General features: G+C 39.8%; 56 protein-coding genes and 2 pseudogenes. 37 read left to right on the plus strand and 21 right to left on the minus strand.

Features of this window, described 5'->3' with window-relative positions; translation table 11 throughout:
- Positions 1-230: 230 nt before the first annotated feature.
- Entirely contained in the window at positions 231-1,373 is a 1,143-nt protein-coding gene (locus HLH16_RS13725) for an acyl-CoA dehydrogenase family protein (protein WP_171529761.1), read from the plus strand.
- 34 nt (positions 1,374-1,407) lie between these two features.
- Here HLH16_RS13725 and HLH16_RS13730 read toward each other — a convergent pair whose 3' ends face one another.
- From HLH16_RS13730 to HLH16_RS15965, 3 genes and pseudogenes are all read right to left on the minus strand, one after another.
- Positions 1,408-1,926 (minus strand): type 1 glutamine amidotransferase domain-containing protein, encoded by a 519-nt coding sequence (locus HLH16_RS13730; protein ID WP_171529762.1) that lies wholly within the window; start codon positions 1,924-1,926, stop codon positions 1,408-1,410.
- Positions 1,927-2,084: 158 nt separating this feature from the next.
- Positions 2,085-2,261: pseudogene (locus HLH16_RS15805) on the minus strand (AMP-binding enzyme); the annotation flags it as partial.
- Entirely contained in the window at positions 2,210-2,341 is a 132-nt protein-coding gene (locus tag HLH16_RS15965; RefSeq protein ID WP_350644156.1) for an AMP-binding enzyme, read from the minus strand. The pseudogene HLH16_RS15805 and the gene HLH16_RS15965, both read right to left, overlap by 52 nt.
- A 542-nt stretch (positions 2,342-2,883) precedes the next feature.
- On the opposite strand from HLH16_RS15965, the gene pheA reads away from it, so the two are divergent.
- The 4 genes from pheA to HLH16_RS13755 all read left to right on the plus strand — a co-directional run bounded on the left by pheA (position 2,884) and on the right by HLH16_RS13755 (position 7,919).
- Positions 2,884-3,993, plus strand: a complete 1,110-nt coding sequence (gene pheA, locus HLH16_RS13740; protein ID WP_171529763.1) for a prephenate dehydratase — start codon at positions 2,884-2,886, stop codon at positions 3,991-3,993.
- Between the two features lie 79 nt (positions 3,994-4,072).
- Positions 4,073-5,179 (plus strand): histidinol-phosphate transaminase, encoded by a 1,107-nt coding sequence (gene hisC, locus HLH16_RS13745; protein ID WP_171529764.1) that lies wholly within the window; start codon positions 4,073-4,075, stop codon positions 5,177-5,179.
- A gap of 3 nt (positions 5,180-5,182) precedes the next feature.
- Positions 5,183-7,429 carry a bifunctional prephenate dehydrogenase/3-phosphoshikimate 1-carboxyvinyltransferase gene (locus HLH16_RS13750; protein ID WP_171529765.1) on the plus strand — a complete coding sequence of 749 codons (2,247 nt, stop codon included), beginning with the start codon at positions 5,183-5,185 and terminating at the stop codon, positions 7,427-7,429.
- 109 nt (positions 7,430-7,538) lie between these two features.
- Positions 7,539-7,919 (plus strand): hypothetical protein, encoded by a 381-nt coding sequence (locus HLH16_RS13755; RefSeq protein WP_171529766.1) that lies wholly within the window; start codon positions 7,539-7,541, stop codon positions 7,917-7,919.
- A gap of 208 nt (positions 7,920-8,127) precedes the next feature.
- Here the strand turns inward: HLH16_RS13755 and HLH16_RS13760 are convergent, their stop codons facing one another.
- Positions 8,128-8,757 carry an alpha/beta hydrolase gene (locus HLH16_RS13760; RefSeq protein ID WP_171529767.1) on the minus strand — a complete coding sequence of 210 codons (630 nt, stop codon included), beginning with the start codon at positions 8,755-8,757 and terminating at the stop codon, positions 8,128-8,130.
- A gap of 124 nt (positions 8,758-8,881) precedes the next feature.
- On the opposite strand from HLH16_RS13760, the gene yaaA reads away from it, so the two are divergent.
- The 5 genes from yaaA (at position 8,882) to HLH16_RS13785 (ending at position 13,317) form a co-directional block, all read left to right on the plus strand.
- Positions 8,882-9,664 (plus strand): peroxide stress protein YaaA, encoded by a 783-nt coding sequence (yaaA, locus tag HLH16_RS13765; protein ID WP_171529768.1) that lies wholly within the window; start codon positions 8,882-8,884, stop codon positions 9,662-9,664.
- A gap of 192 nt (positions 9,665-9,856) precedes the next feature.
- A complete protein-coding gene (locus HLH16_RS13770; RefSeq protein ID WP_171529769.1) occupies positions 9,857-10,090 on the plus strand; it encodes a hypothetical protein in 234 nt (77 codons plus the stop codon).
- A 377-nt stretch (positions 10,091-10,467) separates the two neighbouring features.
- Positions 10,468-11,790: an NCS2 family permease gene (locus tag HLH16_RS13775; protein ID WP_171529770.1), complete on the plus strand. Its 1,323-nt coding sequence runs from the start codon at positions 10,468-10,470 to the stop codon at positions 11,788-11,790.
- Positions 11,791-11,869: 79 nt separating this feature from the next.
- The gene (locus tag HLH16_RS13780; RefSeq protein ID WP_171529771.1) at positions 11,870-12,871 is read left to right on the plus strand and encodes an adenosine deaminase; all 1,002 of its coding nucleotides are present in this window, start codon (positions 11,870-11,872) and stop codon (positions 12,869-12,871) included.
- Between the two features lie 86 nt (positions 12,872-12,957).
- Entirely contained in the window at positions 12,958-13,317 is a 360-nt protein-coding gene (locus tag HLH16_RS13785; protein ID WP_250850283.1) for a hypothetical protein, read from the plus strand.
- 67 nt (positions 13,318-13,384) lie between these two features.
- Here the strand turns inward: HLH16_RS13785 and HLH16_RS13790 are convergent, their stop codons facing one another.
- On the minus strand, positions 13,385-13,939 hold the full coding sequence (locus HLH16_RS13790; protein WP_171529772.1) for a cytochrome b: 555 nt from the start codon (positions 13,937-13,939) through the stop codon (positions 13,385-13,387).
- 223 nt (positions 13,940-14,162) lie between these two features.
- Between HLH16_RS13790 and HLH16_RS13795 the strand changes: the two genes are divergently transcribed.
- Together HLH16_RS13795 and rnhB are read left to right on the plus strand one after the other, a co-directional pair.
- Complete coding sequence (locus HLH16_RS13795; RefSeq protein ID WP_171529773.1) at positions 14,163-14,555, plus strand: hypothetical protein; 393 nt, start codon at positions 14,163-14,165, stop codon at positions 14,553-14,555.
- Positions 14,556-14,618: 63 nt separating this feature from the next.
- Positions 14,619-15,197, plus strand: a complete 579-nt coding sequence (gene rnhB / locus HLH16_RS13800; RefSeq protein ID WP_171529774.1) for a ribonuclease HII — start codon at positions 14,619-14,621, stop codon at positions 15,195-15,197.
- A 61-nt stretch (positions 15,198-15,258) separates the two neighbouring features.
- Here the strand turns inward: rnhB and csrA are convergent, their stop codons facing one another.
- From csrA to alaS, 3 genes are all read right to left on the minus strand, one after another.
- A complete protein-coding gene (gene csrA, locus HLH16_RS13805) occupies positions 15,259-15,522 on the minus strand; it encodes a carbon storage regulator CsrA (RefSeq protein ID WP_067723263.1) in 264 nt (87 codons plus the stop codon).
- Positions 15,523-15,772: 250 nt separating this feature from the next.
- The gene (locus HLH16_RS13810) at positions 15,773-17,053 is read right to left on the minus strand and encodes an aspartate kinase (RefSeq protein ID WP_171529775.1); all 1,281 of its coding nucleotides are present in this window, start codon (positions 17,051-17,053) and stop codon (positions 15,773-15,775) included.
- 66 nt (positions 17,054-17,119) lie between these two features.
- Positions 17,120-19,813 (minus strand): alanine--tRNA ligase, encoded by a 2,694-nt coding sequence (gene alaS / locus HLH16_RS13815; protein ID WP_171529776.1) that lies wholly within the window; start codon positions 19,811-19,813, stop codon positions 17,120-17,122.
- 429 nt (positions 19,814-20,242) lie between these two features.
- Between alaS and HLH16_RS13820 the strand changes: the two genes are divergently transcribed.
- Entirely contained in the window at positions 20,243-21,268 is a 1,026-nt protein-coding gene (locus HLH16_RS13820) for a type I glyceraldehyde-3-phosphate dehydrogenase (protein ID WP_171529777.1), read from the plus strand.
- 430 nt (positions 21,269-21,698) lie between these two features.
- Complete coding sequence (locus HLH16_RS13825) at positions 21,699-22,016, plus strand: hypothetical protein (protein ID WP_171529831.1); 318 nt, start codon at positions 21,699-21,701, stop codon at positions 22,014-22,016.
- An 18-nt stretch (positions 22,017-22,034) separates the two neighbouring features.
- Here the strand turns inward: HLH16_RS13825 and HLH16_RS13830 are convergent, their stop codons facing one another.
- Together HLH16_RS13830 and HLH16_RS13835 are read right to left on the minus strand one after the other, a co-directional pair.
- Positions 22,035-22,334: an AzlD family protein gene (locus tag HLH16_RS13830; RefSeq protein ID WP_171529778.1), complete on the minus strand. Its 300-nt coding sequence runs from the start codon at positions 22,332-22,334 to the stop codon at positions 22,035-22,037.
- Entirely contained in the window at positions 22,331-23,077 is a 747-nt protein-coding gene (locus HLH16_RS13835; RefSeq protein ID WP_171529779.1) for an AzlC family ABC transporter permease, read from the minus strand. The genes HLH16_RS13830 and HLH16_RS13835 overlap by 4 nt, the downstream gene beginning before the upstream one ends.
- Positions 23,078-23,236: 159 nt before the next feature.
- Between HLH16_RS13835 and HLH16_RS13840 the strand changes: the two genes are divergently transcribed.
- The 5 genes from HLH16_RS13840 (at position 23,237) to HLH16_RS13860 (ending at position 27,852) form a co-directional block, all read left to right on the plus strand.
- Entirely contained in the window at positions 23,237-23,692 is a 456-nt protein-coding gene (locus HLH16_RS13840; RefSeq protein ID WP_171529780.1) for an Lrp/AsnC family transcriptional regulator, read from the plus strand.
- Between the two features lie 212 nt (positions 23,693-23,904).
- Positions 23,905-25,071 carry an ATP phosphoribosyltransferase regulatory subunit gene (locus HLH16_RS13845; RefSeq protein WP_171529781.1) on the plus strand — a complete coding sequence of 389 codons (1,167 nt, stop codon included), beginning with the start codon at positions 23,905-23,907 and terminating at the stop codon, positions 25,069-25,071.
- Between the two features lie 69 nt (positions 25,072-25,140).
- Positions 25,141-26,460 carry an adenylosuccinate synthase gene (locus HLH16_RS13850; RefSeq protein WP_131286690.1) on the plus strand — a complete coding sequence of 440 codons (1,320 nt, stop codon included), beginning with the start codon at positions 25,141-25,143 and terminating at the stop codon, positions 26,458-26,460.
- Positions 26,461-26,653: 193 nt separating this feature from the next.
- Positions 26,654-26,962: a hypothetical protein gene (locus HLH16_RS13855; RefSeq protein ID WP_171529782.1), complete on the plus strand. Its 309-nt coding sequence runs from the start codon at positions 26,654-26,656 to the stop codon at positions 26,960-26,962.
- Positions 26,963-27,075: 113 nt separating this feature from the next.
- Positions 27,076-27,852 carry a M48 family metallopeptidase gene (locus HLH16_RS13860; RefSeq protein ID WP_171529783.1) on the plus strand — a complete coding sequence of 259 codons (777 nt, stop codon included), beginning with the start codon at positions 27,076-27,078 and terminating at the stop codon, positions 27,850-27,852.
- Positions 27,853-28,092: 240 nt separating this feature from the next.
- On the opposite strand, the gene HLH16_RS13865 is transcribed toward HLH16_RS13860, so the two are convergent.
- The gene (locus HLH16_RS13865) at positions 28,093-29,142 is read right to left on the minus strand and encodes an NADP(H)-dependent aldo-keto reductase (RefSeq protein ID WP_171529784.1); all 1,050 of its coding nucleotides are present in this window, start codon (positions 29,140-29,142) and stop codon (positions 28,093-28,095) included.
- A 191-nt stretch (positions 29,143-29,333) separates the two neighbouring features.
- On the minus strand, positions 29,334-30,041 hold the full coding sequence (gene crp / locus HLH16_RS13870) for a cAMP-activated global transcriptional regulator CRP (protein WP_131291142.1): 708 nt from the start codon (positions 30,039-30,041) through the stop codon (positions 29,334-29,336).
- 146 nt (positions 30,042-30,187) lie between these two features.
- Here crp and HLH16_RS13875 point away from each other — a divergent pair, with 146 nt between their 5' ends.
- The 6 genes from HLH16_RS13875 (at position 30,188) to HLH16_RS13900 (ending at position 38,874) form a co-directional block, all read left to right on the plus strand.
- The gene (locus HLH16_RS13875) at positions 30,188-30,610 is read left to right on the plus strand and encodes an OsmC family protein (protein ID WP_131291140.1); all 423 of its coding nucleotides are present in this window, start codon (positions 30,188-30,190) and stop codon (positions 30,608-30,610) included.
- A gap of 497 nt (positions 30,611-31,107) precedes the next feature.
- Complete coding sequence (gene clpB, locus HLH16_RS13880) at positions 31,108-33,690, plus strand: ATP-dependent chaperone ClpB (protein ID WP_171529785.1); 2,583 nt, start codon at positions 31,108-31,110, stop codon at positions 33,688-33,690.
- 218 nt (positions 33,691-33,908) lie between these two features.
- The gene (locus HLH16_RS13885; RefSeq protein WP_171529786.1) at positions 33,909-34,736 is read left to right on the plus strand and encodes a hypothetical protein; all 828 of its coding nucleotides are present in this window, start codon (positions 33,909-33,911) and stop codon (positions 34,734-34,736) included.
- Positions 34,737-34,738: 2 nt separating this feature from the next.
- A complete protein-coding gene (locus tag HLH16_RS13890; protein ID WP_171529787.1) occupies positions 34,739-36,283 on the plus strand; it encodes a GH3 family acyl-acid amido synthetase in 1,545 nt (514 codons plus the stop codon).
- A gap of 20 nt (positions 36,284-36,303) precedes the next feature.
- The gene (locus HLH16_RS13895) at positions 36,304-37,473 is read left to right on the plus strand and encodes a GNAT family N-acetyltransferase (RefSeq protein ID WP_171529788.1); all 1,170 of its coding nucleotides are present in this window, start codon (positions 36,304-36,306) and stop codon (positions 37,471-37,473) included.
- A 189-nt stretch (positions 37,474-37,662) separates the two neighbouring features.
- Complete coding sequence (locus tag HLH16_RS13900) at positions 37,663-38,874, plus strand: DUF945 family protein (protein WP_171529789.1); 1,212 nt, start codon at positions 37,663-37,665, stop codon at positions 38,872-38,874.
- Positions 38,875-39,129: 255 nt separating this feature from the next.
- Here HLH16_RS13900 and rlmKL read toward each other — a convergent pair whose 3' ends face one another.
- Positions 39,130-41,334: a bifunctional 23S rRNA (guanine(2069)-N(7))-methyltransferase RlmK/23S rRNA (guanine(2445)-N(2))-methyltransferase RlmL gene (gene rlmKL / locus HLH16_RS13905; protein WP_171529790.1), complete on the minus strand. Its 2,205-nt coding sequence runs from the start codon at positions 41,332-41,334 to the stop codon at positions 39,130-39,132.
- Between the two features lie 232 nt (positions 41,335-41,566).
- Here rlmKL and HLH16_RS13910 point away from each other — a divergent pair, with 232 nt between their 5' ends.
- From HLH16_RS13910 to HLH16_RS13945, 8 genes are all read left to right on the plus strand, one after another.
- A complete protein-coding gene (locus tag HLH16_RS13910; RefSeq protein WP_171529791.1) occupies positions 41,567-41,911 on the plus strand; it encodes a hypothetical protein in 345 nt (114 codons plus the stop codon).
- A 233-nt stretch (positions 41,912-42,144) separates the two neighbouring features.
- Positions 42,145-43,161 (plus strand): aspartate carbamoyltransferase catalytic subunit, encoded by a 1,017-nt coding sequence (locus HLH16_RS13915; protein WP_131291122.1) that lies wholly within the window; start codon positions 42,145-42,147, stop codon positions 43,159-43,161.
- Between the two features lie 9 nt (positions 43,162-43,170).
- Positions 43,171-44,406 carry a dihydroorotase gene (locus HLH16_RS13920; RefSeq protein WP_171529792.1) on the plus strand — a complete coding sequence of 412 codons (1,236 nt, stop codon included), beginning with the start codon at positions 43,171-43,173 and terminating at the stop codon, positions 44,404-44,406.
- Between the two features lie 118 nt (positions 44,407-44,524).
- Positions 44,525-45,253 (plus strand): hypothetical protein, encoded by a 729-nt coding sequence (locus HLH16_RS13925; protein ID WP_171529793.1) that lies wholly within the window; start codon positions 44,525-44,527, stop codon positions 45,251-45,253.
- Between the two features lie 45 nt (positions 45,254-45,298).
- Positions 45,299-46,201 (plus strand): lysozyme inhibitor LprI family protein, encoded by a 903-nt coding sequence (locus tag HLH16_RS13930; protein ID WP_250850284.1) that lies wholly within the window; start codon positions 45,299-45,301, stop codon positions 46,199-46,201.
- A 154-nt stretch (positions 46,202-46,355) separates the two neighbouring features.
- A complete protein-coding gene (locus HLH16_RS13935; protein WP_171529794.1) occupies positions 46,356-47,840 on the plus strand; it encodes an OmpA family protein in 1,485 nt (494 codons plus the stop codon).
- Positions 47,841-47,950: 110 nt separating this feature from the next.
- Positions 47,951-48,730, plus strand: coding sequence for a Rossmann-like and DUF2520 domain-containing protein (locus HLH16_RS13940; protein WP_171529795.1), 780 nt, complete (start codon positions 47,951-47,953; stop codon positions 48,728-48,730).
- A 54-nt stretch (positions 48,731-48,784) separates the two neighbouring features.
- Positions 48,785-49,459, plus strand: a complete 675-nt coding sequence (locus tag HLH16_RS13945; protein ID WP_171529796.1) for a class I SAM-dependent methyltransferase — start codon at positions 48,785-48,787, stop codon at positions 49,457-49,459.
- A gap of 58 nt (positions 49,460-49,517) precedes the next feature.
- On the opposite strand, the gene trmB is transcribed toward HLH16_RS13945, so the two are convergent.
- The 3 genes from trmB to HLH16_RS13960 all read right to left on the minus strand — a co-directional run bounded on the left by trmB (position 49,518) and on the right by HLH16_RS13960 (position 52,435).
- Positions 49,518-50,234, minus strand: coding sequence for a tRNA (guanosine(46)-N7)-methyltransferase TrmB (trmB, locus tag HLH16_RS13950; protein ID WP_171529797.1), 717 nt, complete (start codon positions 50,232-50,234; stop codon positions 49,518-49,520).
- 228 nt (positions 50,235-50,462) lie between these two features.
- A complete protein-coding gene (locus tag HLH16_RS13955; protein WP_171529798.1) occupies positions 50,463-50,891 on the minus strand; it encodes an EamA family transporter in 429 nt (142 codons plus the stop codon).
- Positions 50,892-50,986: 95 nt separating this feature from the next.
- Positions 50,987-52,435 carry a SulP family inorganic anion transporter gene (locus HLH16_RS13960; RefSeq protein ID WP_171529833.1) on the minus strand — a complete coding sequence of 483 codons (1,449 nt, stop codon included), beginning with the start codon at positions 52,433-52,435 and terminating at the stop codon, positions 50,987-50,989.
- 219 nt (positions 52,436-52,654) lie between these two features.
- Here HLH16_RS13960 and HLH16_RS13965 point away from each other — a divergent pair, with 219 nt between their 5' ends.
- The 3 genes and pseudogenes from HLH16_RS13965 to HLH16_RS13975 form a co-directional block, all read left to right on the plus strand.
- Positions 52,655-53,266, plus strand: a complete 612-nt coding sequence (locus HLH16_RS13965; protein WP_131291112.1) for a glutathione binding-like protein — start codon at positions 52,655-52,657, stop codon at positions 53,264-53,266.
- A gap of 189 nt (positions 53,267-53,455) precedes the next feature.
- Positions 53,456-54,037, plus strand: a complete 582-nt coding sequence (locus HLH16_RS13970) for an NAD(P)H-dependent oxidoreductase (protein WP_171529799.1) — start codon at positions 53,456-53,458, stop codon at positions 54,035-54,037.
- A 26-nt stretch (positions 54,038-54,063) separates the two neighbouring features.
- A pseudogene (locus HLH16_RS13975) lies at positions 54,064-54,192 on the plus strand (NIPSNAP family protein); the annotation flags it as partial.
- A 105-nt stretch (positions 54,193-54,297) separates the two neighbouring features.
- Here the strand turns inward: HLH16_RS13975 and HLH16_RS13980 are convergent.
- The 5 genes from HLH16_RS13980 to HLH16_RS14000 form a co-directional block, all read right to left on the minus strand.
- On the minus strand, positions 54,298-55,083 hold the full coding sequence (locus tag HLH16_RS13980) for a thiazole synthase (protein ID WP_086165708.1): 786 nt from the start codon (positions 55,081-55,083) through the stop codon (positions 54,298-54,300).
- Positions 55,084-55,095: 12 nt separating this feature from the next.
- Positions 55,096-55,293 (minus strand): sulfur carrier protein ThiS, encoded by a 198-nt coding sequence (thiS, locus tag HLH16_RS13985; RefSeq protein ID WP_171529834.1) that lies wholly within the window; start codon positions 55,291-55,293, stop codon positions 55,096-55,098.
- A gap of 25 nt (positions 55,294-55,318) precedes the next feature.
- Positions 55,319-55,684, minus strand: a complete 366-nt coding sequence (locus HLH16_RS13990) for a DUF423 domain-containing protein (RefSeq protein WP_171529801.1) — start codon at positions 55,682-55,684, stop codon at positions 55,319-55,321.
- Positions 55,685-55,831: 147 nt separating this feature from the next.
- A complete protein-coding gene (gene rpoH / locus HLH16_RS13995; RefSeq protein ID WP_067723323.1) occupies positions 55,832-56,701 on the minus strand; it encodes an RNA polymerase sigma factor RpoH in 870 nt (289 codons plus the stop codon).
- 136 nt (positions 56,702-56,837) lie between these two features.
- On the minus strand, positions 56,838-57,071 hold the full coding sequence (locus HLH16_RS14000; protein WP_131291101.1) for a sulfurtransferase TusA family protein: 234 nt from the start codon (positions 57,069-57,071) through the stop codon (positions 56,838-56,840).
- Between the two features lie 382 nt (positions 57,072-57,453).
- Here HLH16_RS14000 and HLH16_RS14005 point away from each other — a divergent pair, with 382 nt between their 5' ends.
- Positions 57,454-57,666, plus strand: a complete 213-nt coding sequence (locus HLH16_RS14005; protein ID WP_004648643.1) for a cold-shock protein — start codon at positions 57,454-57,456, stop codon at positions 57,664-57,666.
- The last annotated feature ends 5 nt before the right edge of the window (positions 57,667-57,671 follow it).

The raw sequence follows: 57,671 nt of genomic DNA on the forward strand, positions 1-57,671 counted from the left end.
GTGACAAAACCTGAATCCTGGTCGTTAAAGTGTTTGTTTGCACTCATATTTTAACTGTTCGGACTCAGGTTTTTTTATTTAAATCAAACTATGGGACAGCAGTGGCTTCGGCTTCCTTTTTTATTGACCCAAAAGTCATGAAATATGAGGTCTATAGAACATGACAGATCTCTATAAAATGAATAGGATGGGGAAGGAATAAATACAACAACCACATACAAGGACGCTATATGTTGGCTTATGATGCTGATTTAGAACTGTTTCGCGATAACTTTAAACGCTTTTTGAATGAACATATTGCGCCGCATTATGAACAATGGGAGCTGGAAGGCATTATGCCGCGTTCGATCTGGAATGCATTGGGCGAAAATGGTTTCTTGTGTGTTGATGTGCCCGAGGAATATGGTGGTTATGGGGTTCCAACCCATTACTCACTCATGCTGGTTGAAGAGTCTGCGCGTGCAGGATTTAGCGCATTATCTACCGGTATTTCATGTCATTCTGAAATTGCAGCGCCGTATATTTTGCATATTGGTAGTGAAGAGCAAAAACAATACTGGTTGCCGAAAATGGTTTCTGGTGAGGTTGTCGGTGCTATTGGGATGACTGAACCGGGAGCGGGTTCAGACTTGCAGGCCATGCGTACTAATGCGATTTTACAGGGTGATCACTATCTGTTAAATGGTTCAAAAACCTTTATTTCAAATGGTCAACACGCCGATTTGGTGGTGCTGGCAGCAAAAACTGATCCTCAAGCACGTGCAAAAGGCGTGTCTTTGTTGCTACTGGATACGCATTTAGAAGGTTTTAAAAAGGGCACCAACCTCAACAAAATTGGTTTGCACTCACAAGATACTTCGGAATTATTCTTCGATAATATTAAAGTACCGAAGGATCAATTACTGGGGCAGCCAGGTCAAGGTTTTGCCTATTTAATGCAAGAATTACCACGCGAACGTACTGCGATTGCTTCAACAGCCATTGGTGCGATTCGCGGTTCAATTGATGTCACTGTTGCTTATGTGAAAGAGCGTCAAGCCTTTGGCCAGCCGATTAGCCAATTTCAGAATACCCGTTTTGTTTTGGCACAAGCGAAAATTGATGAACTGGCAACAGCTGCATTTTATAACCAGAATGTCGAACTGTACATGCAGGGTAAACTGGATGTAGAAACTGCTGCGGCACTAAAAAGTTTTGCAACGGATATGCAAATGAAGATTGCCGATAACTTATTACAACTGTTTGGCGGGTATGGTTATATGACTGAATATCCAATTTCACGTTTCTTTGTAGATGCCCGTATTCAACGAATATATGGTGGTACCAATGAAATTATGAAAGAAATTGTGGCACGTAGCATATTGGGGCGCTAATCCTTGAAATAAAAAAGAGCTATATGGCTCTTTTTTATTGACTCAACACCATCAGGCTTTCTTCAATAAAGGCGGGTAAATCGTCAGGTGAGCGGGAAGAAATATACAGATTATTATCATTCACGACTCCTACGTCGTAATAAACCGCACCAGCATTGATCAGATCAGTGGCGAAAGTTTTAAGTGTAGTCATTAATCGCCCTTTCACTACTTTCGCGCTGATCAGTAGCTGGGGATTGTGACAAATACTCATAATGGGCTTTTTTGCATGGGCAAATTTACGTATAAAATTGACAAAACGAGCATCACTACACAGGCGGTCAGGCGAATGACCACCGGGAATGAGTAAGGCATCAAAATCATGCACTGAAACATCATCAATACTTTGGTCGATGGTCACTGCAGATTTACGCTTTTTACCGTAAACAATATTGCCTGCTCTATTTTCAATATTCAAAATACTATGACGTGCGGCACGAAAGGCCTGTACGGGTTCTGAGTATTCCAAATCTTCAAAATCATGAGTCACTAAAACTGCGATTCTTTTTGACATTATTATTCTCTGAATTGCTTTATTAAAAGACTATAAATTAAACATTAAAGTTTTGTGATGGAGTTTGGTAAATGACTATTGCAAAAGAAAAAGTCCCGAAAATAGGGCTTCAGGGCTGGATTTAAGTGCTGTAATGAGTTGAGTCTAAGTGATATTTTTTATTGTTCCCTTTGTCGAAGTTCAGCCCGTAGAATTTTTCCGACTGTTGACTTTGGTAACTCATTCAATATCTCAATGAATTTTGGGGCTTTATAGGCAGTCAGGTTTTCTTTGCAGTGTTTTATCATGTGATCATTTGAAAGGTTTGGGTTACTGGACGTAATAAAGGCTTTGACCGATTCTCCATGTGTTCATCCGGTATGCCAATGACTGCAGCCTCAATGACATCAGGATGTTCTACCAGAATAGCTTCAATTTCATTGGGATAAACATTAAAACCAGAAAAATTACCATATCTTTTTTACAGTCCAGGATTAACAAAAGCCATCTGGATCGACTTTGGTTATATCGCCGGTATGTAACCAACCATCAACATTTGATTTTTTATGTCAGTCCTGACATTGACCTTTTAACATCGAGTAAACAGGTGTTTTTCACAATGATTATATCTGCCAAACAGTAGAATTAAATTTGAAAAAATCAAGTCAAAAAGAATCCTGATTAAGTGCTTTAAAATATGAGATTATTTGCAAATACCGATAAATTAATTTAACCATATGACATAAAATCGGCCTGAATGTTTCAAATTTAACGATCTACGCTTATAGCTCAATTTTGAGAAAATTGGCAAAAAGTCATCAATTTTAAATATTCATGGCAAAAACATGAGGAATAAAACTGCTGATTAAATCAACTGTATGTTTTTAAGACTGAATCAATCAAAGTCTTATTGCGTAACATTTGAAAGCTAACTATTGTTATACTGTTTGCATAATGTTTTCGAAGGGCGACATAACAATGATCAACGACGATCAAAACACCAAGACTTCTCTTGACCTTGCTCAAATTCGTGAGGATATTGACTCTGTAGATCAGCAGATTCAACAACTTATCAATCGTCGAGCGAAATTGGCAGAAGCAGTGGCAAAAGCAAAATTTGCTTCTGAAGAGAATCCAATGTTTTACCGTCCTGAACGTGAAGCACAAGTTTTACGTAATGTTATGCAGCGTAATGAAGGGCCGTTATCTGATGTGACCATGGCGCGTTTATTCCGCGAAATCATGTCGGCTTGTCTGGCACTAGAAGCCCCACAAAGTATTGCATTTCTGGGGCCTGTCGGCACATATACCCATTCAGCAGTACTGAAACATTTTGGTCAGGATGCGATTGTCCGCCCACTGCCAACCATTGATGAAGTGTTCCGTGAAGTGGAAGCGGGTAGTGCACATTATGGTTTGGTGCCTGTGGAAAACTCATCTGAAGGTGTGGTGAACCATACTTTAGACTGTTTCAAGTCTTCGCACTTAAACGTGATTGGCGAAGTTGAACTGCGTATCCATCATCAATTTTTAGTGTCATCAAATACCCGTAAAGACAGCATCAAACAGATTTATGCACATCAACAAACTCTGGCGCAATGCCGTGGCTGGTTGGATGCCCATTATCCGGGTGTTGAACGTGTTGCCTTAAGTTCAAATGCTGAAGCTGCCCGCCGTATTCGCAATGAATGGCATTCAGCAGCAATCGCCTCTGATGTCGCTGCAAGTATTTATGACCTGGAAATTCTACACGGCAATATTGAAGATAATCCGGAAAATACCACGCGTTTCTTGGTGATTGGCCGTGAAAAAGTACCACCAAGTGGTAATGACAAAACTTCTTTGCTGATTTCTGCACATGACCGTGCCGGTGCCCTGCTTGAAATTCTGGCGCCGTTTGCAAAACACAATATTAGCTTGACCAGTATTGAAACTCGTCCTGCATTGCCAGAAAAATGGGCCTATGTATTCTTCATTGACCTGGAAGGTCATGTGGAACAGGAAAACGTCAAAGCGGCAATTGAAGAAATTCGTCCTTTGGTGAAAGAGGTTCGAGTTTTGGGTTCTTACCCGATTGCAGTATTGTAAATCTTATCCATTAAAGCAGTGGTCAATTTTTGCATTCAAGTTGACCATATTTATCACTTGAAATAACTGGAAGAGTAACATGTCGTTTGTCCCTGCCAATGAAGGCATCTCAAAGTTAAAGCCTTATCAACCAGGTAAACCTATTAGTGAACTTGAGCGTGAGTTAGGGATTACTGATATCGTCAAATTGGCCTCGAATGAAAATCCGTTGGGTTGTTCTGAAAAGGTGAAGCAAGCCGTGGCTGCTGAACTGGCAGAAATTGGACGATATCCGGACGGTGGTGGTTTTATCTTAAAAGACCAGATTCAGGCACAATTTGGCGTGACTGCTGACCGGATTACTTTGGGTAATGGTTCAAACGATTTGCTTGAAATGTTTGCCCGTGCATTCGTTTCTGAAAAAGATTCTGTGGTGTATAGTCAGCATGCGTTTGCAGTATATGCCTTGGTGACTCAAGCGATTAATGCAGAAGCAATTGAAGTGCCTGCCAAAGGTTTTGCTCATGACTTGGATGCCATGGCAGCAGCAATTCAAGACAATACCAAACTGATCTTTATTGCCAATCCAAACAACCCAACCGGAACCTGGTTTGAAGAAGCTGAATTTGAAGCCTTCATGCAAAAAGTACCGACCAATGTGATTGTGGTTCTGGATGAAGCCTATGTGGAGTATTTCCCGGAAAACTTCAACAGCTTAAAATTCTTGGAACAATATCCAAACATTATTGTCAGCCGTACCTTGTCTAAATGTTATGGCTTGGCAGCGCTTCGCGTTGGTTTTGCTTTGGCATCAGCCGAAGTGACTGATTACCTGAACCGTATTCGTCAGCCATTTAATGTGAATCATCTTGCAATGGTCGCAGCAGTCGCGGCATTGAAAGATGAAGACTTTATTGAACAATCGCGTATTGTAAATAAAGCGGGCATGAAGCAGCTTGAACAAGGCTTTGATGCGCTTGGCTTAGATTATGTACCTTCACGTGCCAACTTTATTTTGGTCGATGTACAGGCTGATCCTGCGCAAACGTTTAATGCCTTGTTGAAAGAAGGTGTGATTGTACGTCCGGTGGGTATTGCAAATCATCTTCGTGTATCCATTGGTACTGAAGCTGAAAATGCCAAGTTCCTGACAGCACTTGCCAAAGTACTGGATTTGGAAACAAATGGTGTAGAGGAAAAAGCCTAAGCCATGTCTCAGCCACTGTTTGAAAAAGTTGCCTTTATTGGACTTGGGCTGATTGGCTCAAGTCTGGCTCGTGTGATCATTGCTGAAAAATTGGCAAAGCAAATTGTTGCATCCACACGTTCGCAAAAAACGCTGGATGATGCAAAAGCGCTTGGACTGATTCAGGAAGGCTATAGCAATCCTGTCGATGCCGTACAAGATGCAGATCTGGTGGTTTTGGCTTTGCCTGTTCGTGCAACGCAAAAGGTACTGGAAACCATCAAGCCTTATTTGTCTGCTAAAACCATTATTACCGATGTGGGCAGTACTAAGGGTAATGTGGTTGATGCTGCAAAAGCGGTATATGGTGAAAATCTACCTGAAGGTTTTGTACCGGGTCATCCGATTGCAGGTGCCGAACATACCGGTGTACATGCAGGTAAGGTCGATTTGTTTGCTAACCACAAAGTCATTTTGACACCGTTACCGAGCAGTGGCGACTGGGCCGTGAATAAGCTGATTCAACTTTGGCAAGCGGCAAAAGCGGAAGTCATTTGCATGGATGTGGACAAGCATGATGAAGTGCTGGCACATACCAGTCATCTTCCGCATTTGATGGCATTTAACCTGGTTGAGCAACTGGCAAACCGTGAAGATAATCTGGATATTTTCCGTTATGCTGCCGGTGGATTTCGCGATTTTTCGCGCATTGCAGCCAGTGATCCGCAAATGTGGCATGACATCTTTTTTGCCAATAAAAAAGCGATTTTGAATGCGGTCGATGGTTTTGAACAACAACTCGCACAAATCCGTAAACTGATTGAAAATGAAGATTCCAAAGCATTAATTGGACTGTTAGAGCATGCACAGGCTGCGCGACAACACTTCAATCACATGCTTTCTAAGAAACCTTTGATGGAGAACGATAAAGTGACACAACAATTTACCATTTTGCCGGGTGATAAGACATTTAAAGGTAAATTTACCGTGCCAGGTGACAAATCGGTGTCACATCGCTCCATCATGTTTGGTGCGATTGCTGAAGGTACAACGCACGTGACAGGTTTCTTGGAAGGTGAAGATGCTTTAGCGACGCTTCAGGCATTCCGTGATATGGGCGTTAGCATTGAAGGACCTAAGAATGGTGAAGTGACTATTCACGGTGTGGGAATCAATGGTTTAAAAGCACCGGCAAGTGCTTTGTACATGGGTAACTCGGGTACATCCATGCGTTTGCTTTCAGGCATGTTGTCCGCACAGAAGTTTGATTCTGTGATGACGGGTGATGCTTCATTGTCTAAACGTCCAATGGAGCGTATTGCCAAACCATTACGGGAAATGGGTGCACAGATTCAAACCACAGGTGAGCGTGGTACACCGCCAGTTTCAATTACTGGCAGCCAAAACCTTCAAGGTATTCACTACGACTTGCCAATGGCATCGGCTCAGGTGAAATCAGGAATTTTATTGGCGGGTCTTTGGGCAAATGGTGAAACTTCGGTGACTGAACCTGAACCAACCCGTGACCATACTGAACGTATGTTGCGCGCTTTTGGTTATGAAGTGAAAACTGAAGGCAACCGTATTTCACTGCAAGGTGGCGGTAAATTGGTGGGAACTGAAATTCAGGTGCCATCTGATATTTCATCTGCTGCGTTTTTCATGGTCGGTGCTGCCATTACTGAAGGTTCAGATGTGACCCTTGAAGCGGTCGGGATTAACCCAACCCGTACCGGTGTGATTGAAATTCTAAAACAAATGGGTGCAGATTTAACTGTAGAAAATGAACGTGTTGCCGGTGGTGAGCCAATTGCGGACATTCGTATTCGCGGAAGTCGTACCTTGAAGGGTATTCATATGCCGGAAGATCAGGTGCCATTGGCGATTGATGAATTCCCGGCACTGTTTATTGCTGCGGCATGTGCCGAAGGTCAAACCATTTTGACCGGTGCTGCTGAACTTCGTGTGAAAGAGTCTGATCGTATTCAAGTGATGGCAGATGGCTTGCAAACCATGGGCATTGACTGCACACCAACAGATGATGGCATCATTATTGAAGGTAAAGGTAAATCAGGTGACTGGTCTGCAATTTTCAATGGCGGTGAAATTGAATCGCATCATGACCATCGTATTGCGATGAGTTTTAGTATGGCAGGCTTGCGTACTTCAGGTGAAATCAAAATTATTGGTACTGAAACTGTGGCAACCAGTTTCCCGACATTCACTGAACTTGCAAATCAAGCCGGTTTGGCGATTCAAGTGAGTGAGTAATTAGTCTAATTTTGTATATTTGTTGGAAAACAGCCAAGCTTTTGCTTGGCTGTTTTGTTTTTATTGCTTATGCTAAAACCATACAACAAGAATGTGTTTGGATGCACCGATGAGAAAATTACAATTTACTGCAAACTGTGAAAAGCATAATCATGTGTCGCAGCAATCGAATGATTGTCATGTGACTCAGGAGTATGTTGCAGATCTTTTGTCTAAAGAATTGGGTCAATACGGTTTTCAGACCTTGTCACAAAGTGGTGATCAGGTTGCTGTAAGTGTAGACAATCAATCTTTACCTTTATCTGTCACTTGCCAGGGGCATGATGCAGAAGGGCATTTAGTTTGCGAGATTACCTCGTACCCAGATGAAGAGCAGGATTGGCTAGATCGTATTACCGAACAAAGTTTATTGAATCAATTGGCTCAAGCGGTTGAAAACACCTTAAAAGAAGATGAATCTTTTAGTGAGTTTAAATGGACGACGGGCTAATCGTAAAATATAGTTGTGAATGCGGCTTTTATAAGTCGCATTTTTTTTCATCACATTTTTTAATGTGTCATTTCTTCGATTTGCTCATCTTAGTAAAAATACTAAAAAGCCCATTCAATAGAGATATATTTTCTAGAAAAGTGAAATTTAAAAATGAATAAAAAAGACCATCTTCATGATGGCCTTTTTTATTCATTTTCGATGCTGATTAGACAATTAAAAAGCGAGAGATCGCAATCCGTAATTGCTTTAAATATCCAGTAAAGAAATGGTTTGCACCCGGTAATATTGTCAATAAATGACGTTGTGGTTTAGCCCATTCGATTAAGTCAGACAATAAAGTGACTTCATCGGCTTCACCATGGATAAACAGAATATCACCTTTAATGGCAGGGGTAACATAATGGCGTAGACCTGCCACAGTCGCTGTGGGTAAGCCACATAAAATCAATTGCTTCGGTTTAATTTCATCAGGCAGTGCATGATAACTTTTCGCCATTACATGTGCGCCAAAACTAAAGCCACCCGCATAAAAAGTCAGGCTGATATGTTTACTGCGAATTTGTTTAATGGCGTCTAGAATATCATCCGTTTCACCATGACCTTCGTCATGGAGGCCATCACTTTGACCTGAACCGCGAAAACTCGGACGATAGACAATGCAACCGCGCTCAAGAAACATTTGAGCCAAAAGCGTGGGTACCTTATGCTGCGGATTACCGCCTTGCAAAGGGTGGGGGTGACATACAATCGCGAATCCTTTCACTTCACCCTGTGGATAATCAACAAAAATTTCAAGTTGACCGGCAGGGCCTTGAATGAAAATTTGCTCGGACATATAGTAACCGATGGATAACAGGAGAATGAGGTATTTTACCGATAATGTTCAGCAAAAACACAAATTGGAAATAAAATAAGTCTACTGTTATAGTTTGTTTAATTATTTTTTGATCAGGTTATTCATGCTCGCCTTAATTTCTCCTGCCAAGACTTTAGATTATGAATCTGCATTACCAACCGATGCGCATACCTTACCAAGATTGCTGGAACATTCACAAGAACTTATAGACGTAAGTCGTAAACTGTCTGCTGCAGATATCGCCAATTTAATGAGCGTGAGTGAAAAAATTGCCAAATTGAATGTGGAACGTTTCAATGATTGGCAGTCTGAGTTTAATTTTTCCAATGCTCGTCAGGCTTTATTTGCTTTTAAAGGCGATGTTTATACCGGTTTAGATGCTTATGATCTGAATGATCAATATATTGAATTTGCACAAAATCACTTACGCATGTTGTCTGGGCTGTATGGTTTATTGCGTCCCTTAGATTTGATGATGCCGTATCGTCTAGAAATGGGCACAAAATTGCAAAATCCACGTGGTCATAACTTATATCAATTCTGGGGCGATCATATTACCCGCTTGATCAATGAGGATTTGGAACAAGCCAATTCAGAATTATTGGTCAATATTGCGTCGGATGAATATTATAAGTCAGTGATTGAGCGCAAAATTAAAGCCGAAATCATTAAGCCTGTGTTCTTGGATCAAAAAAATGGCAAATACAAAGTGATCAGCTTTTATGCCAAAAAAGCACGTGGTTTGATGGCGCGCTATATTATCGAAAATCAGTTGAATCAGGTGGAAGACTTAAAATCATTCAATACTGATGGTTATTATTTTGATGCTGAAAGTTCACTTAAAGGTGAATTGGTGTTTAAGCGTGATGAGCAACAAGCTGCTTAAGGTTGTTTGGGTAGGCAAAAAATCCCGAAACTAATCGGGATTTTTTTTAAAGGTTAGAATAATAATTTTTATAATAATGAAATGGTTAAAGTTAAATACAGGAAAAACATTTAATGAAATGTGATGTACATCACATTTTTTATGGTTGTTTGTTATGATGATGAAAAGTTGCCTGAATAATAAAATTTTGTTATGAAAAAATTATTAATCCTAATCATCATTTTTGCCGTGCTAGTACTCGGGTATTGGGTTTATCAGGATTCAGAACTAAAAAAAGAGAAAGAAGTAAATCAGTTGATTGATGATGCACATCAGTCACTCAATATCATAGATAGCCATCCTAATAAATTTATCTTTAATAATGAGGTTAAAGTCTTTCCTGCTCATTCTTCAAATCGCTTTATTGCTAAATCAAGTGAACTTTAGTCGTGCAGTCCGGATTCATAAATTTTAAAGTGTTGTTATCTTATTGAATTTTATTGAATAATAAATTTTAGAAACAATAAAAAATCATTGTGCTATAATTTGCCACAACCATAATTGAATCATTATATTTGTTTTATAAATATATGATTTATTTAAACGAAGTAGAGCTGCATAACTTTTATGCAGCTTTTTTGTTTACAATTTTTGTCATTTGACTGTTTTAGCTCTTATGAGAAATTGTTCAATCTACTTGTTTTGAATGGGAAAATTGGCATATCCATTGCTTGACAGCTATAAAATTAATGATGATTCGGCCTAGAGGATCATTAATTTTATAGCGTGCTAACGGCATAAAGTTTACTTACCGGGGTAAAGTCATGACGACTCCTAATCCATCTTCAGAGAATATGCTTGAACGCTTATTTAAGTTAAGCGAAAACAAAACCAGTTTTCGCACAGAAGTTCTTGCAGGTGTAACCACTTTCTTAACGATGTGTTACATCATTATTGTCAATCCAATGATTTTGTCCGAAACAGGCATGGATCATGGGGCTGTCTTTGTCGCAACCTGTCTGGCAGCCGCAATCGGTTGTTTGGTTATGGGAATTGTTGCGAATTATCCAATCGCACTTGCGCCGGGTATGGGCTTGAATGCTTACTTTACCTATTCTGTGTGTATGGGGATGGGTGTGCCTTGGCAAACTGCACTGGCTGCTGTGTTTGTATCAGGTTTGATCTTCATTGCGATCAGCATGTTTAAAATTCGTGAAGCCATTGTCAATGCGATTCCAATGTCATTAAAACTGGCGATTGGCGGTGGTATTGGTATGTTCCTCGCACTGGTTGCTTTAAAAAATGCCGGCATTATTGTGGATAATCCTGCAACCTTAGTGGGCCTGGGTGATTTAAAACAACCTTCAGTACTGCTGGCTTTGCTTGGTTTCTTAATGGTTGTAGTGATGCACCACTTTAAAGTGCGTGGCGCGATTATTATCAGTATTTTAGTCATTACTGCTATTGCTACAGCATTGGGTTATAACCAATTTCAAGGTGTGGTTGGTCAGATTCCATCTATCGCCCCAACATTCTTGCAAATGGACTTCCAAGGCTTGTTCACTGCTAGCTTGGTGGGCGTGATCTTTGTATTCTTTTTGGTCGATTTGTTTGACTCAACAGGCACATTGGTGGGTGTATCACACCGTGCAGGCTTATTGAAAGACGGTAAATTACCGCGTTTGAAAAAAGCACTTTTTGCGGATTCAACTGCAATTGTTGCAGGTGCGGCTTTGGGTACATCTTCAACAACGCCTTATATTGAATCATCTGCGGGTGTTGCAGCGGGTGGTCGTACAGGTTTAACTGCTGTTGTTGTTGGTGTTATGTTCTTGTTATGCCTGTTTTTAGCACCACTTGCGCAATCTGTACCAAGTTTTGCTACCGCACCAGCCTTGCTATTTGTGGGTGTGTTGATGATTCAGGGAATTGTACACATTGACTGGGAAGACATCACTGAAGCGGTTCCTGCCTTTTTAACTATCGTATTTATGCCTTTTTCCTACTCAATTGCAGATGGTATTGCGATGGGCTTTATCAGCTATGCGCTGATCAAGCTATGTACAGGTAAGGCGAAAACTGTTCCATATATGGTATGGATTATTGCTGCACTTTGGGCATTGAAATTTGCTGCATTTGGTGGCTAATTCACCAAATTCACAGTAGGGTGTAAACTCAGTTTGCACCCTTTTTTATTTTTTGAAAAAAGTTTTATAAGGATAAGATATGAATCAACTTGAGCTTATTCAAGCGCTGCCAAAAGCAGAGTTACACGTACATATTGAAGGGACTTTTGAGCCTGAACTCATGTTCGCCATTGCTCAACGTAACCATATTGATATTCCGTATAAATCTGTAGATGAAGTAAAACAGGCTTACAACTTCCACAATCTGCAATCTTTCCTCGATATTTATTATGCAGGTGCCAATGTTTTGGTGCTTGAGCAAGATTTTTATGATCTGGCTTGGGCATATTTTGAAAAATGCGCTGCAGATAACGTTGTGCATACCGAAATGTTCTTCGATCCACAAACGCATACCGATCGTGGTGTGGCATTCGCAACGGTGATTAATGGTTTGCAGCGCGCCTGTGATGATGCAAAAGCCAAATTGGGCATTACATCGCATTTAATCATGTGTTTCTTGCGTCATTTAAGTGAAGAAGCGGCATTTCAAACTTTAGAACAGGCTTTACCATTTAAGGATCAAATTATTGCTGTCGGTCTGGATTCAAGCGAAGTGGGGCATCCACCATCTAAGTTTGAACGGGTATTTGCCAAAGCACGTGAAGCAGGCTTTTTAGTGGTGGCACATGCAGGCGAAGAAGGTCCGGCAGAATATGTATGGGAAGCTTTGGATTTGCTTAAAGTGAACCGAGTGGATCATGGTGTACGCTCAGAAGAAGATCCGAAACTCATGCAACGTTTAATTGCTGAAAAAATGCCTTTAACGGTGTGTCCTTTAAGTAACTTAAAGCTTTGCGTCGTTGATAATATGGCACAGCACAATATCCGTCGTTTATTGCAACAAGGCGTGCATGTGACTGTAAATTCGGATGATCCATCGTATTTTGGTGGATATATGAATGATAACTTCATTGCGATTGCTGAAGCCTTGGATTTATCTAATGATGAACTAAAGCAATTGGCTAAAAATTCGTTTGAAGCATCATTTATCTCTGATGCTGAAAAACAAAAATGGTCACAACAGATTGATGCTTTGGTGTAATCTTTTCCTTTGAAAAATGCTTTTGGATTGAGCAGATTGATACATTGATCTGCTCAATCATTGCTTGTTAAAAATTAGGTTTTATTTTGAAAAAGAGTCTGTGCTGGATATCTGCTATTGCTTTGTTGGTTGGTTCTGTATCAGTTTTTGCGACCGATAAAAATTCTACTTTAACTCAGAAAATGTTGAAACCAGTGGTTGAACAAGGTTGTAAAAGTGAACTCAATGATTCAAAAATCTGGCAATCAGCGACCTTATTTATGAGTTCAGAGCGTCAAAGTTCGGTGCAAAAACAAATCTGTGGCTGTGTCAGTGACAATGCCCTGAATGATGTGTCTGCAAAAGATCTGGCAATGGCATCGTTGAGTGAAGAGGCTAAAAATAGTCTGATTAAACAAGCCGTGTTAAATAGCGTGAAGGGTTGTACTCAAGAAGCCCTGAAGTAAGTTTGAAAATAAGAAAAAGCCGCATCTGTGCATAAACTGATGCGGCTTTTTATTGGACGTTATTTGGCTATTTTTCTTGTCGAATCATACTGCGTAAAATATTATCTTTATCTATAAAATGATGCTTTAAAGCAGCAGCGATATGTCCTGTCACCAGAAAACCGGCAAACCACGACAAATAAATATGGATAGGCTTAACAATGGCTAACAGTTCAGGATTGTCTTGAACCAGACGCGGGATTTCAAATAAGTACAAAACAGGCGCAGGATGTCCAGCACTCCAGCTAAACAAACAGCCGGTAATCGGTAATGCGAGCAACATTAAATATAAAGCCAAATGCCCAAAATGTGCCAAGACTTTCATTGATGGCGACATCGTGTCTGGCAGTTGTGGAACGGGGTGAGTATAGCGCCAAAACAGACGAATCAAGACCAGAAATATAATCGTTGTCGCGATATTTTTATGTAAGGTGATGACTTGGCCTTTAAAGCTGCCATCAACATCATAACTTAAAAAATTTCCGCTATAAAAACCAATCAACCATGCGGCAATGAAAATAACCGCCATCAGCCAATGAAGTATTTGTGCTGTACGGGTATAGTATTGTGAAGTGCTTGTCATGTTAGACCAACATGTAATTTATAAGTCTCAGCATGCTAATCAAACAGCGTATTTAAAAAAACGATGAATATGGAACGAAGCGTATAATCCTTGCAACGCTGAAAGCGGTATTGTTTTTGTACAGACAATACGCAGCTGGAAAATTCATTTGAAATATCGATTTCTTCTAAGGAAAAGTTTCGGCAGAATATGCCCAACAGATTTTATAACAAAGGATTTAACTGTGAAAAAATTAATTGCTGTACTTGCCCCTTTAACTTTAGCGCTTACTGCATGTGTATCAACTGGCACAACGACAGGCACAACGGGTGCAACAGGCACGCAATCGGCAACTCAGCAACTTGGAAACGCTGCAATTAAAATTGCAATTAATGCGAAATGTACAACCGAGTTGAATAATATTGCTGCATGGCAAACAGCGACTAAATTGATGACTGCAACTCAAAAACAAAATATTCAGTCTGAAATTTGTGGTTGTGTCAGTGAAAAAGCGCCACAAAGCGTAACAGCTGTAGATTTGGCAACAGCAGCGATTGATCCGGCAGCACGTACGACAATTGTTTCAAATGCAGTCACTAAAACAATTAACGCCTGTGTTGCTGAAGCAGTACAATAATCGTCAATGAAGTAATAAATAGGCTGACTTGTTCAGCCTATTTTTTTTGTAGGTAGATAGGTTATGAAAATCGCTGGTGCAGATGAAGCAGGGCGTGGCCCACTTGTGGGTTCAGTTGTTGCAGCTGCAGTTATTTTAGATCCCAATAACCCGATTGAGGGCTTGAATGATTCTAAAAAACTCACTGAAAAAAAACGTGAAAAGCTATTTGTAGAAATACAGGAAAAAGCTCTGGCGTGGGCCATTGCTGAAGCGAGTCATGAAGAAATTGACGAGATCAACATTCTTCAAGCATCATTGTTAGCGATGCGCCGCGCTGTAGAGGCTTTAAACATACAACCTGAGCATGTGTTGGTGGATGGGAATAAAGTCCCACAGGGCTTAACGATGAGCTGTGATGCCGTAGTGGGTGGTGATGCGCTGCATGCAGAAATTTCAGCTGCCAGTATTTTGGCAAAAGTCACGCGTGACCATCAAATGGTAGAGCTTGATCAGCAATATCCGCACTTTGGCTTTGCTAAACACAAGGGTTATCCAACCAAAGCCCATTTTGAGGCGATTGCGCAACATGGTGTGATTGATCAGCATCGTCGCAGTTATGCACCAGTCAAAAAAGCATTGGCTTTACTTGAACAAAACTAATGTCCAGATAAATTTAAAGCGGCTTATGTAAGCCGCTTTAGGAGAAAAACATTTAATCTTTTTAACGATTAAAGTCATTCTGGGTATTCTGTGGGAAATTATCTTCTTCAAAAGAAGGTTGATAATCTTGATCGAGATGTTGAAGATGTTCGTGCATAGCGCGTTCATGTTGAATACGTTGGTAAATTTCTTCACGATGAACAGATACTTCTTTTGGAGCATTTACGCCAATACGAACTTGATTTCCTTTAACACCAAGCACAGTTACACTAACTTGGTCCCCGATCATTAATGTTTCTCCGACACGTCTAGTCAGAATCAGCATGTTTATCTCCTTGCAAAATGCTAAACCTGCAATTGATCTAAAATGTAAAAAACACAACCTTTAAATATCAAAGAAAATTTTAACAAAGCAATGTGACAAACCTCGTCCCATATAGCATTTTGCTAAAATTTTCTTAAAAGCACATGGCTAATATAACAGAGCCACTATAGGAAAAACTATAGTGGCACCGTTTTTTTCTACTTTTTTAAAAACTGTCTAACAATGACAATTTGTGACACATTTTCCGATATTATGCACGTACGCTTGATTCACCAGATTCACGGTCTAAACCGAAAGCAGTGTGAAGAGTACGCACAGCAAGTTCTAAATAATTTTCTTCAATGATCACGGAAATTTTAATTTCTGAGGTAGAGATCATTAAAATATTGATGCCTTCTTCAGCGAGGGCAGTGAACATTTTGCTTGCCACGCCAGCATGTGAACGCATACCAACACCCACAATCGATACTTTTACGATGTCAGAACGGGTTGCAACTTCACGTGCACCAATTTTTTTCGCGGTATCTTCAAGAATTGTTGTGGCTTTGGCTAATTCACCACGGTTAACCGTAAAGGTGAAATCAGTTGTGCCATCTTCTTCAACGTTCTGGATAATCATATCCACTTCAACGTTAGCATCGCCAATTGGACATAAGATTTTAGCTGCAATACCTGGTTCATCAGGTACACCTAGAATCGTTAATTTTGCTTCGTCACGGTTAAATGCGATACCAGAGATAATTGGCTGTTCCATGTTGTCTTCCAATTCAGTAGTAATAAGAGTGCCGACGTTTTGTTTAAAGTCTTCGTCAAATGCGCCATCATCGTCATTATCAAAACTTGATAATACACGTAAAGGCACTTGGTATTTACCAGCAAATTCAACTGAACGAATTTGAAGAACTTTAGAACCCAAAGATGCCATTTCCAGCATTTCTTCAAAAGAAATACGATCAACTTTTTTTGCTTTAGGTGCAACACGAGGGTCGGTGGTATAAACACCATCCACGTCTGTGTAAATTTGGCATTCATCTGCTTTTAATGCAGCAGCAAGTGCAACACCAGAAGTGTCTGAACCGCCACGACCTAAAGTCGTGGTATTGCCTTGTTCATCAAAGCCTTGGAAGCCTGCAACTACAAGTACACGGCCTGCATCTAGGTTTTCAGTTAATACGTCAGTATCAATAGATTCAATGCGGGCTTTGTTAAATGCGCTGTCGGTTTTGATGCCAACTTGGCGACCTGTTAGTGATTTTGCTTCAACTCCAATCGAGTTAAGCGCCATCGCTAACATAGAAATCGTAACCTGTTCACCGGTAGAAACCATTTGGTCAAGTTCACGCGGGTCAGGGGTTTCGGTAATGGCCTTCGCTAAAGCAAGCAGACGATTGGTTTCGCCACTCATTGCTGAAACTACAACCACTACCTTGTGGCCGTGGTCATGCCAGCGCTTTACACGACGAGCAACATTTAAAATGCGCTCGGGAGTACCCATAGAGGTACCGCCATATTTTTGAACGATTAATGCCATAGTTGTTCCATAAAAGCCATGACCCTGATATAGCTATCAGGGTCAGTTACACAAAAAGTGAAGTCTTTATTTTGCCTCAAGCCAGGCAGTTAAATCTGCCATCACCGGAGCAAACTTCTCGTTAAGTGGCGCGCCACCTTGTGCCAAGTCAGGTTTACCACCACCTTTACCACCGAGTTCGGTAGCCAAGTGCTTGATGATGTCACCTGCTTTAATGTTTGCAGTGAAATCTTTTGCTACAGATGCAAGCAGGCTAACTTTATCGCCTTCTACACCAGCAAGTACGATCACTGCGTTGTCTAATTTAGATTTCACACCGTCATGCAAGTTGCGAAGTGATTTCGCATCCATGTTTTGAACGGTGGTAATCAATGTCGAACGACCAGCAATGGTTTGAACTTGGCTTAAAAGTTCAGCTGCCTGGAAGTTCGCAAGTTTTTGGTTCAATTGATCAATTTGTTTTTGCAATTGATGAGCGGTTTCAACAACGGCTTCAACTTTTTCTACCGTTTGATGATTTTGAGCTTTTAACAGACCATTGATGTATTGAACATCACGATCGGTTTTTTGCACAATTTCCACTGCTTTAGTACCAGTCACAGCTTCAATACGGCGTACACCTGCTGCAACACCACCTTCAGAGGTGATTTTGAACAAACCGATGTCACCCGTGCGTTTCACATGAATACCACCACAAAGTTCGATCGAGAAGTTTTTATCTTCAGTGATTGAACCCATAGAAAGTACACGTACTTCGTCACCATATTTTTCACCGAACAACATCATCGCACCTTTTTCTTTGGCAGATTCGATGTCTAGAAGTTCAGTAGATACAGCAGTATTGGCAATTACTTCGCGGTTAACAATACGTTCAACTTCTTGAAGTTGTTCAAATGACACCGGTTGGTCATTGGCAAAGTCAAAACGCAGGATATCGCTTGCAACCAGTGAGCCTTTTTGTTGTACATGCGAACCCAAAACTTGACGTAGGGCAGCATGTAAAAGGTGAGTCGCAGAGTGGTTACGCGCAGTTGCAGCACGAATGTCGGCTTTAACAGTAGCTTCAACGCTTTGAGAAGCCTTTAAGCTACCCATGGTTACGATACCTTGATGAACGAATGCACCACCAGATTTTTTGGTATCTTGAACTTCGAAAATACCGGTCTCGTTTCTGAAGATCCCTGTATCACCGATTTGACCACCGCTTTCTGCATAGAAAGGGGTCTGGTTGAGTACGATTAAAGCTTCATCGCCTTCAACCACTTCTTCAACTTGTTCGCCATCTTTATAGATTGCAACAATTTGACCATCACCTTGAGTTGCGTCATAGCCTTCGAATTGAGTTTCGCTGTCGACGTTTACAATCGAGTTGTAATCAATTGCGAATTTACCTGCGTCACGTGCACGCTGACGCTGTGCAGCCATTTCAACTTCAAAGCCAGCTTCATCAATGCTTAAATCACGTTCACGTGCGATATCCGCAGTTAAGTCCGTCGGGAAACCATACGTGTCATACAGTTTAAATACGGTTTCACCCGGAATCACATTACCTTTCAAGTTAGCTAATTCACCTTCAAGCAATTTCAAACCTTGCTCTAAAGTTTTTGCAAATTGTTCTTCTTCTTTCAGTAATTGTGCTTCGATGCGTGCTTGTTGCTCTGCAAGTTCAGGATAAGCTTCGCCCATCACTTCGATGAGTGGTTGCAACATTTTGTGGAAGAATGAACCGGTCGCACCCAATTTGTTACCGTGACGAACCGCACGACGAATGATACGACGAAGTACATAACCACGACCTTCGTTTGAAGGGTTTACACCATCAGCAATCAGGAAGCAGCATGAACGTGCATGATCAGCTACAACTTTTAAAGATGCAGGGTATTCAACTGGTTTGTTATTTGCAGCAGCTTCAGCTTCAATGGCAGTGGTATCCATGCCAATGATTTCTGCAGCTGATTTGAGTAGGTGTTGGAATAAGTCGATTTCGTAGTTTGAGTTTACATGTTGTAAAACTGCAGAAATACGTTCCAAACCCATACCTGTATCTACAGAAGGCGCTGGAAGAGGGTGTAATACACCATCCGCAGTACGGTTGAACTGCATGAATACGTTGTTCCAGATTTCAATGAAACGGTCGCCATCTTCTTCAGGTGTACCCGGTAAACCACCCCAGATATGATCGCCATGGTCAAAGAAAATTTCAGAACATGGACCGCAAGGACCGGTATCGCCCATTGCCCAGAAGTTGTCTGATGCGTATTTTTCGCCTTTGTTATCACCAATGCGGATAATGCGGCTGGCATCTAGACCGATTTCCTTGTTCCAGATGTCAAATGCTTCATTATCAGTATGGTAAACAGTGGCGTAGAGCTTATCTTTAGGTAGCGCCAACCATTCATTGCTCGTTAAGAATTCCCAAGCAAATTTGATCGCGTCACGTTTAAAGTAATCACCAAATGAAAAGTTACCTAACATTTCAAAGAATGTATGGTGACGTGCGGTATAACCGACGTTGTCCAAGTCGTTGTGTTTACCACCGGCACGTACACATTTTTGTGAAGATGTTGCGCGAACATAATCACGTTTTTCCAAACCCAGGAAGCAGTCTTTAAACTGGTTCATCCCGGCATTGGTAAACAATAAAGTCGGGTCATTGGCGGGTACAAGTGAACTCGACGCGACACGTGTATGCCCTTGCGATTCAAAGTAACGCAAAAATGCTTCACGAATTTCAGCTGATGTCATAAAACGAGTACTCACAACCAAGTCACTCCATATTTTGTATTGGCTAGTAGTGTACCGAGCATTTTTATGCAAAATGAACTGCTTCAGCACACTGGGCTTAAAATTTTAAAACGCCAAATTATAACGGAAAAACCCTCATGCACCAATCACTTTAAGGCGAATTAATGACAATTCTGTGTAATCACTATATCGGCATATTGAGAGAAATCTCTACCTCAATTTAAAGCTTGGTCTTATTTTTAAAATTTCATCAAGGATTGAGTGAATATTTTTATATCGCAAGAATTGGCGTTGCTCTGGTGTGAAATAAATGGGACAGGGGGATAGGGAATGATTCACACAACCATATTTCATAAATTGATGTACAGAAATGGTATTGGTATTTGATTAAAATCCATTAACATAGGCACGTGTTTACATCTACCCAAGAGTTAAGGATATCTGATGCAACGAGTAGCCATTAATGGTTTCGGGCGAATTGGTCGCAATGTATTACGTGCTTGGTTTGAAAATCCCAAAGATTTTCATTTTGACATTGTGGCGATTAATGATGTTGCAGAGGTGGAGACTTTAGTTCATTTATTTAAATACGATACTACGCATGGACGCTTTAAAGGCAAAGTCGAAGCGTTGCTGGAAAATGAACAGATTTTTTTGCATATTTCAGCCGGTTTGGCGCAATTAAAAGTACAGGTATTCTGTCAGCAACAGCCTGAACTCTTGCCTTGGAATAATTTAAATATTGATGTGGTACTTGAATGTACCGGCTTGTTCCGTTCACGTGAAGCGGCAACCAAACATATTACCGCAGGAGCGAAACGCGTCATTATTGGCGCTGCACCTTTTGACAGTGTGGATGCTGCTATTGTTTATGGCGTAAACCATTACGAAGTTAAAGACACCGATCAAATTATTTCCAGTGTATCTTGTACCACGCAAGCCTTGGTTCCTTTAGTTAAAATTATTGATGATGCTTTTGGAATAGATACCGCTTTGATGACTGAAATTCATGCGGTAACGGCTGATCAGTCGGTACTGGATCATGCGCATCGTGACCTGCGTCGTGCGCGTGCTTCGGGGCAAAATATTATTCCCACCACATCTTCAGCCTTGGCTGCATTAAAACGTGTGATGCCAAAAATGGAAGACCGGATTGATGGTTATTCCATTCGTGTGCCCACCATTAATGTCGCTGCCATTGATTTAACTTTTGTGGCTCAATCGCATGTCACAGCACATAAAATTAATGAAGTCTTGGTCAAGTCAGCACGGCACGATTATGCTGAAATTATGGATGTGACCGATGAACCTTTGGTGTCATCTGATTTTAATCATTCACCTTATTCTTTAATTGTGGATTTAAGCCAAACCATGGTGGTTGGACATCAGGCCAAGGTATTTGCCTGGTATGACAATGAATGGGGTTATGCCAACCGCTTGCTGGATTTGTGTGAGTCATTTACATCATAAAATTGAGATAGCTAAAAAATATTAGAGGGCAATCCTCGTTGTTCTGAATATTTTGATACTATGAGATGCTTTAAATAAAGTGTCTCATTGATCCATTATTTTGGGATGACGATGTTCGAAGCGTAAATAACGAGGTCAATAACGATGAGGCTTCGAAATTAGAACAAAACTTAATAAATTGATAGCATCAAACACTGATAAAATGGTGTTTTGGTCGAACTAAATAGATCAATAAATATAAACTTTAGCTTGATAAAAATTGATCTGTAAAAATGAAATGGTTTTTCAATGTGTCTGTGAAAAGGTTGAGCTTTTTTAGTAATTTTTAAATAAATCAGATTACTTAAATCAAGCTTTTAAAAAAAATCACTTCATTAATCCACCATGATATTGAATAATAACTAAATAAAATAAGAGCACCAGTCCTATGTTGATATTTATATGGAGTTTTATTCTGCTATTAGCCATAGCAGTGATTTTTTTGATTTGGGCACAGTTTTCAAATCAAAATGAGGCAGTCAGTGATGACATTCAAATGAAGCAACAATTAGAAGAAAAAGTGATTCATTTGGAAGAGAACTTAAAGAAAACTTTGGAAATTATGCAGGACTTGGCCAAAAAAATGCATATTCAGCAACAAGTACTCGATAAAACCACCAATAAACTCAGTCAAGTCGAGTTGCAAAATGCTGAATTGGTCGGATTATTAGCAAAGGCAGTCAATTCCTCGGACAGACCATCCATATAACTTCATCTTTGTTAGGATCTAAAGAATAACCAGCCTTAAAATAGCAGCAGACATCATGCTAATTAAAACTGTAGGCAGTAATGAAAAACGTGAAGCTGCTATGAGGGTAATCACAATTGCAAGCAGGTCAGCAGGGTTGTCCTTGACAAAATAAGGTGCAATCACAGAAATAAGCACACAACCGGGAACAACCTCTAAAATGCGTTTCTGGCGATTTGTTAAAGTCTTGTTTTTCAGTAATACATAACCTAAAACACGCGTGAGGTAGGTTGTCGCTGCAATAAAAACAATAGCAAGAAGCGTTGTGGAGTGAATCATTGTTCATCTCCCATTAAAAAGAACGCAGATGCGATTCCTGAGATTGCACCGATCGGTACATACCAGCCTTGCGGTAAATATAAATAAGCCAAAGCAGCGGCAATTAAACTGACCAACCATGGGTGAGCTGCGCGAAAACCTTTCCACATGCCACGCAATAACACTAAAAATACCGCAGGGAATGCCATATCAAAACCGAGGCGATGAATGTCACCCAGAACTGGGCCAATGATTGCGCCTAAGCTGGTAAAACCGACCCACATGATATACAAGGCAAAGCATAAGCCTGCATAAAATGGCATGCAGAAAGCCTGTTGGTAACCCGAGATAGATTGTCTCTTTTGCGCATCGGCTAGACTGACGGCCCAACTTTCATCAACCATAAAAAACAACGCAGGAAAAACTTTTTTATTGGGCAAATGACGCAAATAAGGCACCAAACTTGCACCCATCAATAAGTGTCTACTGTTAACCAAAAAGGTAATAAATATCAGCATTAAAATATTTGGTGGGTTGGTCCAGACTTCCAGAATGGCAAACTCAGAACCGCCGGCGAAGTTCAGTCCTGTCAGTAATGGTACTTCTAGAAAGCTAAAACCTTTTTTGGTGGCTTGAGCCCCTAGCACCAGTGCAAATGGAATAATACCCAGCAGTAGGGGGATAGACGTTTTAACACCGCGCTTAAATTCAACATACTCCTTTGTATAGGTTGAATCGTGAACGGTGTTTTTTAACGTCAACATGCGGTTTTACCTGAGCAGAGAGGGTTTGTTTTTTAAGAATGGTATTTTATAAGGGTTGGAGTGGAATTTTTCGCTTAAATTAGCTTGCTTTGGGTTTAATTGAGCATTAAAAATTAACAATGATGATTAATTTGAAATTAAATTCTTTGGTAGGTCAAAATGGATCAAGTTGATAAACGTATATTGAAAGCTTTGCAGCAAAATGGAAAGTTGCAGAATAATGAATTGGCGCAAGTGATTGGATTATCACCCTCACCATGTTTACGTCGCGTAAAACAGTTAGAAGATGATGGCATTATTGAAAAATATGTGGCTTTAGTTGATTCCACTAAAGTTAATTTGGGCTTAACGGTTTTTGCCCGCATCTGGTTAAAAAGTCAGGATGCAGAAACAGTCGACCAGTTTGTAGATGCGATTCAGGATATGCCTGAAGTTGTAGAATGTCAGTTAATGGCAGGGGATTGTGACTTCTTTTTACGGATTGTGGTGGCCGATCTGGATGCGTACCGTAAGTTTCAGATTCATCATTTAAACAAAATTTCAGGGCTGCAAAATGTAAAAACTGAAATTCCATTGCAGAAGATTAAGCAGACTACAGAATTGCCATTAACCTAATCATGGACTGATTTAGTATCATATTTAAACTGTATGGGTGCTTTAATCGAATCGGGCGATTTTTGTCTGATTAAACAATAAGTATTCCGCTGGTTTTTGTGAAAAAGTCAGGTGCACAGCCAAAACTATCGTGCTAGACTAGGAGAAATCGGGTGTGCTCCCGATTTTTTTATGCGGATAACTTCCGCTCTGACAGAATTTAGGTTTACAACATGCCCATTTCAGAGACATGGTTATTACCTGATGGTGTAGCTGATGTATTACCAGAACAGGCGCAAGTGATTGAAACTTTGCGTCGTGACGCACTAGATTTCCTCGCATCTCGAGGTTATCAATTGGTGTACACGCCATTTATTGAATACATCGAATCTCTATCTTCTCTTTCAGAATCGAATCAAGATTTAGACTTAGCCACTTTTAAAGTCATCGACCAGTTATCCGGTCGTTTACTTGGTGTGCGTGCCGATATGACACCACAAGTGGCTCGTATTGATGCGCATGTACATCCAGTAGATGGTGTGGCTCGTTACTGCTATGCGGGAACGGTTTTACATACGAAACCACAAGGGTTTAATACCACACGTGCACCACTGCAATTAGGTGCAGAGCTATTTGGTTCGGACAGTATTGATGCTGATGTCGAAATGGTTGATGTCATGCTCGGCTTGATTGAAAAAGCAGGCTTGGCAGAAGGGATCCATCTAGATTTAGGGCATGTCGGTTTGTTCCGTAGTTTAGTGAAACATGCGGGTTTGACAAAGGCTGTGGAAAGTCATCTTTCTGACCTTTATCAACGTAAAGCATTACCTGAACTTGCTGAATTTACCCAAGAACTAAAATTTGGTGCAGATTTTTATACACTAGGTCGCTATTCAAGTGATCTGGATGCATTACAAGCCAATTTAAGTGCTGAAATTTTCGAGGATGAAGCATTCAAGCAAGCCTTTGATGCCTTGAAAACGACTCAAATCGAAATTCAGTCACGTTGGCCAAATCTGCATATTGGTATAGATGTTGTAGAATTACGTTCATACCATTATCACACTGGTTTAATGTATGCAGTGTATGCACCAAACCGTGCGGCTCCACTGGCTCAAGGTGGTCGCTATGACGGCATTGGCGAACATTTTGGTCGTGCGCGTCCTGCCACTGGTTTTTCGTGCGACTTATATGCGTTAAGCACAGGTCAATTTAAAGATTTAAATGTGGTTGTTGCACCTAAAGGTACGGATGCAGATTTGCTTAAAGCAATTTCAAATGCACGTACACAAGGCTTTGGTGTAATTCAATTACTTGGAAATGACAGTTTAAACTCGGTACCGCATGCAACTCACCAATTGGTGAATGTGGCAGGTGAGTGGAAAGTCGAAAAGATTTAATGACGTGAATTGGTTTCAAGTCACCAATTCAAGTTTTCAATTTTAACAGCATGATGCAATGAGGCTATTATGGGCAAGAATGTTGTGGTACTTGGTACCCAATGGGGCGACGAAGGTAAAGGTAAAATCGTTGACCTGCTCACAGATCAAGCGGCTGCGGTAGTTCGTTACCAAGGCGGACATAACGCTGGTCATACACTCGTGGTTGGTGGTAAGAAAACTGTATTACACCTCATTCCATCTGGTATTTTACGTGAAAACGTATTGTGCTTAATTGGTAACGGTGTTGTTCTTTCTCCTGAAGCGCTCATCAAAGAGATGGATATTCTTGAAAAAGAAGGTGTTCCGGTTAAAGAACGTCTACGCATCTCTCCAAACTGTCCGTTAATTTTGCCGAACCACATTGCACTTGACCAAGCGCGTGAGAAGAAACGTGGTAATGCGAAAATCGGTACCACAGGTCGTGGTATTGGTCCAGCGTATGAAGACAAAGTTGCACGCCGTGCAATCCGTGTTGCTGACCTGGTTCGTGGTGGTGAACATCTTAAAGCTCAACTTGTTGAACTTCTGGATTACCATAACTTCCAGTTAACTCAATACTACGGTGTTGAAGCGGTTAAATTAGAAGATGTGCTTGCACTTTGCGACCAATGGCGTGAAGTCGTTGCTCCACTGGTTGTGGACGTCACTACAGAATTGCACAATTACCGTAAAAACGGTGACAACATTATGTTTGAAGGCGCGCAAGGTTCACTTCTTGACGTAGACCACGGGACATATCCGTATGTCACTTCTTCAAACACCACTGCTGGTGGCGTAAGCTCAGGTTCAGGTCTTGGTCCTTTGCACCTTGACTATGTATTGGGTATCACGAAAGCGTACACGACTCGTGTAGGTGCTGGCCCGTTCCCAACTGAACTTGTTTACGATGCTGCGAACGATGTTGGTGATGCGATTGGTAAACATCTCGGAACTGTAGGTTCAGAATTTGGTGCTTCAACGGGTCGTCAACGTCGTTGCGGTTGGTTCGATGCTGAAATTCTTCGCCGTTCAGTAGATGTAAACTCACTTTCAGGTATTTGCTTAACTAAACTTGACGTTCTTGACGGTTTAGAAGAAGTGAAAATCTGTGTAGGTTATGAAGCTGCAGATTCGGGTTGTGTCGGTTCTTCTGATGCGCTTGCATTTGAATCTTTAAAACCAATCTACGAAACTATGCCAGGTTGGTCTGAGTCTACTTTCGGTGCTAAAACATTAGAACAATTACCACAAGCTGCGCTTAACTATGTTAAACGTCTTGAGCAATTGATCGAATGCCCAATCGATATTATTTCGACTGGTCCAGACCGTGAAGAAACCATCGTTTTACGTCATCCGTTTGATGCTTAATTTAAGCTGATATAACGATGTTAAAAAGGCCTCGCTATTTGCGGGGTTTTTTTATGTTCTTATTTTGATAATGCACTAAGAGAATATATGGGGAGAAAATTTTGCCCAGACTAAAGTTGCATCAGAGAATACTGTTTAAATAACTGGCACTTGTTAGAATACCAAACATAAAATAAATGAAAGGTTGTGCGGGATGCATAAGAATATTTCAGGAACGATTTTTTATTCCTTATTATTTGCCATGGGTGGTGCGCCCACCATTGCGATGCTGATTATTCAGGCACAAACGCAAGATCCAAATATTATCTATACGGCATTTATCGGTTTAAGTGTGATTATTGCCTGCATTCTAGTTCCATTAATTCTCATTCAAAATGCTATTTTATTTTTTAAAAGAAAAAATGAGCAGCTTGAACAGAAAATTAAACCCCTTTGCCAGGTGTATTTGGTTTTGAATGGTTTATGTCTTATTTATTGGCTTATTTTTCAGTTTGTTAAATAGACACAGTTACATAAATAATATGAATATGGAGGGAATAATAATTTAAAGCTTATTCATGATTCCCTATAATCTGTCTAAAACTGATATCTGTTTTCAAGGTGGAGATTATTATAATGAATAGCAAACTCGTTTTAAGTTTGTGTGCGGCTAGTGTGATCACTATTTCAGGCTGTACGACTGTAGCAGAAATGGCCGGGGCAGATTCATCGACATTAAATGTAACAGCGGCACAAGGCTTTAATAAAACCGTTCAGGAAGCGAGTGCAAATAAAACTTTAGATACATCTTCAACGACTTATAAACGCATTAATTCTGTATTTATGCGTTTAAAACCTTATGGCGATCAAATCAATCAGACTGGCCAAAAATTTGACTGGAAACTGGCTGTTCTAAAATCAGATCAGATTAATGCGTATGTGGCACCCGGTGGTAAAGTGGTGTTCTATACCGGTATCGTGAATAAATTGAACCTGACGGATGCAGAAATTGCGGCAGTCATGGGGCATGAAATGGTACATGCTTTAGAGGAACACTCTAAAAATAAAATTGGTCAACAAGCATTAACTGACTTGGCTTTAAACATTGGTTTAAGCGCTGCTGGAAGTAATGTGGGCCAGTTGGGTACTGCTGCAGCGCAGTTGGGTGCCCAAGTAGGCGTAGGTTTACCTTTTTCACGTAGTTTGGAAAGTCGTGCCGACCAAGGTGGTTTAATGCTCATGGCGCGTGCGGGTTATAATCCACAAGCAGCTATTACCCTTTGGGAAAAAATGAATAAACTGGAAGGTGCAGGGGGTGCATCATTCTTGTCTACTCACCCTTCAAATGGCCAGCGTATTGAAGCAATGCGTAAAAACTTGCCCGCAGCTCAAGCGATTTATAACAAACGCTAATGGGTAGTTAGGTTAATTAAAAAGGATGCCTAAGCATCCTTTTTAATTTTTGTACCTTCATCCCTTATGGAATAAATTCCTCATCCCAAAGTGAGAAGAGCAGCACTGCCGCGCAAGGGTGAAGGCTTTAAGGATTCTGAAGTTATCAGAAATTAAGAAGTCCTTTTTCACTTTAAAACTGGGTAAAACTTCTTTACTTCAATTTTCTAATTTCATTTTAAAGCAGTGCTTAAAATGAAATTAGGGCGCTGGATTCGGCTGTTGACGGTGAATATCTTCAATGCCCTGTAAAACCTCTGCGGATAAATCAATTTCGAACGCCTGGATATTTTCTTTGAGTTGATCCAAGTTTGTTGCACCAATAATGGTGCTGGTCACAAAGAACTGTTGTTTGATAAATGCCAATGACATTTGTGTCAGGGTTAAACCATGTCGTTCAGCAAGTTGAGCATATTGTTCGGTTGCCCATTCGCTCTCTGGATTGCTATAGCGGCTAAAACGAGAAAATAGTGTGACGCGTGCATTTGCAGGACGTGCACCATGACGGAATTTTCCAGTCAAATAACCGAAAGCTAAAGGTGAATAGGCAAGCAGTCCCACATTTTCATAATGGGCAATTTCAGACATGCCAATTTCATAAGTCCGGTTCAGCAGGCTATAGGGGTTTTGTACACTGACAAATTTTTCCAAGCCCAATTTTTCAGCCAAATGTAAAAATTTTAAGGTTCCCCAAGGGGTTTCATTAGACAGGCCAATATAGCGAATACGGCCTTTTTTAATTTCATCACTTAAAGCGCTTAAGGTTTCTTCTAAAGCGGTGATTTCTGTGTCTTGATGGGCTTCAGTATTGCCATAACCGAGCTTGCCAAAGAAATTGGTTGGACGTTGTGGCCAATGCAGTTGATATAGGTCGATATAATCGCTTTGCAAGCGTTTTAATGAACCATCTATGGCTGAGCTGATCTCTGCAGCTGTAAAGCGAGTTAGTCCATCGCGGATGTGGCTGCCGCCTTGTGAGGGACCTGCTATTTTTGAAGCAATAAAAAGCTGATCTCGTTTGCCACGCTCTGCAATCCAATTACCCAAGATGGTTTCGGTTGTCCCTTGAGTTTCAGGTTTTGGTGGCACAGGATACATTTCAGCCGTATCCCAAAAATACAGACCTTGATCTAAAGCATATTCAAGTTGTTGAAAAGCATCTGCCTGAGTATTTTGTTCACCAAAAGTCATGGTGCCTAAACAAATTTCAGGAACCAGAATTCCTGTATTGGCTAAAGGTTTGAGTTGCATAGCGCTTGGTCCTTGAGTTTTTATCATGAAATTTTAAATGACTTAAGGCTACCTGATTTTTTGATCAGCGTTAAATCATCAATAGTTTTAAAGTTGTCATAAAATTTACAAAAGGATGTGAATAAAAATTTATGCGTAAAAAAAGCAAACCCTAGGGTTTGCTTTTTTTATGAGCACTAAAGAATAAACACTTATTCTTCGTCTGCAAGCTCATCTACAGCTACATTTGCATCTTCAGTTGACACATCAAAAATAAGAATGGCTTTACCATCCGTTTCGATCATGCCTTGTTCTTCAAGCGTTTTTAAAACGCGACCCACCATTTCACGAGAACAACCAACGATACGGCCAATTTCTTGACGTGTAATACGGATTTGTCGGCCATTTGGTAAAATCATGGCTTCTGGTTGAGAAGAAAGGTCGATTAAGCAACGCGCAATACGACCAGAGACATCAATAAATGCCAGGTCAGTCACTTTACGTGTTGTATTTTTTAAGCGACGAACAAGCTGAGCAAATACAGCATAGCTCAGATCTGGATACTGCTTACTTAACTCGTGGAAGTTATCATAGGTAATTTCAGCAATTTCACAGACGTCACGTGTACGGACTTCCGCAGTACGTTGTGGATTTGCTTCAAAGAGACCCATTTCCCCAAAAAAGTCTCCTGCATTCAAATACGCAACCACAATTTCACGTTCATCATCTTCACGTAAAATAATGGATACTGAACCTTTTAAAATTAAATAAAGTGATTTTGATTCAGTGCCTGCGTCGATAATTGCAGTACGTTTTGGATAGCGATTAATATATGCACGTTTTAATAATGCTTTGACTGACTCTGGTAATTGACCAGGAGAAAGTGCATCGGTGCTAAGTTGTGAAAAGCTTGCAGTCATGCTAACGGTTCCGAATATGGATAAGTAATAGATCGCACAGACCTAAAATGAACTTGTCACATAGAAGAGATGAAATTCCTTATCAACTCAATTTATGTTAGTGTACAGGTACTTCGTAAATTTATAGCTTTTTTCAGGTAGTTGCAATGCAAACAAGCGTACATTGGCTAGAGAATGTTGCTTTTGAAGCAAAATCAGAAAGTGGTCATCACATTGTCATGGATGGTGCTGAGGCATATGGTGGTGAAAACCGTGGTCCACGTCCCATGGAGCTGATATTAATGGGACTTGGTGGGTGTGCTTCCTTTGATATTGTGACTATTTTAAAGAAATCACGCCAAGATGTGACAGGGGTAACATGTCAGTTAAAGGCGGATCGTGCTGATACAATTCCTGCGGTGTTTACCAAAATTCATTTACACTTTGTCGTGACTGGTAAAGCTGTGAAAGAAAAACAGGTAGCTAAAGCGGTTGAACTTTCTGCTGAAAAATACTGTTCAGCAAGTAAAATGTTATCTGATGGTGGTGTTGAAATTACCCACGATTTTGAAATTATTGAAGCTGCGTAATAAAAAAATTAATGGCAATTCCAGGTGGATTGCCATTTTTTATAAACAATAAAACTTAAAATTATTCTATAAAATATAATCAGTGCAATCCTAATGCACAATTTTAAAACCTGATTTCATCACTTCATTTCTTATTTTATCAAAATTAAATCTCTAATCTTTTACTGAATCAAAACTTTGATCAATCAAATTAAATTCGTATATAAACTAAAAGCAAATATATAGTTTTAAAATTTCATAGCTACATAGGCTGAGTAATCCATTATGTTAACCAAACATTGTGATGAAATATATTTTGAATAGAATTTGATACAGAAGATACTAAATTTAGCTTGAAAAAAGCGAAAGACATACCCATATTATAACTAAGCTTTATGTGTTATTTTTGTTTATTTAGTCTTTGAAAATTAAAATATTTTTTAAGAAATTATATTGAAAAATATCAAAGCATTCCCATCTATTACCCAAGTACAAAATTTGTTGTGAGGAAAATAAGAATGCGTTTTGAAAAATTTACAAATCGCTTGCAGCAAGCTTTATCGGATGCTCAATCTTTAGCAATGGGTAAAGACAATACCTCGATCGAAGGTATTCACATTTTATCGGTGCTCTTGCAGGAGCCCGCCAATATCAGCTTGTTACAACAAGCCGGGGCAAATCTACGAGATCTTCAGACTAAGCTACAACAAGCATTGAATGATGCAGCGACTATTGCCAATCCCACTGGAGATATTAATCTTAATCCTGAAGCGGTACGTGCTTTAAATTTGGCAGACAGCTATGCACAAAAAGCTGGGGATGAATTTTTATCCACTGATTGGGTATTGCTTGCTTTAGCTGAAACCGGTGCAACAAAAACTTTACTGAATAATGTAGGCGTGACATCTGCAGGCTTGCGCAAAGCAATTGAAAATATTCGAGGTGGTGAAAAAGTCATGAGTAATACCCACGAAGATCAACGTGATTCACTCAATAAATACACCATTGATTTAACTGAACGTGCCATGTCAGGTAAATTGGATCCCGTGATTGGGCGAGATGAAGAAATTCGTCGCACCATTCAGGTTCTGTCACGTCGTACCAAAAATAATCCGGTACTGATTGGTGAACCAGGTGTTGGTAAAACTGCAATTGTAGAGGGGTTGGCACAACGAATTGTCAATGGCGAAGTGCCAGAAGGCTTAAAAGGTAAACGCGTTTTATCTTTAGATTTGGGCTCGTTACTTGCAGGTGCAAAATATCGGGGCGAGTTTGAAGAGCGATTGAAAGCCGTTCTGAAAGATCTGGCCAAATATGAAGGCGAAATCATTCTCTTTATTGATGAATTGCATACTCTGGTCGGTGCCGGTAAGGGTGAAGGTGCTATGGACGCAGGCAATATGCTGAAACCTGCATTGGCACGTGGTGAACTGCATTGCGTAGGTGCAACAACGCTAGATGAATATCGTCAATTCATTGAAAAAGATGCCGCGCTAGAACGCCGTTTCCAGAAAGTATTGGTCGATGAACCGAGTGTTGAAGACACCATAGCAATTTTACGTGGTTTGAAAGAAAAGTATGCCACCCATCATGGGGTGCAGATTCTAGATTCAGCCATTATTGCTGCTGCGAAAATGTCGCATCGTTATATCACAGACCGTCAATTACCCGATAAAGCCATTGATTTGATTGATGAAGCAGCTTCACGGATTAAAATGGAAATTGACTCGAAACCTGAGCCACTCGATCGTTTGGACCGTCGTTTAATCCAGTTGAAAATGCAACTGGAAGCGGTAAAACAGGATGAGGATTCAGTCAGCAAAGCTGAAGTTTCACACTTGGAAAAACAAATCGAAGAAGTTCAACGTGAATATAGCGATTTGGAAGAACAATGGATCGCTGAGAAAAGATTGGTTGAAGGTACCAATCAGGCGCAAGTGGAATTGGATAAAGCGCGTACTGCTTTTGAAAAAGCACAACGTGAAGGTGACTTGGCAGAAGCGAGCCGTTTGCAATATGGCGTGATTCCTGAATTGCAAAAACGTCTGGAAACTGAAGAAGTTGCTGAAGAAAGTAATGAAGAGCCAAAACTCATTCGTACCAAAGTGACTGAGAATGAAATTGCGGAAGTGGTCAGTGCTGCAACCGGTATTCCAGTGGCGAAAATGCTGCAAGGCGAACGTGAAAAACTGCTTCAAATGGAAGATTTCTTACATAATCGTGTAGTTGGACAAGATGAAGCGGTGGTTGCCGTATCCAATGCGGTACGTCGTTCACGCGCAGGTTTATCTGATCCGAATCGTCCAAGTGGTTCATTCTTGTTCCTTGGTCCAACAGGTGTGGGTAAAACAGAATTGACCAAAGCTTTGGCAAACTTCTTGTTTGACAGTGATGATGCCATGGTTCGTATCGACATGAGTGAATTCATGGAGAAACATTCGGTGAGCCGTTTAGTCGGTGCACCTCCAGGATATGTGGGTTATGAAGAAGGTGGTGTATTAACCGAAGCGGTGCGTCGTAAACCTTATAGTGTGGTGTTGTTTGATGAAGTAGAAAAAGCGCATCCAGATGTGTTTAACATCTTGCTGCAAGTTCTTGATGATGGACGTTTAACTGACTCTCAAGGGCGTGTGGTCGATTTTAAAAACACAGTCATCGTCTTAACGTCTAATCTAGGTTCGCAGGATGTACGCGAATTAGGTGACAATGCAACCGATGATGAAGTTCGTACAGTGGTAATGAGTGCTGTTTCTCAACACTTCCGTCCAGAATTCATTAACCGTATTGATGAGCTGGTGGTGTTCCATTCACTGAAAAAAGCACAAATTCGTGGCATTGCAGATATTCAGTTGAATCGCTTGCGTGCACGTTTAAGTGAAAAAGACATGCGCCTTTCTGTGGATGATAGTGCCTTTGATCAATTGATTGATGCTGGTTTTGACCCTGTGTACGGTGCGCGACCATTGAAACGTGCAATTCAACAGCAGGTTGAAAATACATTGGCCCAAAAAATCTTGAGCGGGGATTTTCTACCCGGTGACACGATTTTGATTAAAGCTGAAAATGGTCATCTTGAGTTTGAAAAAATGAAATTAAGTTAATCACTTGCTTAAACCAGAAGATAAAAAAACCCAGCCTCGGCTGGGTTTTTAATTTTTACGTTTGTCGTATTTATTGTTTAGATACGTAAAGCTAATTGCAATTTATCAATTCATAGTTTTACTATTGCATTTGAATCTACAACTTGGATGTGTAGATCATGGCTTTATAAAAAACAAAAAAAGCGCTTGCTGGATAGCAAGTGGAAGGGATAAAAACTATGTTGGAATTTAAGCTTTTACGGCAATTGAAAAAGGAGCCGTATAGTCAGTATAAACATACCGGTAATGTGACAATACAAGAAATCAAGCGTATGTATGATATTTACCAAAAATATTATGCCAATACCCGTTATGAAATTTTTGAACGTGATTTTTTAGAAAAAACTGGTGTTTTCTTTATTATCGAGCCTAAAAATAAACAAATCGTCGGCTTCTCCACGGTGATGGAACGTGACTTCGTGGTCAATGGCAAAGCTCGCCATGCCTTTTTTAGTGGTGACACGATTATTGAGCAAGCTTATTGGGGAAATCGGGCTTTAACGCGTGCCATGTACCGTTATATCGTTAGCTTTAAAATGCGTTATCCACTGACGCCAATTTACTGGATCTTGATTTCCAAAGGCTTTAAAACCTATTTGTTGCTGGCGAATAATTACTACAGTTATTATCCGCACTATGGTGAAAAAAATTCGCATTTACAAGATTATGTCGATTCCTATTGCCGACAATATTTTGCCGAATATTATGATAAATCATCAGGGCTACTGAATTTCGGTGAAGATTATCAACCTTTAAAAGCAGACGTTGCACCAATTACCAAAGAATTACGCGAGAAAAATACCAAGATCGCATTCTTTGAAGCAAAAAATCCAACATGGGTGGAAGGGACAGAATTACCCTGTATCGGTGAACTACGTTGGAGCGATTTATATCGCTTTATTAGCCGCTTCATGACCAAAAATATAAGTGTGGGCAAAGTGGAAAGCCAAATACCACAAAAGCGTCCATTACATATTGCTTCGGATTCAGATTCTAAGGTGGCGTAACTATGGGATTGCTGCTGTCAGCTTCACATCAAATACTGGAATTCGCCTGCCGAAAAGCCTTTCATCGTTATCGGCAGCAAGCGAATGATTTAGAAACGGTACAACGTCAAAAGTTGGATCAGTTTTTAAAGCAGCATACTTCGCAAAATCTGAGTTATGAACAGTTTGTAGAAAAATATCCACTTACCCGTTATAGCCATTGGAAAGAAAAAATTGAACAGTCTCGCCAAAGTGGCAAAAACTGTTTGGGGTCGGGAAAAATTGTTCGCTTTCAACCCACCAGTGGTTCAAGCGAAGCGCTGAAATTCATTCCCTATACGCAAAGTTTTTTAAATGAATTAGACGAAGCCATTGGTTTATGGCTCACTAATTTATATCGTGAATATCCACAATTAAAAAATTCAACCCATTATTGGTCGGTGTCATGGTTACCAGAAAGCCAGCGTAAACTTTTAGAAAACAGTAATCTCAATGATGACAGCGCATTACTTAATGTTTCAAAACGTGTTTTAAGTAAAATTACTCAATCTGTGCCGGCTGAAATTGCTTTAGCAGCTTCAGCAGAAGATGCGATGTTTGCAACCGCTGTATTTTTGGTTGCGGATAAAAATCTAGGTATGATTTCAGTATGGAGTCCGACTTTTGCACTGCAATTATTGGAGGTGATTGAACGGAATCAAGATGAAATTGTGAAAGTGTTGAGAACGGGGCAATGGAAACGCCGCAGTCTGGATTATTTGGAAGCACCACAATCCTCAGAGCAAAGTTATAAATTACAACGCTTAGATTTAAAAGACCCAACCGCTTGGACAAACCTTTGGTCTAAATTAACCTTAATTTCCAGTTGGGATACAGCAAGTGCTGAACGCTGGGCCAAACATTTGCAAGATCGTGTAGCGAATGTTGCTTTTGAGGGCAAAGGCTTATGGGCAACAGAAGGCGTAGTCACGATTCCTTTGAATAATCGTTATCCACTTAGCTATCAGTCACATTTTTATGAATTTTTGAATTTAGAAAGTGGTCAAACCGTACCTTCATGGAGGCTTAAACAGGGTGATATTGTGAGTCCTGTTATTACTACGGGTTCTGGACTGATCAGGTATGTGATTGATGATGAACTTGAAGTGACCGGTTTTTATGAGAAAGTCCCATGTTTTTTGTTTTTAGGACGAAAAATGACGGTCGATTTGGTGGGTGAAAAAATTGATCAAATCACCGCACAAAAGGTATTAGCCACATTCCAACAAGAGGATTATGTCCCGGTAAGTTTGTTAGGGATTGAGTTTTGTGAGATTAAAAAGCCTCACTATGTTTTATTAAGTGAAGGTAATTTAGCCAAGCAACCTTCAGCAGCAGAATTGGATGAATTGTTAAAAGAAAATTTTCATTATGAATTGGCACGAAATTTAGGTCAGTTAGATGAACCTGAGGTGAAACATGTAGATGATGCTTGGCATTACTATAAAACCTTAGCAATGCATAATGGAATGATCGAAGGGAATATTAAACCTGAACCTTTGAAAAAAATGAAAACAAAAATAATTTAAGTATATCTGAGTAAAACTATATGAGCTTAAACGTATTGTATGCACAAAACGATAATGAAAACCAAATTTATCGCTCGAAAAATGAACCGAACTTTCTGGTACGTTCCGCCACTGCAGCAGATGACGAGCAACTGGTGCAATTGATTGCGGAAACCATGCCAAGCAATGGTATGACTTGGGCTTTTGAGCGTTATCCAAGTTATCTCAGTGCCAGTCATGCACAATATAATTGTCCAGATATCAAGTTGGTTGTACCGGAGGAAAATCAGGCACAAGTGGTTGGTATGATGAATCTCGGTTGGCGCTATTGTTTTATCAATGGTCAAGCAGACTTATTGCGTTATGTTGCGGATTTGCGCATGCATCCTAAGCACCGTGGTAATAAAGTGCTGCGTCTACTGATGGACTATGTCTATGACGAAATTCCACTGGATACTATTTTTGAAAGTGTGGTTTTAGAAGATAACACCGTTGCATGTAATATTTTGCATAATGTGCGTAAAGGTTTTCCCGAACCGTTTCATTATGATGATATTCGTACCTTTACGGTGTCACAAGCGCAGAAACCAGCACAATTTAAACAATATCGTTTTCAGCAAATGAATGCGAGCCATATAAATGAAGCCAATGCATTTATCTTGACGATGAAACAGCATTATAATTTTTTACCGAATTATGATTTTTCAGGCTTGGTGGAATCGAATCATCCCTTTTGGTTGGGCATGAATATCAATGATTTTTATCTCATATATGACCAAAATAATCAAATTGTCGGTCTGTATGGTTTGTGGAATCAAAAAGCTTTTAAACAAACCCGTGTTGTCGATTACTCTTTGCCCTTAAAAGTCATTAAGCCTTTTTATAATGTCTATGCTGGCATTCGAGGTGTTTTGTCGTTACCGAAAAAAAATGATGCCTTTGAATATTTGATGATTCATAGTGCTTTATGTCATCCAGAGCAACAAGAGGTTTTTGCCAGTCTGATTTTTCATGCTAAGCAACAGACTAAATTGTGTCGTAAACAAGCCTTTTGTATTACCTTGGCAAATAATGACCCACGTATTCATTGGATGGGCAATACCACCTCTCATGTGATTCAAGCCAAGCATTATTTCCATAGCTTTAAAGGCACTCCCTATACCAGCTTTGATCGTAATAAAATCAGTTATTTTGAAGTGGGACGTATTTAATTGATATTTGGGATGACCCAATCATGCAATGTGATTGGGAGTGGAGCGTTATTTGAAAAAATTATATTAATTTTCATTTTTTAACTTATACTTGTTTGTAAAATAAGCAAAAAATGAGACGTGTGATGTCAAAAATAATATGGGGTTGGGTGGTTTTGTTGTATTGGCAACGGCTGCTATAGGGGGGATTTGTATGCAGATAAAAGTTTAAATTCGTATTATCAGCAGAATCAAAAAACCAATTTAGTTTCGATTCAATATAAAAATTTTAATATGGGCGCAATGCAGGGTTCTGCAGACTGGGTAGCTCAATTGTCATTTGATCCGTGTAAACCTAAAGATGTCTTGATGCTAACGGGTACAGATGAAATTAAACGCAGTTGGAATGGTTATCATATTGAATCGAAAATTAATTTACAGCAAGGCAATGAAGTTTTTCAAAAAATACTCAAACAGCCTTTAACTGCTCAAACCAAGATTGATTGGTTGGGTGTGGTGCATTCCTCATTGACGACACTAGTTTTTGAAAAAAATGATGCGGATATACAAACCCGAATTGATTCAATGATTTTTAAAATGGATGCAAAATCAACAGGCGATCAATTAGAAATACTCAATGCTAAACTTCAAATACCGAATATGACCGTTAGCGATAAATTTGGTCATGTACAGATACGAGAAGTAGAGTTCGAAACCACTCAAGGCTTAAATTCTAGCTTTGATGAAGGGAAAACCCGATTGAATATTGCTTCGATTAAACGTACCGATCGAAATGTACAGCAATTTGGTAGTGGTGAATTTAAAGATTTTACTTTGCTGATGAATACAGGTATTGATAAACACACGGTGAATTTTGATACTCAACTGAATATTAAAGAAGTGGTCATGCATAAAATACCGACTTTTCAAAAGTTGCAAATGAATTTCAATCTGAAAGCACTGAATAAGCAAAAAGTACAAGCTTTCTTTGATTTATTGGAAAAAAATAGTGAAGTGTGTATAGCTAAAGAACAATTATCTCAGGAATTGGCTGATCACCTTTTATCCATTGTGAATGAAGGTTTTACTTTTGAATCGCAAAATAATCAGATTAAGTTGGGTGAAGGGTATGCTAAAACAAGCTTGAGTGGCAAGGTGATGCCCGGTCATCAATCTTCATTTGCTAGCTTGGTTAAAATGGCACCCAGTTTAGTCGAGTATCAGGCCAATATTGAATATGATAAACAAATCATGAAAACCCTGATGAGTAATTACTTGCAGCAAGACGGTAAAATACTGTCTGATCAAGAACTTGAACAAATGCTAAATGGTATGCAGCAAGCGATGCAAGCCAAACGAGATGGTGATGTGTTAAAAGTAGGCATTGAATATAAATATGGCGAAAAGAAATTTTTAAATTAAGAGCTGAGCTTAAAAAAGGCTGCTAGATATGCAGTCTTTTTAAATTGCAGAATCCGATTATCAGATGCAGAAGAAGAAAGCGGCTGAACAATGAATGTTGAATGAAAAGCAAGCCGGGACTCATTCAACTATTCGCTTATTAGATTCAGTGAATCAATCAGATAATTTACGAATGAATTATTATGAAGGTATTACCATTGAGATGAAACGATAAATCGTTTCATCTCAATGTGTATTATTTCATGCAAAGCATCATTAGATTGGATGATGTTTAATTTTCCATGCTTTATGGATTTTGGTATTGCGTTTGAAATCTGGCCCAATGGTTTCACTGGTAATTTCTTGCACATCGAACATGGCTTGAACTTCTTCATCCATTTCGAAACCGCGATAGTTATTCGAGAAGTACAAGGTACCTTCTGTGGTTAAACGGTTCATGGCACGTTTAAGCAATGAATTGTGGTCACGTTGTACGTCAAAAGTACCGTAGAATTTTTTCGAATTTGAGAAAGTTGGTGGATCAATGAAGATCAGGTCATATTGTTCATGACCTTCTTTTAGCCATTCAAAACAGTCACTCGAGAAGAATTGATGTTGTTCATCAGCATGATCAACCGTCAAACCATTAAGTACAAAGTTTTCTTTAGACCAATTAAGATAAGTATTCGATAAATCGACACTTGTTGTACTTGCTGCACCACCTAAAGCTGCATGTAAGCTGGCAGTAGATGTGTAGCTGTACAAGTTCAAGAAGTGCTTGCCTTTCGCTTCAGCAGCAATGCGTAAACGCATTTGACGATGATCGAGGAACAAACCAGTATCGAGATAGTCGGTTAAATTGACTAAAATTTTAGCTTTGCCTTCTTGAACGATAAAGCGTTTAGAAGCGGTACTTTGTTTTTCGTACTGAGTTTTACCTTCCTGACGGGCACGGGTTTTAATAAAGATCGCGTCACGACCTAAACCAGTCACCGCACGAATAGCCGCCAAAGCCAGGTTAAAGCGTTTTTTTGCTTTTTCAGGATCAATGGTTTTTGGTGGTGCATATTCTTGGACGTGCAGACGATCACCATATAAATCCACCGCGACATTAAAGTCAGGTAAATCTGCATCGTATAAACGTAAGCAATAGATATTTTCTTTAACAGCCCATTTTTTCAAGGCTTGCATATTCTTTTGCAAACGGTTGGTAAAGTCTTCAGCACCTTCAATTGGCTCAAACTGTTGCGGTTGCCAAGTCGCTAGGAAGGGCTGGCTCACAGTTGCAGGTTTGATCGTACCGAAACGTACATAAATAGGAAGCTTACCATTCATCAAACGCAGAATTTGCGGATCATTAAACGCAAGTACATCGGCTTGTTCAACTTGTGCAGCAATTACTGCAGCGTATTGATTCGGGAAGTTCTTTTGTAAAAGCGCGGATAAACCTAAATACAAGGCACGGTTAGAGGCTTTTTCACCTAAACGCTCACCATAAGGTGGGTTGGTAACAATAAAAGAAGTTTTTCCTTCAGCGTGGAAATCAGGCCAATCTGCAAGGGTACGTTCTTCAATCTTGATTTGATCGAGTATGGATTCAAAACCGGCTGCAATAATATTTTGCTTGGTCGCTTTCACAGCTTCCCAGTCAGCATCATAAGCATAGAACTGAGGGAGTTGTTTTTCTAATCCTGCTTGATGACGTTCAGCTGCTTCAGCTTTAATCGACATCCATAAATCATGGTCATGACCATTCCAGCCATTGAAACCAAAACGACGAACCAAGCCAGGTGCGCGATCGGTAAGCATCATTAGTGATTCAATGATGAATGTTCCTGAACCACACATTGGATCTAAAATAATGTCAGGATTTCGTTCAACTAATTTGGCTTTTTGCAGAATTGCGGCTGCAAGGTTTTCTTTAATTGGGGCATCGGTCATGAAATGACGATAGCCGCGTTTATGTAAAGAATCACCTGATAAATCTAGGCAATAGGTATGCTGAGTTTTACCAGCAAGCACATATAAAGTAATTTCAGGTTGTTTAATGTCGATGCTTGGGCGTTTGCCTACAGCTTCCATAAAGGAATCGACCACACCATCTTTAACACGTAAGGTTGCGAATTGACTATTTACTTTAATGTCGCGTTCGACGTGCAAACGAATGGCAAATGTACTTTGTGTTGCAAAAACAAGTGACCAGTCAAAGTTCATTGCACCTTCGTACAATTCTTCAGCCACATCACGTGCATCATGAGTGAATTCTAATTCATGGGTATGAATAGGAGTCAGTACACGAGAGGCTAAACGTGACCACATACAAATACGGTATGCATTTTCTAGCGTGCCTTGGAAAACTAAACGTCCTGGAAAGCGTTCAATGTTTTGAACACCTAAACCTTCCAATTCTTCTTGGAGTAAGGTTTCAAGCCCATCTGCACAGGTGACCCAGTATGTAGAAAGACGTAGTTTCGAATTCATGCAAATTTTCCAAAAGCAGCTAAGCAATCTACTATTTTAACGTATTTTAGTCCTGAAAAGTTTTTAAATTATGGCAAAGCCTGAGCTTGATGGGGAAATATCTGATTTTTATCTATTAAGCTTGCATAACTGGTATGTATTTTGCTGACAGAATGCCTTGATTGGTTATGAGTCATGTGATTTGGACTGTAACTGCTATTTTCAATCAGTTTGATTTGATCAGGGGTATTTAATGAAAGACACAATACAGACTGGGTTTGTGAGCAATTCTGAATCTTTTTCTATCGCAACACTGATTTATGCTCGATTAAGACGTGTAACAGGGCGAGTGATCGATGTTATGTATCTGGTGCAAAATCAAGCTTATGCTAAATATGTGATTGATCTTGCTTTATCTGCGAATGATTCAGAGTTGCAACGACAAGCGGAACGTCTACGTTGCTTAATGGTGTTTGACGTTGCACCTGATCAAATTGAGCTTAAGGAAGAAATAGCAGAAATATATGAAACAGAAGTAACAGAAGAAGAAATATATAGAGCACAAGTGTCACATCACTATATTGGTGCATTACGCTAATTCATTAGGCTCTAAATACTGCTTTGATTTAGAGCCTAATTTTAATAAATGACCCATAAATTGAACTTCATCAATAAGATGTGGGGGACAGCCCAACTGGTAAAACTAATCACTTACTTTTAATTAATAAATTTACATGACATGTAAATAGTCACCGAATGCTGAAAACTTCAACTGCCAACAATAGGGGAATATCTGTATAATAGTTCAACTTAACTGAACGGGAATCTCTCATGCACTTGGCGGCATTGCATACTCCGAGCCAGATTCAACTCAATCAACAGGGTAATCTCAAACATTTCTTGACCATTGACGGTCTTTCTAAAGAAACCCTGACCAAAATTCTTGATACAGCCAATTCCTTTTTTAATGATCAAAATCAATTGATAACGACTCCTTTATTAGAAGGTCGTACGGTCATGAATTTGTTCTTTGAAAACTCGACTCGTACGCGTACCACTTTTGAAGCAGCGGCAAAACGTTTATCAGCCAATGTGTTGAATATCGATATTGCACGCTCAAGTACATCAAAAGGTGAAACATTACGAGATACCTTGTGGAACCTTGAAGCAATGGCAGCGGACATTTTCGTGGTTCGTCATTCATCTTCAGGTGCGGCACATTTTATTGCACAAACCGTTTGCCCGCATGTTGCGATTATTAACGCAGGCGATGGCCGTCATGCACATCCGACTCAAGCGATGCTGGATATGCTGACCATCCGCCGTGAAACTAAAAAGCCATTCGAAGCTTTAAGTGTGGCCATTATTGGTGATATTAAACATTCACGTGTGGCACGTTCAGATGTGGCGGCATTGCAAACTTTAGGCTGTAAAGACATTCGTGTGATTGCACCGAATACTTTGCTGCCTTATGGCTTTGAAGAATATGGCGAAGATGTTCGTCTGTTCAATGACATGGAAGCCGGGATTAAAGATTGCGACGTGATTATTACTTTACGTATTCAAAATGAACGGATTGATTCTCCAGCGCTGGCGTCACAAGCCGAATTCTACAAAATGTACGGTTTGAACAAAGAGCGTTTGGCGATGGCAAAGCCTGATTGCATCGTGATGCATCCGGGGCCAATGAACCGTGGTGTGGAAATTGATTCCAGTATTGCTGATGGTCCGCAAGCGGTCATTTTGCATCAGGTGACCAATGGTATTGCTGTGCGTATGGCGGTACTGGCACTGTCTATGCAAGGCCAGTTGCAAGAAAAAGGTTTAATTGAAGCGATTGCGGGATAAGGTAAAGTCATGAGTATTGTAAAAATTGAAAATGTCCGTGTCTTAGACCCAATCAAAAAAACGGATCGCGTAAAAACGGTTTTTATTGAAAACGGCAAACTGGTTGCAGAAACAGATCAGATCAGTGAAAGCATTGATGGTCAAGGTCAATGGTTAATGCCAACCATGGTCGATTTGTGTGCACGTTTACGTGAACCGGGTCAGCAACAACACGGTACTTTAAAATCTGAAGGAAAGGCCGCGCGTGAAAATGGCATTTTGCATGTCTTTACTCCACCAGACTCAAAACCGATTGTGCAGGACAATGGTGCGCTGATTCATGGCTTGGTTGATAAAGCCATGCTGGATGGCGGCATTTATCTACAAGTGATTGGTGCGCAAACGCAAGGTTTGCAAGGTAAACAGCCTGCAAACATGGCAGGCTTGAAAAAAGGCGGATGTACGGCTGTTTCGAATGCCAATGCGCCGTTTGCTGATGATGATGTAGTGATTCGTACCCTTGAATATGCTGCAGGCTTAGGCATGACGGTCGTGTTCTATGCGGAAGAACATCAAATTGCCAAAGATGGTTGTGCACATGAAGGCTTTATTGCTTCACGCCAAGGCTTGCCGATGATTCCGGCATTGGCTGAAACCGTTGCGATTGCTAAATATTTGCTCATGATTGAAGCAACGAAAGTGCGTGCACATTTCGGATTGTTATCTTGTGGTGCCTCTGTTGAATTGATCAAAATTGCCAAAGACAAAGGTTTGCCAGTTACTGCGGATGTTGCCATGCATCAACTGCATTTAACTGAAAGTTTAACTGATGGTTTTAACTCTTTGGCACATGTACGCCCGCCATTACGTGCTGAAAAAGATAAGCAATTATTACGTCAAGGCGTAAAAGATGGTGTGATTGATGCGATTTGTACCCATCATGAACCGCTTAGCAGTTCTGCAAAATTAGCCCCATTTGCCGAAACACAACCGGGTATGACGGCTTTTGATACCTATGTTTCGTTTGGTATTCAACTCATTAATGAAGGACTATTTGAGCCTTTAGAGTGGGTTGAAAAAGTGACCCTTGCACCTGCAAAAGTCGCGAATATGGTCGATCGCTGGGCTGAGGAATCGGGTTGGGTGCTGGTTGATCCTAAACTTGAATGGATGGTCTCAAAAGAGTCAATTCTTTCACAGGGTAAAAATACGCCGCTCATTAATCAAAAAGTGGTAGGTAAAGTGGTTCAAACTTTTGTAGCTTAATTGATTTAATATTTTTTTGTAATTTATAAAAGTCAGCTTCGGCTGGCTTTTTTTGTGACCAAATTGTTATTAATTGCTAATTTTGTTTATAATTATGTAAATAAAAGAGGGTATATTAATGAAACTTAACAATAAAACACTTTTTGTGTTTGCATCGGTTTTAACTTTAACTGGCTGTAATAATCTTTTTTCGAAACATGTGAAATGTGATGATGAATCCGCAACATCATTGGTAACACAGGTATTACAGGATGATTTGGCACAATCTTTAGAACATGAGCTCAAAGGATTAATTAAAAATGGTTCGATTAAGGATTTAGATCCAGCAAAACTTAAACTATCAGCAAAAAATATCCAATTTAGCCTAGTTGATAGCAGAACAGATTTTATTGATCCAAATAGTCCAAAAACCACATGTGCAATTGATTTAACAGCGACAATCCCCTCTGATTTAGTTAAAAAATCTAATAAAGCGAGAGCTAAAGTTGATGCAGTTAGTGTAGAAGAACATGCGAATAATTTGGGTGTCAATTATGAAAATAATAAGATTCATTTAACCCTGGAGTATGTTCTGCAACCCACTGACAAAGGTGACAAAGTTTTAGCTCTACTTAAGAATACAGCTAACGTACAAACCGTTCTTTCAGAAACTTTAACTTATGCATTCTTAAAACCACAAATTGAAAAGAATCAAATTAAAAATTTGGAAGCCAGTAAAGCGGCTATACAAAGAAACAATGCTGTTTATCAGGAAAATAATGAAGCTGTAGAAGCATCTGATGCAGCAACGGAAGCAGCACAAGCAGCCATTGCAGCAGCAGAGGGTTATGACGAAGAATATGAATAATTAGTTATTTTTTGAAAATAAAGATGGATGGAAAATAGGACAATTATGAAACTTAAATTATTAGCATTAATGGTTTGTATGTTACTTGTGTCTGGCTGTGACAAAGTACAATCAATCACAGGAAGTTCAGTTAAATGTGATAATGAAACTGCAAAGCAGTTGGTTGTTGAAAGTTTCAGTAAAACGGTAAGTGATATTGCTGCAGAGCGTGTCAAGGAATTGATTGATAGTGAAAACGTTACAATTGATATGGGGAAATTAAGAAGTACCCTTCAGCAAATTACATTCAATGTGAATGATGTCCGCACGAATAATTCTGATCCAAATAGTAATAAGCAGTATTGCGTAACTGAATTTGTAGTTAAAGTTCCAGATCAAATGGTAAAAGATGCAGATGCAGCTCGTACGGTTTATGATGAAAATAGTATTGCTCAGGCTGCAGTATTGTCAGATTTATCATTTGAAGCAAATCAGCTGAAAAAAGAAATTGAATATTTAGTTCAGCCAACAGATGATGGTAAAAAAGTTTATGTAACTTTAGAGAATCCAGATGCTCTGGCATATTTCGTCAGAGATATCGCAGTTGATTCTTTGGTTAAAACTGCACGTCAAAATGCAGCTGAAGTTGCGAAACAAGAAGAGATTAAACGTGTAGCTGAAGAAGAGGCTACTGCACAGGAATATCAATCTGTATTAATTTCAGAGGCGAAAACTAATTTAGATACAGCCAATGAAAATTTAAATTTGGTTTGGAATTCGACCACTAAAGAAGTTCGTAGTCAGCTTTTAGATGAGCAAAGACTTTGGCTTAAAAAACGCACGTTGGAATGTAAATTAGAAAGTACTCATTCAGATAATCCAGAAATTTATCGAATAAACTGTGAAACCAATATGACAACACAGCGAACATCAGAGTTGCGTCAAAAAATTTATTATTTAGAAGAATAATTATTTTTAAATATAGGAAAAAGTCAGCTTCGGCTGGCTTTTTTATTGCTGGAAAATAATAGTATTCAAATAATACAATTAATTACACTGTATAAAAAATGAGCATATAAACTAAAAAATGCACGTAATAAAACGAGAATAAGAGGAATAATGGATGAATACTAATTTGATTGATTTACTCAAGCAGAAAGTATCTGCAATTGTCCTTGAAGGTGAAACAGAATATCTCAGCGAGAAGAGTCAGGCATTAAGCAGTTTTTTCCCTATCCTTTTGTCACTTTTTAAATCTAAGCCAGAGCTTGTTAAAAATTTACAAAGTCAATTAAATCCGAGATTGACTGATATCTTTGCCACACATCCCGATTTAAAGCAGGAGTTTTTAGAACAGGTTTCTGGAACAGTCCCGACTGGTGCAATTGAATCTACTTTAAATCGCTCAATTTCGCCCACACTTGGCTTTTTAGAAGCGGAAGCCGGTTCTTCTGAACCAAGTGCGATTGCACATCTTATTGAAAGACATTGGTCAGCAGTGTCGAGTGCCTTGCCACATTGGGCTACAGCACTTTTAAGCGCTTTGGGTGTGGGTATTGCATCTGGGCGTACTTTGCATCAAGTTCCCGAAGCTGAACCTTATCGAGCAGTTGAGGAAAAAAAGAAATCGAAATTTCTCTTGTCACTGATTGCTTTCATTATTTTAGCTGCACTGCTGGCTTTAATGTTTAAAGCCTGCTCGGATAAAAAACAAACTGAGCCAGCAAGTGGTGTGCCTGCACAGACTGCAACCAGTGAGCCAGCAAAATTGCAACTCAGTACCGGTTCGACAGGGGATTTAACAACCTGCCAGTTGTATTCTGGCAATGTGAGTTATATCGATATTCTGCAAAAAGAAATAAAACAAATTTTTAATCACAACAACGGTTGTGGTGTAGAAACGAATGCAAGCTACCATACCGAATTTATTGATCAAGATGCCATTCCAAGTGTATTGAAATTGGTGAAAGGTGTTCCAAATGCCTCATTAACCTGGATGGGTGATCAATTGTCTATTCAGACCGCTAATCCGGCTGATGCAGAGCAATTGGCAGCTAAAATTCGACCACTTGTTAAAAATATGACAGTCATGACGCAAGCAACTTCCGCTGCTTCTGCACCTGCTGATCGCACTACTGCAATAAGTACAGGTAATACCAATGCAGAAAAAGCCTTGGCAGAAATTAATCCAGAGAATATTCGCGCATTAGATATTGCAACTGCACTGAACATGCAAATTATCAATTTTGATACTGGAAGTAGTAATATTCCTGATGCTAATAAATCGATTTTAGATCAAGCAGCTGCACTGATTAAACGAGCATCACACGTGCAGTTAACGGTTAAGGGTCATACTGATGCTGTGGGTAATGCTTCAGCAAATAAAGCATTATCGCAAAAACGTGCGCAAGCTGTTGTAGATTACCTGGTGAAACAAGGTGTTGATCCTGCACAGTTGCAAGCGGTCGGTTATGGTTCGGAACAACCCGTTGCTGATAATGCAACACCTGAAGGTCAGTTTAAAAATCGCCGTATTGAGTTTGAAGTGTTAAATACCGATACGGGTGTGGTTCGTGATGTGGATGAGCAAGGGGTTAAAAAACAGTAAATGTATAGTTTTTATAAGACTTCTTTTAAATGGTCATTAAATAAAAGGACGAATTGATTCGTCCTTTTTTTATTGGCATGCTGTGGTGAATTGTAAAATGTGAAAATATTATGCGTATTAGTTTTATTGGGGCAGGACGGGTTGCGCATCATCTTGCCTATGCCTTAAGCCAGCATCATCAAATCATCCAAATCTATAGCCGCAGTTTCGAGTCTGCACACACTTTGGCGGTGCAAGTGGGTGCAACTGCAACGGTGAATATCTCAGAAATCAATCCTGAAATTGATTTGGTGGTGATTGCAGTGAGTGATCAAGCGATTGCCTCAGTGATTGCAGAAGTTCATCCACATTTAGCTGATGTCTTGATTGTGCATACCTCGGGCAGTACAGATATTGAAGTCTTGGCGAAAGTTCATGCACGTGCAGGTGTGTTTTATCCTTTACAAACCTTTAGCTTGGATCGGGAAATTCCTTGGTCAGATACACCGTTATTTGTAGAAGCCAAGTCTGAAGATGATTTGATTTTATTAACAGAACTCGCCAATCAATTGAGTCGTCGAGTTTATCAATATAGCTCGGCACAGCGTTTAAGTTTACATTTAGCTGCTGTTTTTGCCTGTAATTTCAGCAATTATTGTTATGATATGGCGAAGCAGATTGTCGATGCGCAGCAGGTGGATTTTTCCCTGCTCTATCCATTGATTTTAGAAACCGCCAATAAAGTGACGCAGAATGAGCCTAAAAGGATGCAAACTGGACCGGCGATGCGAGGTGATGAAAATATCTTGAATATGCATCAGCAGATGTTAGAGGATGCTCACAGAGAAGATTTAAAAAATGTGTATAAGCTGATGAGTCAACAGATTTTGCAATCGCATCAGCAAAAATAGTCGTTTAAAATTAAATCAATATACTTGAAGAATGAATAAAATAAGGATGTATTTATGGCAAAGGATTTTAAGAGTCAGTATGTGGTTGATGGCTATGATGAGCATATTCGGAAATTAATTCCCGGCTATGATGTTGTACACCAGCAAATCAAAGCTTTATTGCAAAGCTATGCAGATGAATATGCACATGTATTGATTGTGGGTTGTGGTACAGGTTATGAGCTGGGCTATCTATTGCGATCGTTTCCTGACTGGACGTTTACTGCAACAGAGTTGTCGGAAACCATGCTGGATAAAGCCAAACACCATATCCATTCCTTAAATGCATCGCATCGGGTGGAGTTTGTGTTGGGAGATGTAGACCAGTTAAAAACAGGTCAAACATACGATGCGGCACTTTCTATTCTGGTCACGCATTTTGTAGATTATTCAGATAAGCCCAAGTTCTTTAAAGCGATTTGTTCACGTTTAAAACATCAAGGACTATTCATTACTTTTGATTTGACCCGAATCAAGTCAGAGCAGGAACTGGAAATACTGAAACATGTATGTGAGGCAAACGGCTTAACGACTTCACAATCTGCGGCAATGATTGATCGTGTAGAAGATGATTTTTATCCGCTCTCGGAGCAGGAAACATTTGAACAGTTGAAATTGAGTGGATTTGATTCTGTGGAGCGCTTTACTCAAATTTTATCTTATCAAGGTTATCTAGCTGTAAAAGCTTAAAGTTTAAGAGTAAAAATGGCCCATACATTGATGAGCCATTTTAAGGTATCGGTTAAAGTTATTTAATTTTCTTGAACAGGAAGTCGTTAATTTTATGACCTTCCTCAATCCCGCGACGTTCAAACTTGGTTTGTGGGCGCCAGTCAGGGCGAGGGTAGCTGTTACCTTTACCTGCCATATTTTCAAGATTTGGGCGGTTATCTAACACATCCAGCATCCATTCAGCATATGGTTCCCAGTCTGTAGCCGAGTGGAATGTACCGCCCATCTCCAGTTTTTGCTCAACCAGTGGCATACGGTCATGCGATACAAAACGACGTTTGAAATGACGTTTCTTTTGCCAAGGATCAGGGAAATAAAGCTGCACGGCATTAATGCTATTATCTGGCATTTCACGAAGCACTTGAATGGCATCGGCATCGAGTAAACGTAGGTTGGTTATACCTGCGATACCTGCTTCATATACACATTGCGCGATACCGGGAACATGAACTTCGATACCGACATAGTTGCGTTCAGGGTTGGCTTTTGCCATAAGCACCAGCGAACGGCCCATACCAAAACCAATTTCAACCGTTAAAGGGCGTTCTGGATGTTCAAAGTGTTGACGTAAATCACCCACCGGATATTCCAAAATTAGGTGACCATATTGTTCAAGCGCAGTACGTTGAGAGGTATTTAGCGGAGATGAACGACGCATGAAAGTGACAATTTCGCGATGTTCATTCAAGTTGTCCAGCTCGACGACTTGCGGGTCTAATTGATCGTTCGACATAACTTTGGCAAATGTAAAAAATTCGAATGCGGTATTTTAAGTCCTGAGCCTAACAAGTCAAACTTTTTCATTTTTAAGATGCGACAAAGACCACAGAGTCATGCTGTGGTTGCGTCATTATTTGCTGTAATGGAAGTTGAGACCTAAGAAATAACGGGGTTAAGTTGTGCGTATTGATTGTTTTATAAAAAATATTGGCTTATAGAAGATTTTAAAAGAAAATCTACATTATTTTAATGCAATAGTAAGCACTCCAAGGGCAATCAGGACAATACCCAAATATTCTTGCAGGCTGGGGCGTTCACCTAAAAAAATAACAGCAAAAAGGGTGACTAAAACCACACTGAGTTTATCAATCGGTGCCACTTGTGAGGCTTGACCGAGTTGTAAGGCTCGAAAATAACACAGCCATGATGCGCCAGTCGCTAAAGCCGACAAAGTTAAAAACAACCAGGTTTTGCCTGAAAGCAGCAAGGGATTCTGCCATTTGCCTAATCCCCAAACCATTAAACTTAATACAAAGACAATAATCACGGTGCGAATAAGTGTGGCTAGGTCAGAATCGACCTGTCGCAAGCCCACTTTGGCAAAAATGGCAGTTAAGGCCGCGAAACAGGCAGATAATATCGCCCACATAAACCAGTGATTCGTATTCATAGTACTGCCTATAATTTTTTTAGTTTCCGGCTGCCATCATATTGGAAATCTAGGAACGATAGCAGCCATGAGCTCACTGTTATTTTAATCAAAAGTTAAAGTGGATTATAGCGATCAATTAAAGTGCTACTCGCCTCATTTAATCCTATAATTTCGACTTGAATATTTTGATCTCTAAATTTCTGTACCACAGTGTTCAACATATTGACCGAAGTAATGTCCCAGATATGTGCATAGGTGAGATCAATCTCAACCTTAGAGATCGTTTCTTTAAAGTCAAAAAACTGGAAAAATTTCTCTGAACTACTAAAGAAAATTTGCCCTGAAATTGTGTAATGACGTGTTGATTCATTGGCTAATACGGAGCTGACTTTTACTTCGCTTTCCAGCTTATTGATGATGAATAATGCAGACAGTAGCACACCAATAAAAACCCCTAATGCAAGATTATGGGTGGTCAATACCACAATAACGACTGCGATCATCACTACATTAAATGAAGCAGGATGTTTGTGGAACTGTTTGACAGAGCCCCATTGGAAGGTCGTAAAAGACACCATAATCATAATGGCAACCAAAGCAGCCATAGGAATGTATGCCAGCCAATCTTTAAGAAAGACCACCAAACACAATAAAAACACACCGGCAACCAAGGTAGATAAACGTGTACGTGCACCAGAGCTGATATTAATAATGGATTGACCGATCATGGCACAACCCGCCATACCGCCCATAAAACCACTGACGATATTGGCATAACCCTGGCCACGACATTCCTGATGTCGATCACCTTCAGTTCCGGTAACTTCATTAATCACAGTGGTGGTCATCATGGTTTCTAATAAACCCACGGTCGCGAGTGTGATGGAATAAGGAAAGATAATTTTTAAGGTTTCAAAATTAAGAGGGATTTCTGGAATCAGGAAAATGGGTAAGGTATCGGGGAATTGTCCCAAATCACTCACGGTACGCATATCGCCGCCAAGTACTATGGCTAAAAGACTAAGAACCACAATGCAAATTAAAGGTGAGGGAATCGCTTTACCAATTCTGGGAATGTGTGGGAACAGGTAAATAATAGCTAAGCCAATCGCCATAAATAAATAGCCTAAGCTGTCCATCTTGCCTATTTCAGGAAGCTGTGCCACAAAGATTAAGATCGCCAAGGCATTTAAAAAACCATAGACCACGGACTGTGAGACAAAGCGCATCAATTTGGCGACTTTAAAATATCCCGCAATCACTTGAATGATCCCGGTCAAAATCGTTGCTGCAAGTAAATACTGCAAGCCATGATCTTTGACTAAAGTGATCATTAACAGAGCCATGGCGCCTGTAGCCGCAGAAATCATGGCAGTGCGACTACCAAAGAAAGCAATGGTGACAGCTATACAAAATGATGCATATAGACCGACTTGCGGGTCAACACCAGCAATGGCTGAAAAGGCAATTGACTCGGGGATGAGGGCTAAACCCACGACCAGACCGGCTAATACGTCAGTGCGGATATTGGAAAACCATTGTTCTTTTTTAAGGCTAATCACAAGGTTAATTTTCATCAAACTTTAAAGCCGGGTATGTTAAAACAGTTTTATAGAAAAAAGCACCTCAGATTGACTTGAAAAATATTGCATTTTGGACAATATTCTAAAGGTAAAGGTTTTTTACGCATTGATGCTTTTTTGCAATTTACAGGTACGATCACTTGAAAGTTTGTTAGAAGAGATTTAAAACAGTTAATAGTTAAATAACAAGGATCAGATATGAAGCTCTATTACGCCCCGGGCGCGTGTTCACTAGCATCACATATTATTTTAAATGAAATTAATGTCGATTTTGATTTAGAGCGTGTAAATTTAAAAACTCATAAAACAGAAAAAGGTGCTGATTATTACACAATTAATCCAAAGGGCTATGTTCCAGCTTTAGAAATTAATCCCGGTTTGATTCTGACTGAAAATGTGGCAATTTTACCGTTTCTTGCACAACATGATCCCAAACAAGATTTAATTCCGCCATCAGGTTTAGGGCGTGCCAAAGTTCTTGAATGGCTAGGTTACTTGAACTCTGAATTACATGATGCTTATGCGGTATTTTTCGGTGCATCATTGTCGGATGAGGCGAAAGAAAAAGCTTATGCAGAAATTGACCGTTTGCTTGTCTATATTGAAAAAGCCATTGCTGAGTCTGATAACGATTATTTAGTTGATGATAATTTTGGTCCGGCAGATGCCTATTTATTTGTGTTAACCAATTGGTCGAATGGTATTGGACATGACCTCACGCCGTATAACAATATTATTGCCTTGCGTAATAAAGTGGCAGAACGTCAATCCGTACAAATCGCCATGCGTGATGAAGGTTTAATCCCTTAATTTTTTTGCATTGATTTGAATAAGCACCTGAGGGTGCTTTTTCTTTGCTTTTAAAATGGTGAAGTTTTAAATGATCAGATCATTCTATTATTGATTTTTTATCAATAATATTTTGCAAATTAATGAATTTTTAGCAATAAAATATTTACGTATATTGGCCACTGAAAAAAAATCATCAAAGGCGAATAAATGAGTAATATCCTGATTGTGAATGGTGCCAAGCAATTTGCACACTCGCATGGCGAGTTAAATGATACGTTGACTGAGTTAGCAAATACTGTGCTTAGCGAACTGGGTCATCGCATTAAAATTTCTCGTGCAGATAGCGACTATGAAATTCAGCAGGAAATTCAAAAATATGTATGGGCGGATGTCATTATTTATCAAATGCCCGGCTGGTGGATGGGTGCACCTTGGACAGTCAAAAAATATATTGATGATATTTTTACCCAAGGGCATGGAACTTTATATGCCAGTGATGGTCGATCACGTTCTGATGCATCGAAAAAATATGGTTCAGGTGGGCTCATTCACGATAAAAAGTATATGTTATCGTTAACCTGGAATGCACCCATGGAAGCTTTTAATGAGGCTGATCAATTTTTTCATGGGGTTGGCGTTGATGGTGTATATCTGCCATTCCATAAAGCCAATCAATTTTTGGGGATGAAAAGTTTAAATACTTTCATCGTGAATGATGTGATAAAAATGCCCAATGTCGCTGAATATGAAAATAAATATCGTCAGCATTTGATGGATGTTTTTGCTTAATGGATAAGGTGTTTAAGGAGCAAACTATGTTAGTTGTTATTGCAGATATTCAGCTTCGCTCAGGTGCCCAACATCGTGAAAATGTGTTAAACGCATTTAGAAAAATAACCCCTGTGGTGTTGCAGGAAGATGGCTGTTACGGCTATGAGGTGCTGAATGTTATAATCCGGATTATGCAAAAGGGTTTAAACAGTTAAGTACATTCTTCTTGAAATATAAAAAAAGGACTCATCTGAGCCCTTTTTTTAATGACTTTAGCTTTATTTAAAGAAATAACCGGTTTCAGGTGAACTTGCATTGGCCATGCGTTTACGTGGCATACGGCCTGCAAGGAATGCTTCACGACCGGCTTCAACCGCTTTTTTCATTGCAGATGCCATCAAGATTGGATTTTGCGCGGCAGCAATTGCTGTATTCATCAGTACGCCGTCACAACCCAATTCCATGGCAATGGCAGCATCACTCGCTGTACCCACACCGGCATCTACCAATACCGGAACTTTGGCATTTTCTTTAATAATAGAAATGGTGTGCGGATTTAAAATACCTAACCCTGAACCAATCAGGCTACCTAAAGGCATAATCGCCACACAGCCCATGCTCTCTAACTCTTGAGCCACAATCGGGTCATCCGAGGTGTAGACCATGATTTCAAAGCCATCGTCAATTAAAGTACGAGCGGCTTTCAAGGTTTCGGTGATATTCGGATAAAGGGTTTTTTCATCACCTAATACTTCCAGTTTAACCAGATTATGACCATCTAAAAGTTCACGCGCCAGCATACAGGTACGCACTGCGCTGTTGGCATCAAAACAGCCAGCAGTATTGGGCAGAATAGTATATTTTTCAGGGGGCACAACAGAAAGCAAATTCGGCTGGTCAGGATGCTGTCCAATGTTCACACGACGAATCGCAACCGTGACAATTTCTGCACCGCTGGCTTGAATGGCTAAATCGGTTTCAGTTAAATCTTTATATTTACCTGTACCGACCAATAAGCGTGAATTAAATGTACGAGAACCAATTATAAGCGGGGTATCTTCCATGGGAGCTCCGAATTAGCCGCCACCGACGGCATGAATAATTTCGATATGATCTTCAGCGCAAATTGGGGTGTGTGCCAATTTGCCTTTGGAAATGATCATTTCATTCTGTTCTACAGCAAAGCGTTTGCCTTCCAAGGCTAATTCTTGAATCAATTCTAATAAATTGGTACATGAGGTATTTTGCGATTCGCCATTTAAATAAATATGCATAGTCATTTCTCCCTGTTCCTTAACTTTATTTTGCATATTTCCATGCATTCCACGCCAGTACCAGCCAACCTGCAATCATGAAAGCCCCACCAATGGGTGTTATGGCGCCTAATACACGCGGTAAACCTAAAGCCATCACGTAGAGTGAGCCACAGAAAAAGAAAATACCGACTTGAATTAGCATGAAACTGGCTTTAATAGGCAGTTGGGGAATAACTTTGCTTAGAATGGCGAGCGCCAAAAGTCCAAGGGCATGATAGAAAAAATAGTCAGTTGCTGTATGCCACCAAGCCAATTGAGCTTCGCTTGCACGTGCTTTTAAGCCATGCGCGCCAAATGCACCTAGCATGACCGCAAATGCCAAGTTAAGGGCTGAAATTGCAATCCACATAAGCAATTATCACCTGAGGAAATTTGCGCTTAACTTAGCATATATTAAGGTTTATACGAAAGGCAAAAAGCAACAATACAAATGTCTGAATATAAAAAAAGAGCACGCAGCCCTTTCTTTAAAAACGAATAAAATGAGTTCAATGGCTTAGTTAGAAGACATTGCGACTTTAATTTTTTCCATGGCATTTTTTTCTAACTGACGAATACGTTCCGCAGACACATTATATTCAGCCGCCAATTCATGCAGGGTTGATTTTTCATCATCTAGCCAACGGCGCTGCAAAATGTTGCGCGAACGATCATCCAGCTGATCCATTGCACTATGCAGGGCAGAAGTACTTTGTTGCTCGTAGTCTTCTTCTTCAGCTAAACGTGCTGGATCGTAACGATTATCTTCTAAATACAAAGCCGGTGCGACATGCGTTGAACCTTCATCATCGTCATCACCCTGAGCTTCAAAGGCTGCATCGTATGCGGTTAAACGGCCTTCCATTTCCAAGACTTGTTCTGGTGTCACATTCAAGTCATTGGCAATCGATTTTGCTTCTTCAAGTGTCAGCTTTTTACTCGATTTTTTTAAGCTACGTAAGTTAAAGAACAGTTTACGTTGCGCTTTAGTAGTCGCAATTTTAACAATACGCCAGTTACGAATCACATATTCATGAATTTCAGCTTTAATCCAATGCACGGCAAAAGAAACCAAACGCACGCCCATATTAGGGTCAAAACGTTTAACTGCTTTCATTAAGCCGAGGTTACCTTCTTGAATAAGGTCGCCCTGTGGCAAACCATAGCCGGCATAACTACGTGCAATATGGACCACAAAACGCAAATGAGACATCACAAGCATTTTTGCAGCGTCTAAATCTTGGTCGTAATAATACCGTTCGGCTAACTCTTTTTCTTGTTCAGCCGTTAAAATAGGAATCTGATTGACAGTACTTATATAAGCACCGAGATTTACCCCTGGCGCCGATAATGACAGGGGCATCAATTGATTGCTGCTGTCACTCATGTGTTCTCCTTCAGAATGGATGACATAACCACTTAAATTTTATCTTAATCCAATATTTTCCTGAAATAAGGAATATTGGGTAGAGAAATGTAATTTTTTATACAAATTTGAAAAGTTCTAGTTTAATTGAAAATAATTAAGATTCAATTAAGTAGTGATATTCAGTATCAGTTATTTTTGTCATATTGCATTTCAATTGATGCATTTGGCAATAGCGAGTTACATCTTGCTGACTATGCGGATCTGAAGATTTTAATAAAAATAGATGATCTGATTTATTCTTGATCGCTCGCTTAAGCATCAATAATGGCATGGGGCAGGGTTTGCCCATCGCATCTATGATAATTGCTGGATTGGCTAGATCATTCATCTCATTAAATTTCTGACAAAACGTTCTGAAATGTTAGCAAATTTAGTGCCAAAGCTAAATGAAATTATATAATCTCAACATAAAAAGTACTGATATAAAATAGATAAATAATTAGTAAAATAAAACTCAATCAAAAGGAAAATTATTCAAAAAAAACAGTATGAATTGTTATAAACCCGTGGTAAGCTCGTCGCGTATTCAAATTAATGACACTGTTAAATTTGTCTTAAAGTTGAATATTAAAATGGATGTAACCGGGATTTTGTTAATAGTAATACAGAATGATTACAAGCTTAGAAATAATAAATATTTTTAAACCTTGTTTACTCTGCTGTTTGCAACACCGGGTGGTCCTTCTATTAAATACAATGAGGATTAACTTATGACAGCTCGTGAACAAGGCGTAGTTAAATGGTTCAACGACACTAAAGGCTTCGGCTTTATTCAACGTAACGGCGGCGACGACGTATTCGTTCATTTCCGCGCTATCCAAGGTGACGGTCACCGTTCACTTCGTGACGGCCAACGTGTTGAATTCAGCGTAGTTAAAGGTCAAAAAGGCTTTCAAGCTGAAGAAGTACAACCTTTAGACTAATCGCC

It is taken from the genome of Acinetobacter sp. ANC 5378 (assembly GCF_013004315.1).
Lineage (GTDB): Bacteria > Pseudomonadota > Gammaproteobacteria > Pseudomonadales > Moraxellaceae > Acinetobacter.

Bases quoted from the DNA above. Each gene is read 5' to 3' on its own strand.
- HLH16_RS13845 (WP_171529781.1), top strand. From the start codon at position 23,905: ATGCCCATTTCAGAGACATGGTTATTACCTGATGGTGTAGCTGATGTA.
- HLH16_RS13840 (WP_171529780.1), top strand. From the start codon at position 23,237: ATGGATCAAGTTGATAAACGTATATTGAAAGCTTTGCAGCAAAATGGA.
- rpoH (WP_067723323.1), bottom strand. From the start codon at position 56,701: ATGAGTGACAGCAGCAATCAATTGATGCCCCTGTCATTATCGGCGCCA.
- HLH16_RS13820 (WP_171529777.1), top strand. From the start codon at position 20,243: ATGCAACGAGTAGCCATTAATGGTTTCGGGCGAATTGGTCGCAATGTA.
- HLH16_RS13925 (WP_171529793.1), top strand. From the start codon at position 44,525: ATGAAACTTAACAATAAAACACTTTTTGTGTTTGCATCGGTTTTAACT.
- HLH16_RS13875 (WP_131291140.1), top strand. From the start codon at position 30,188: ATGCAAACAAGCGTACATTGGCTAGAGAATGTTGCTTTTGAAGCAAAA.
- HLH16_RS13760 (WP_171529767.1), bottom strand. From the start codon at position 8,757: ATGTCCGAGCAAATTTTCATTCAAGGCCCTGCCGGTCAACTTGAAATT.
- rlmKL (WP_171529790.1), bottom strand. From the start codon at position 41,334: ATGAATTCGAAACTACGTCTTTCTACATACTGGGTCACCTGTGCAGAT.
- HLH16_RS13725 (WP_171529761.1), top strand. From the start codon at position 231: ATGTTGGCTTATGATGCTGATTTAGAACTGTTTCGCGATAACTTTAAA.
- rnhB (WP_171529774.1), top strand. From the start codon at position 14,619: ATGAAAATCGCTGGTGCAGATGAAGCAGGGCGTGGCCCACTTGTGGGT.
- HLH16_RS13890 (WP_171529787.1), top strand. From the start codon at position 34,739: ATGGGATTGCTGCTGTCAGCTTCACATCAAATACTGGAATTCGCCTGC.
- HLH16_RS13750 (WP_171529765.1), top strand. From the start codon at position 5,183: ATGTCTCAGCCACTGTTTGAAAAAGTTGCCTTTATTGGACTTGGGCTG.
- trmB (WP_171529797.1), bottom strand. From the start codon at position 50,234: ATGTCGAACGATCAATTAGACCCGCAAGTCGTCGAGCTGGACAACTTG.
- HLH16_RS13930 (WP_250850284.1), top strand. From the start codon at position 45,299: ATGAAACTTAAATTATTAGCATTAATGGTTTGTATGTTACTTGTGTCT.
- HLH16_RS13990 (WP_171529801.1), bottom strand. From the start codon at position 55,684: ATGTGGATTGCAATTTCAGCCCTTAACTTGGCATTTGCGGTCATGCTA.
- HLH16_RS13895 (WP_171529788.1), top strand. From the start codon at position 36,304: ATGAGCTTAAACGTATTGTATGCACAAAACGATAATGAAAACCAAATT.
- csrA (WP_067723263.1), bottom strand. From the start codon at position 15,522: ATGCTGATTCTGACTAGACGTGTCGGAGAAACATTAATGATCGGGGAC.
- HLH16_RS13955 (WP_171529798.1), bottom strand. From the start codon at position 50,891: ATGAATACGAATCACTGGTTTATGTGGGCGATATTATCTGCCTGTTTC.
- HLH16_RS13830 (WP_171529778.1), bottom strand. From the start codon at position 22,334: ATGATTCACTCCACAACGCTTCTTGCTATTGTTTTTATTGCAGCGACA.
- HLH16_RS13940 (WP_171529795.1), top strand. From the start codon at position 47,951: ATGCGTATTAGTTTTATTGGGGCAGGACGGGTTGCGCATCATCTTGCC.
- HLH16_RS13835 (WP_171529779.1), bottom strand. From the start codon at position 23,077: ATGTTGACGTTAAAAAACACCGTTCACGATTCAACCTATACAAAGGAG.
- crp (WP_131291142.1), bottom strand. From the start codon at position 30,041: ATGACTGCAAGCTTTTCACAACTTAGCACCGATGCACTTTCTCCTGGT.
- HLH16_RS13860 (WP_171529783.1), top strand. From the start codon at position 27,076: ATGAATAGCAAACTCGTTTTAAGTTTGTGTGCGGCTAGTGTGATCACT.
- HLH16_RS13885 (WP_171529786.1), top strand. From the start codon at position 33,909: ATGTTGGAATTTAAGCTTTTACGGCAATTGAAAAAGGAGCCGTATAGT.
- HLH16_RS13910 (WP_171529791.1), top strand. From the start codon at position 41,567: ATGAAAGACACAATACAGACTGGGTTTGTGAGCAATTCTGAATCTTTT.
- HLH16_RS13915 (WP_131291122.1), top strand. From the start codon at position 42,145: ATGCACTTGGCGGCATTGCATACTCCGAGCCAGATTCAACTCAATCAA.
- HLH16_RS13770 (WP_171529769.1), top strand. From the start codon at position 9,857: ATGAAAAAATTATTAATCCTAATCATCATTTTTGCCGTGCTAGTACTC.
- HLH16_RS13945 (WP_171529796.1), top strand. From the start codon at position 48,785: ATGGCAAAGGATTTTAAGAGTCAGTATGTGGTTGATGGCTATGATGAG.
- pheA (WP_171529763.1), top strand. From the start codon at position 2,884: ATGATCAACGACGATCAAAACACCAAGACTTCTCTTGACCTTGCTCAA.
- HLH16_RS13780 (WP_171529771.1), top strand. From the start codon at position 11,870: ATGAATCAACTTGAGCTTATTCAAGCGCTGCCAAAAGCAGAGTTACAC.
- HLH16_RS13970 (WP_171529799.1), top strand. From the start codon at position 53,456: ATGAGTAATATCCTGATTGTGAATGGTGCCAAGCAATTTGCACACTCG.
- HLH16_RS13730 (WP_171529762.1), bottom strand. From the start codon at position 1,926: ATGTCAAAAAGAATCGCAGTTTTAGTGACTCATGATTTTGAAGATTTG.
- HLH16_RS13935 (WP_171529794.1), top strand. From the start codon at position 46,356: ATGAATACTAATTTGATTGATTTACTCAAGCAGAAAGTATCTGCAATT.
- HLH16_RS13775 (WP_171529770.1), top strand. From the start codon at position 10,468: ATGACGACTCCTAATCCATCTTCAGAGAATATGCTTGAACGCTTATTT.
- HLH16_RS13810 (WP_171529775.1), bottom strand. From the start codon at position 17,053: ATGGCATTAATCGTTCAAAAATATGGCGGTACCTCTATGGGTACTCCC.
- HLH16_RS13755 (WP_171529766.1), top strand. From the start codon at position 7,539: ATGAGAAAATTACAATTTACTGCAAACTGTGAAAAGCATAATCATGTG.
- HLH16_RS14000 (WP_131291101.1), bottom strand. From the start codon at position 57,071: ATGAATGATCTAGCCAATCCAGCAATTATCATAGATGCGATGGGCAAA.
- HLH16_RS13855 (WP_171529782.1), top strand. From the start codon at position 26,654: ATGCATAAGAATATTTCAGGAACGATTTTTTATTCCTTATTATTTGCC.
- HLH16_RS13965 (WP_131291112.1), top strand. From the start codon at position 52,655: ATGAAGCTCTATTACGCCCCGGGCGCGTGTTCACTAGCATCACATATT.
- clpB (WP_171529785.1), top strand. From the start codon at position 31,108: ATGCGTTTTGAAAAATTTACAAATCGCTTGCAGCAAGCTTTATCGGAT.
- HLH16_RS13790 (WP_171529772.1), bottom strand. From the start codon at position 13,939: ATGACAAGCACTTCACAATACTATACCCGTACAGCACAAATACTTCAT.
- HLH16_RS13850 (WP_131286690.1), top strand. From the start codon at position 25,141: ATGGGCAAGAATGTTGTGGTACTTGGTACCCAATGGGGCGACGAAGGT.
- HLH16_RS13920 (WP_171529792.1), top strand. From the start codon at position 43,171: ATGAGTATTGTAAAAATTGAAAATGTCCGTGTCTTAGACCCAATCAAA.
- HLH16_RS13980 (WP_086165708.1), bottom strand. From the start codon at position 55,083: ATGGAAGATACCCCGCTTATAATTGGTTCTCGTACATTTAATTCACGC.
- hisC (WP_171529764.1), top strand. From the start codon at position 4,073: ATGTCGTTTGTCCCTGCCAATGAAGGCATCTCAAAGTTAAAGCCTTAT.
- HLH16_RS13865 (WP_171529784.1), bottom strand. From the start codon at position 29,142: ATGCAACTCAAACCTTTAGCCAATACAGGAATTCTGGTTCCTGAAATT.
- HLH16_RS14005 (WP_004648643.1), top strand. From the start codon at position 57,454: ATGACAGCTCGTGAACAAGGCGTAGTTAAATGGTTCAACGACACTAAA.
- thiS (WP_171529834.1), bottom strand. From the start codon at position 55,293: ATGCATATTTATTTAAATGGCGAATCGCAAAATACCTCATGTACCAAT.
- yaaA (WP_171529768.1), top strand. From the start codon at position 8,882: ATGCTCGCCTTAATTTCTCCTGCCAAGACTTTAGATTATGAATCTGCA.